At 67.6% G+C, this 54189-nt stretch carries 61 protein-coding genes and 3 tRNA genes (2 of these 64 cut by a window edge); 19 read left to right on the top strand and 45 right to left on the bottom strand.

Annotation, left to right across the window (positions count from 1 at the left end; all coding sequences use genetic code 11):
• The 15 genes from HDC94_RS03640 to tilS form a co-directional block, all read right to left on the bottom strand.
• Positions 1-100, bottom strand: the 5' portion of a protein-coding gene (locus HDC94_RS03640) for a hypothetical protein (RefSeq protein WP_179494941.1). Its footprint begins 77 nt before the window's first position; 100 of the gene's 177 nt are visible here — the first part of the coding sequence; it begins with the start codon at positions 98-100; its stop codon lies off the left edge, out of view.
• Between the two features lie 111 nt (positions 101-211).
• Positions 212-355 (bottom strand): hypothetical protein, encoded by a 144-nt coding sequence (locus HDC94_RS03635; RefSeq protein ID WP_179494939.1) that lies wholly within the window; start codon positions 353-355, stop codon positions 212-214.
• Between the two features lie 27 nt (positions 356-382).
• On the bottom strand, positions 383-1885 hold the full coding sequence (gene lysS / locus HDC94_RS03630; protein WP_179494938.1) for a lysine--tRNA ligase: 1503 nt from the start codon (positions 1883-1885) through the stop codon (positions 383-385).
• A gap of 219 nt (positions 1886-2104) precedes the next feature.
• A complete protein-coding gene (gene panC, locus HDC94_RS03625) occupies positions 2105-2965 on the bottom strand; it encodes a pantoate--beta-alanine ligase (RefSeq protein ID WP_179494936.1) in 861 nt (286 codons plus the stop codon).
• Between the two features lie 19 nt (positions 2966-2984).
• Positions 2985-3701 carry a Rossmann-like and DUF2520 domain-containing protein gene (locus HDC94_RS03620; protein ID WP_179494934.1) on the bottom strand — a complete coding sequence of 239 codons (717 nt, stop codon included), beginning with the start codon at positions 3699-3701 and terminating at the stop codon, positions 2985-2987.
• Positions 3698-5266, bottom strand: a complete 1569-nt coding sequence (locus HDC94_RS03615; RefSeq protein ID WP_179494932.1) for a PH domain-containing protein — start codon at positions 5264-5266, stop codon at positions 3698-3700. Before HDC94_RS03615 ends, HDC94_RS03620 begins: the two co-directional genes overlap by 4 nt.
• Positions 5263-5742: a PH domain-containing protein gene (locus HDC94_RS03610; RefSeq protein WP_308495618.1), complete on the bottom strand. Its 480-nt coding sequence runs from the start codon at positions 5740-5742 to the stop codon at positions 5263-5265. Before HDC94_RS03610 ends, HDC94_RS03615 begins: the two co-directional genes overlap by 4 nt.
• Complete coding sequence (locus HDC94_RS03605; RefSeq protein WP_179494930.1) at positions 5739-6221, bottom strand: DUF3180 domain-containing protein; 483 nt, start codon at positions 6219-6221, stop codon at positions 5739-5741. Before HDC94_RS03605 ends, HDC94_RS03610 begins: the two co-directional genes overlap by 4 nt.
• Entirely contained in the window at positions 6218-6688 is a 471-nt protein-coding gene (gene folK, locus HDC94_RS03600) for a 2-amino-4-hydroxy-6-hydroxymethyldihydropteridine diphosphokinase (RefSeq protein WP_179494928.1), read from the bottom strand. Before folK ends, HDC94_RS03605 begins: the two co-directional genes overlap by 4 nt.
• Positions 6685-7083, bottom strand: a complete 399-nt coding sequence (gene folB, locus HDC94_RS03595) for a dihydroneopterin aldolase (RefSeq protein ID WP_179494926.1) — start codon at positions 7081-7083, stop codon at positions 6685-6687. The genes folK and folB overlap by 4 nt, the downstream gene beginning before the upstream one ends.
• A complete protein-coding gene (folP, locus tag HDC94_RS03590; RefSeq protein ID WP_179494924.1) occupies positions 7080-7865 on the bottom strand; it encodes a dihydropteroate synthase in 786 nt (261 codons plus the stop codon). Before folP ends, folB begins: the two co-directional genes overlap by 4 nt.
• The gene (folE, locus tag HDC94_RS03585; protein WP_179494921.1) at positions 7862-8431 is read right to left on the bottom strand and encodes a GTP cyclohydrolase I; all 570 of its coding nucleotides are present in this window, start codon (positions 8429-8431) and stop codon (positions 7862-7864) included. Before folE ends, folP begins: the two co-directional genes overlap by 4 nt.
• Positions 8432-8442: 11 nt before the next feature.
• Entirely contained in the window at positions 8443-10452 is a 2010-nt protein-coding gene (gene ftsH / locus HDC94_RS03580; RefSeq protein WP_179494918.1) for an ATP-dependent zinc metalloprotease FtsH, read from the bottom strand.
• A gap of 614 nt (positions 10453-11066) precedes the next feature.
• Positions 11067-11618, bottom strand: coding sequence for a hypoxanthine phosphoribosyltransferase (gene hpt / locus HDC94_RS03575; RefSeq protein ID WP_179494916.1), 552 nt, complete (start codon positions 11616-11618; stop codon positions 11067-11069).
• A 9-nt stretch (positions 11619-11627) separates the two neighbouring features.
• Complete coding sequence (tilS, locus tag HDC94_RS03570) at positions 11628-12704, bottom strand: tRNA lysidine(34) synthetase TilS (RefSeq protein WP_179494914.1); 1077 nt, start codon at positions 12702-12704, stop codon at positions 11628-11630.
• Positions 12705-12754: 50 nt separating this feature from the next.
• Between tilS and HDC94_RS03565 the strand changes: the two genes are divergently transcribed.
• Complete coding sequence (locus HDC94_RS03565) at positions 12755-13237, top strand: inorganic diphosphatase (RefSeq protein WP_179494912.1); 483 nt, start codon at positions 12755-12757, stop codon at positions 13235-13237.
• Positions 13238-13319: 82 nt separating this feature from the next.
• The gene (locus HDC94_RS03560; protein WP_179494910.1) at positions 13320-13757 is read left to right on the top strand and encodes a hypothetical protein; all 438 of its coding nucleotides are present in this window, start codon (positions 13320-13322) and stop codon (positions 13755-13757) included.
• A 117-nt stretch (positions 13758-13874) separates the two neighbouring features.
• On the opposite strand, the gene HDC94_RS03555 is transcribed toward HDC94_RS03560, so the two are convergent.
• From HDC94_RS03555 to HDC94_RS03545, 3 genes are all read right to left on the bottom strand, one after another.
• Positions 13875-15080: a C40 family peptidase gene (locus tag HDC94_RS03555; protein ID WP_179494908.1), complete on the bottom strand. Its 1206-nt coding sequence runs from the start codon at positions 15078-15080 to the stop codon at positions 13875-13877.
• 126 nt (positions 15081-15206) lie between these two features.
• Entirely contained in the window at positions 15207-16412 is a 1206-nt protein-coding gene (locus HDC94_RS03550) for a M23 family metallopeptidase (RefSeq protein WP_179494906.1), read from the bottom strand.
• 9 nt (positions 16413-16421) lie between these two features.
• Positions 16422-17660 carry a M23 family metallopeptidase gene (locus HDC94_RS03545; protein WP_179494904.1) on the bottom strand — a complete coding sequence of 413 codons (1239 nt, stop codon included), beginning with the start codon at positions 17658-17660 and terminating at the stop codon, positions 16422-16424.
• Between the two features lie 203 nt (positions 17661-17863).
• Between HDC94_RS03545 and HDC94_RS03540 the strand changes: the two genes are divergently transcribed.
• The 3 genes from HDC94_RS03540 to HDC94_RS03530 all read left to right on the top strand — a co-directional run bounded on the left by HDC94_RS03540 (position 17864) and on the right by HDC94_RS03530 (position 18148).
• A tRNA-Glu gene (locus tag HDC94_RS03540) sits at positions 17864-17936 on the top strand.
• Positions 17937-17960: 24 nt separating this feature from the next.
• A tRNA-Asp gene (locus HDC94_RS03535) sits at positions 17961-18034 on the top strand.
• A 38-nt stretch (positions 18035-18072) separates the two neighbouring features.
• Positions 18073-18148 (top strand) — tRNA-Phe (locus HDC94_RS03530).
• 238 nt (positions 18149-18386) lie between these two features.
• On the opposite strand, the gene HDC94_RS03525 is transcribed toward HDC94_RS03530, so the two are convergent.
• The 5 genes from HDC94_RS03525 to HDC94_RS03505 all read right to left on the bottom strand — a co-directional run bounded on the left by HDC94_RS03525 (position 18387) and on the right by HDC94_RS03505 (position 22611).
• The gene (locus tag HDC94_RS03525; protein WP_179494902.1) at positions 18387-18974 is read right to left on the bottom strand and encodes a DUF1349 domain-containing protein; all 588 of its coding nucleotides are present in this window, start codon (positions 18972-18974) and stop codon (positions 18387-18389) included.
• Between the two features lie 139 nt (positions 18975-19113).
• Entirely contained in the window at positions 19114-20319 is a 1206-nt protein-coding gene (locus tag HDC94_RS03520; RefSeq protein WP_179494900.1) for an ABC transporter permease, read from the bottom strand.
• The gene (locus HDC94_RS03515; protein WP_179494898.1) at positions 20316-21005 is read right to left on the bottom strand and encodes an ABC transporter ATP-binding protein; all 690 of its coding nucleotides are present in this window, start codon (positions 21003-21005) and stop codon (positions 20316-20318) included. The genes HDC94_RS03520 and HDC94_RS03515 overlap by 4 nt, the downstream gene beginning before the upstream one ends.
• Entirely contained in the window at positions 21002-22126 is a 1125-nt protein-coding gene (locus HDC94_RS03510) for a peptidoglycan-binding protein (protein WP_179494896.1), read from the bottom strand. The genes HDC94_RS03515 and HDC94_RS03510 overlap by 4 nt, the downstream gene beginning before the upstream one ends.
• A gap of 11 nt (positions 22127-22137) precedes the next feature.
• A complete protein-coding gene (locus tag HDC94_RS03505) occupies positions 22138-22611 on the bottom strand; it encodes a hypothetical protein (RefSeq protein ID WP_179494894.1) in 474 nt (157 codons plus the stop codon).
• 188 nt (positions 22612-22799) lie between these two features.
• On the opposite strand from HDC94_RS03505, the gene HDC94_RS14865 reads away from it, so the two are divergent.
• Complete coding sequence (locus tag HDC94_RS14865) at positions 22800-23609, top strand: DUF1206 domain-containing protein (RefSeq protein ID WP_179494892.1); 810 nt, start codon at positions 22800-22802, stop codon at positions 23607-23609.
• A gap of 78 nt (positions 23610-23687) precedes the next feature.
• Here the strand turns inward: HDC94_RS14865 and HDC94_RS03495 are convergent, their stop codons facing one another.
• Entirely contained in the window at positions 23688-24107 is a 420-nt protein-coding gene (locus HDC94_RS03495) for a MarR family winged helix-turn-helix transcriptional regulator (protein WP_179494890.1), read from the bottom strand.
• A 56-nt stretch (positions 24108-24163) separates the two neighbouring features.
• Here HDC94_RS03495 and HDC94_RS03490 point away from each other — a divergent pair, with 56 nt between their 5' ends.
• Positions 24164-24535 carry a VOC family protein gene (locus tag HDC94_RS03490; RefSeq protein WP_179494888.1) on the top strand — a complete coding sequence of 124 codons (372 nt, stop codon included), beginning with the start codon at positions 24164-24166 and terminating at the stop codon, positions 24533-24535.
• Between the two features lie 18 nt (positions 24536-24553).
• Positions 24554-24892, top strand: a complete 339-nt coding sequence (locus HDC94_RS03485; protein WP_179494886.1) for a TraR/DksA C4-type zinc finger protein — start codon at positions 24554-24556, stop codon at positions 24890-24892.
• Between the two features lie 234 nt (positions 24893-25126).
• Here the strand turns inward: HDC94_RS03485 and HDC94_RS14860 are convergent, their stop codons facing one another.
• From HDC94_RS14860 to HDC94_RS03440, 9 genes are all read right to left on the bottom strand, one after another.
• Positions 25127-28504 (bottom strand): cell wall-binding repeat-containing protein, encoded by a 3378-nt coding sequence (locus HDC94_RS14860; RefSeq protein ID WP_179494884.1) that lies wholly within the window; start codon positions 28502-28504, stop codon positions 25127-25129.
• Between the two features lie 326 nt (positions 28505-28830).
• Positions 28831-30552 (bottom strand): amylo-alpha-1,6-glucosidase, encoded by a 1722-nt coding sequence (locus tag HDC94_RS03475; protein ID WP_179494882.1) that lies wholly within the window; start codon positions 30550-30552, stop codon positions 28831-28833.
• Between the two features lie 22 nt (positions 30553-30574).
• Complete coding sequence (locus tag HDC94_RS03470) at positions 30575-31393, bottom strand: carbohydrate ABC transporter permease (protein WP_179494880.1); 819 nt, start codon at positions 31391-31393, stop codon at positions 30575-30577.
• Positions 31390-32391, bottom strand: coding sequence for a carbohydrate ABC transporter permease (locus HDC94_RS03465; RefSeq protein WP_179494878.1), 1002 nt, complete (start codon positions 32389-32391; stop codon positions 31390-31392). Before HDC94_RS03465 ends, HDC94_RS03470 begins: the two co-directional genes overlap by 4 nt.
• A gap of 36 nt (positions 32392-32427) precedes the next feature.
• Entirely contained in the window at positions 32428-33654 is a 1227-nt protein-coding gene (locus tag HDC94_RS03460; protein ID WP_308495617.1) for an extracellular solute-binding protein, read from the bottom strand.
• A 93-nt stretch (positions 33655-33747) separates the two neighbouring features.
• Positions 33748-34758, bottom strand: a complete 1011-nt coding sequence (locus HDC94_RS03455; RefSeq protein WP_218870433.1) for a LacI family DNA-binding transcriptional regulator — start codon at positions 34756-34758, stop codon at positions 33748-33750.
• A gap of 71 nt (positions 34759-34829) precedes the next feature.
• On the bottom strand, positions 34830-35921 hold the full coding sequence (locus HDC94_RS03450; protein ID WP_179494872.1) for a hypothetical protein: 1092 nt from the start codon (positions 35919-35921) through the stop codon (positions 34830-34832).
• Positions 35922-36202: 281 nt separating this feature from the next.
• Positions 36203-36418: a hypothetical protein gene (locus HDC94_RS03445; protein ID WP_179494870.1), complete on the bottom strand. Its 216-nt coding sequence runs from the start codon at positions 36416-36418 to the stop codon at positions 36203-36205.
• Positions 36415-36639, bottom strand: a complete 225-nt coding sequence (locus tag HDC94_RS03440) for a hypothetical protein (RefSeq protein ID WP_179494869.1) — start codon at positions 36637-36639, stop codon at positions 36415-36417. The genes HDC94_RS03445 and HDC94_RS03440 overlap by 4 nt, the downstream gene beginning before the upstream one ends.
• Before the next feature lie 179 nt (positions 36640-36818).
• Between HDC94_RS03440 and HDC94_RS03435 the strand changes: the two genes are divergently transcribed.
• Positions 36819-37688 (top strand): universal stress protein, encoded by an 870-nt coding sequence (locus tag HDC94_RS03435; RefSeq protein WP_179494867.1) that lies wholly within the window; start codon positions 36819-36821, stop codon positions 37686-37688.
• Positions 37689-37702: 14 nt separating this feature from the next.
• On the opposite strand, the gene helR is transcribed toward HDC94_RS03435, so the two are convergent.
• From helR to HDC94_RS03415, 4 genes are all read right to left on the bottom strand, one after another.
• On the bottom strand, positions 37703-39952 hold the full coding sequence (gene helR, locus HDC94_RS03430) for an RNA polymerase recycling motor ATPase HelR (protein WP_374757260.1): 2250 nt from the start codon (positions 39950-39952) through the stop codon (positions 37703-37705).
• A gap of 99 nt (positions 39953-40051) precedes the next feature.
• Positions 40052-40510, bottom strand: a complete 459-nt coding sequence (locus tag HDC94_RS03425; protein WP_179494865.1) for an SRPBCC family protein — start codon at positions 40508-40510, stop codon at positions 40052-40054.
• Between the two features lie 3 nt (positions 40511-40513).
• A complete protein-coding gene (locus tag HDC94_RS03420) occupies positions 40514-41971 on the bottom strand; it encodes an NAD(P)/FAD-dependent oxidoreductase (protein ID WP_179494863.1) in 1458 nt (485 codons plus the stop codon).
• On the bottom strand, positions 41968-42174 hold the full coding sequence (locus HDC94_RS03415) for a hypothetical protein (protein WP_179493699.1): 207 nt from the start codon (positions 42172-42174) through the stop codon (positions 41968-41970). The genes HDC94_RS03420 and HDC94_RS03415 overlap by 4 nt, the downstream gene beginning before the upstream one ends.
• 109 nt (positions 42175-42283) lie before the next feature.
• On the opposite strand from HDC94_RS03415, the gene HDC94_RS03410 reads away from it, so the two are divergent.
• From HDC94_RS03410 to HDC94_RS03390, 5 genes are all read left to right on the top strand, one after another.
• Positions 42284-42433 (top strand): hypothetical protein, encoded by a 150-nt coding sequence (locus HDC94_RS03410; protein ID WP_179494861.1) that lies wholly within the window; start codon positions 42284-42286, stop codon positions 42431-42433.
• 48 nt (positions 42434-42481) lie between these two features.
• Positions 42482-42679, top strand: a complete 198-nt coding sequence (locus tag HDC94_RS03405) for a hypothetical protein (RefSeq protein ID WP_179494859.1) — start codon at positions 42482-42484, stop codon at positions 42677-42679.
• Positions 42676-43170, top strand: coding sequence for a nucleoside deaminase (locus HDC94_RS03400; protein WP_179494858.1), 495 nt, complete (start codon positions 42676-42678; stop codon positions 43168-43170). Before HDC94_RS03405 ends, HDC94_RS03400 begins: the two co-directional genes overlap by 4 nt.
• 181 nt (positions 43171-43351) lie before the next feature.
• Positions 43352-44308 (top strand): DNA topoisomerase IB, encoded by a 957-nt coding sequence (locus HDC94_RS03395; RefSeq protein ID WP_179494857.1) that lies wholly within the window; start codon positions 43352-43354, stop codon positions 44306-44308.
• A 121-nt stretch (positions 44309-44429) separates the two neighbouring features.
• Entirely contained in the window at positions 44430-44696 is a 267-nt protein-coding gene (locus tag HDC94_RS03390; protein ID WP_179498809.1) for a GlsB/YeaQ/YmgE family stress response membrane protein, read from the top strand.
• A 118-nt stretch (positions 44697-44814) separates the two neighbouring features.
• Here HDC94_RS03390 and HDC94_RS03385 read toward each other — a convergent pair whose 3' ends face one another.
• The 3 genes from HDC94_RS03385 to HDC94_RS03375 are packed head-to-tail and all read right to left on the bottom strand — an operon-like array spanning position 44815 to position 45641.
• Positions 44815-45024: a hypothetical protein gene (locus tag HDC94_RS03385; protein ID WP_179494856.1), complete on the bottom strand. Its 210-nt coding sequence runs from the start codon at positions 45022-45024 to the stop codon at positions 44815-44817.
• Positions 45021-45344: an ATP-dependent DNA ligase gene (locus HDC94_RS03380; RefSeq protein ID WP_179494855.1), complete on the bottom strand. Its 324-nt coding sequence runs from the start codon at positions 45342-45344 to the stop codon at positions 45021-45023. The genes HDC94_RS03385 and HDC94_RS03380 overlap by 4 nt, the downstream gene beginning before the upstream one ends.
• 36 nt (positions 45345-45380) lie before the next feature.
• The gene (locus HDC94_RS03375; protein ID WP_179494854.1) at positions 45381-45641 is read right to left on the bottom strand and encodes a hypothetical protein; all 261 of its coding nucleotides are present in this window, start codon (positions 45639-45641) and stop codon (positions 45381-45383) included.
• Between the two features lie 182 nt (positions 45642-45823).
• Here HDC94_RS03375 and HDC94_RS03370 point away from each other — a divergent pair, with 182 nt between their 5' ends.
• The 3 genes from HDC94_RS03370 to HDC94_RS03360 are packed head-to-tail and all read left to right on the top strand — an operon-like array spanning position 45824 to position 47653.
• Positions 45824-46450: a flavodoxin family protein gene (locus HDC94_RS03370; protein ID WP_179494853.1), complete on the top strand. Its 627-nt coding sequence runs from the start codon at positions 45824-45826 to the stop codon at positions 46448-46450.
• Between the two features lie 29 nt (positions 46451-46479).
• Entirely contained in the window at positions 46480-47355 is an 876-nt protein-coding gene (locus tag HDC94_RS03365; RefSeq protein WP_179494851.1) for an SDR family oxidoreductase, read from the top strand.
• Positions 47356-47383: 28 nt separating this feature from the next.
• Entirely contained in the window at positions 47384-47653 is a 270-nt protein-coding gene (locus HDC94_RS03360) for a Rho termination factor N-terminal domain-containing protein (RefSeq protein WP_179494850.1), read from the top strand.
• Between the two features lie 58 nt (positions 47654-47711).
• Here the strand turns inward: HDC94_RS03360 and HDC94_RS03355 are convergent, their stop codons facing one another.
• Entirely contained in the window at positions 47712-47870 is a 159-nt protein-coding gene (locus HDC94_RS03355; protein WP_179494849.1) for a hypothetical protein, read from the bottom strand.
• A 90-nt stretch (positions 47871-47960) separates the two neighbouring features.
• On the opposite strand from HDC94_RS03355, the gene HDC94_RS03350 reads away from it, so the two are divergent.
• Positions 47961-49007 (top strand): putative zinc-binding metallopeptidase, encoded by a 1047-nt coding sequence (locus HDC94_RS03350; RefSeq protein WP_308495616.1) that lies wholly within the window; start codon positions 47961-47963, stop codon positions 49005-49007.
• Here HDC94_RS03350 and glsA read toward each other — a convergent pair.
• Entirely contained in the window at positions 48985-49962 is a 978-nt protein-coding gene (gene glsA, locus HDC94_RS03345) for a glutaminase A (protein ID WP_179494848.1), read from the bottom strand. The two genes, HDC94_RS03350 and glsA, sit on opposite strands and share 23 nt — an antisense overlap.
• A gap of 4 nt (positions 49963-49966) precedes the next feature.
• On the bottom strand, positions 49967-50839 hold the full coding sequence (locus tag HDC94_RS03340; RefSeq protein ID WP_179494847.1) for a neutral zinc metallopeptidase: 873 nt from the start codon (positions 50837-50839) through the stop codon (positions 49967-49969).
• 36 nt (positions 50840-50875) lie between these two features.
• Between HDC94_RS03340 and HDC94_RS03335 the strand changes: the two genes are divergently transcribed.
• A complete protein-coding gene (locus HDC94_RS03335; RefSeq protein ID WP_179494846.1) occupies positions 50876-51661 on the top strand; it encodes a TspO/MBR family protein in 786 nt (261 codons plus the stop codon).
• 6 nt (positions 51662-51667) lie between these two features.
• Here HDC94_RS03335 and HDC94_RS03330 read toward each other — a convergent pair whose 3' ends face one another.
• Both HDC94_RS03330 and HDC94_RS03325 read right to left on the bottom strand, forming a co-directional pair.
• Positions 51668-52336: an MOSC domain-containing protein gene (locus HDC94_RS03330; protein WP_179494845.1), complete on the bottom strand. Its 669-nt coding sequence runs from the start codon at positions 52334-52336 to the stop codon at positions 51668-51670.
• Between the two features lie 112 nt (positions 52337-52448).
• On the bottom strand, positions 52449-54189 hold the 3' end of the coding sequence (locus tag HDC94_RS03325) for an SdrD B-like domain-containing protein (RefSeq protein ID WP_179494844.1). The gene runs 2327 nt beyond the window's last position; the window shows 1741 of its 4068 coding nt (coding positions 2328-4068); its start codon lies off the right edge, out of view — the gene reads right to left on this strand; it ends in the stop codon at positions 52449-52451.

Here is a 54189-nt window from a genome sequence, read left to right as displayed (position 1 = left end):
CGGCCCGGATGATCGAACGCATCACGAACCAGAAGACGAGCCCGAGCAGGATGGTCGGTGTGACCGAAAACAGGGCGTTGAGCCAATACTCCTGGGGCATGCCACCAGAGTACAGCCGACTACCTGGTGATGAACCAGACGATCGCCACGAGCACGATGATGCCGACGAGTGCGACCGAGGTGACAAGTCGCGAAGTGCGCCGATCCACTCTTAACCCTTAGCGATGATGCCGACGACGCCCGAGATCACCAGATACAGGCCGACACCCGCGACCACCAACCAGATCACGATCCGGCCGGTGGAGATCTCGCCCTTCTTCTTGTCGTCCTCGCCGGGCAGCTTCAGGTCACTCATGGGCGCAGCCTACCTACCTAATCTGTGTCACTTGACGAGCGGGAACAGGATCGTCTCGCGAATACCGAGGCCGGTGATCGCCATGATGAGGCGGTCGATACCCATGCCCATTCCACCCGACGGCGGCATACCGTGCTCGAGTGCGCGCAAAAACTCCTCGTCGAGACGCATGGCCTCGGCATCCCCCCGGCTCGCCTGCAGCGCCTGCTCGACGAAACGCTCGCGCTGGATGACCGGATCGACAAGCTCCGAGTATCCCGTGGCGAGCTCGAAGCCGCGCACGTAGAGGTCCCACTTCTCGACGAGCCCCTCGATCGACCGATGATCGCGCACGAGCGGAGAGGTGTCGACGGGAAAGTCCATGACGAACGTCGGCTTCGTGAGGCCCGGCTTCACGTAGTGCTCCCACAGCTCCTCGACGAGCTTGCCGTGGGTGGGGTGCTGCACCTCGATACCGAGCGACTCGGCATGAGCGAGCAGCTCGTCGGCGGGCGTCTGCGGGGTGACGGACAGGCCGGATGCCGCGTTCAGCGAGTCGTACATCGAGATGCGGTCCCACTCCCCGCCCAGGTCGTACTCGGTGCCATCGGCAAGAGTGACCACAAGCCCGCCGGTCACTGCGCGCGCGGCATCCTGAACGAGCTCCTGCGTGAGGTCGGCCATCTGGTTGTAGTCGCCGTAGGCCTGGTAGGCCTCGAGCATCGCGAACTCGGGGCTGTGCGTGGAGTCGGCACCCTCGTTGCGGAAGTTGCGGTTGATCTCGAAGACGCGCTCGATGCCGCCGACGACCGCGCGCTTGAGGAACAGCTCGGGAGCGATACGCAGGTAGAGCTCGGTGTCGAAGGCATTGCTGTGGGTGACGAACGGGCGAGCCGAGGCACCACCGTGGATGACCTGCAGCATCGGGGTCTCGACCTCGAGGTAGTCGTGCGTGCCGAAGGTCGAGCGCAGCGACGCGTTGACGGCGGCGCGCGCACGCACTGTGGATCGCGCCTGCTCGCGCACGATGAGGTCGAGGTAGCGGCTGCGCATCCGCGCCTCATCGCTGAGCTCGGTGTGGAGGTTCGGCAGGGGGCGGATGGCCTTCGAGGCGATCGCCCAGTCCTTCGCGAGGATCGAGAGCTCCCCGCGACGGCTGGAGATGACCTGGCCGTGCACGAAGACGTGATCACCGAGGTCGACAAGGTCCTTCCAGCGTTCGAGTGACTCCTCGCCGACCTCCGCGAGGGAGATCATGGCCTGGATGCGCTCACCATCGCCGGACTGGAGTGCGGCGAAGCACAGCTTGCCCGTGTTGCGCAGGTGCACGACGCGACCGGCGAGGCCCACGACATCCCCGGTCTGGGTGTCCGGCTCGAGGCTCGGGTACTTGGCACGAATTTCGGGGATGGTCGTGGTGATGTCGACACCGACAGGGTACGCGCCAGCGCCGGAGTCGATGAGACGCTCGCGCTTCTCGAGGCGGACCGCCTTCTGCTGCGAGACCTCTTCTTCGGTCAGCTCGGGCTCAGGCGTCGTCTCGTCAGTCACGAGGGTCAATGGTACCGTTCAGCACTGCTGGCACAGCGCCTCAGCCGGAGCGGGCTCCTACCCTCGCTCTCGCGGTCCCAAATGCAGGAAGTCGCGGCTATGAGGTGCCGACTGGCAGGCGATAGCGCCGCTCAGCGGCTTATCTCCTGCATTTGGGATGTGTCGGGTAAAGGATCGTGTCCGGTAGAGAGGATGCGGACGAGGTGCCGGGGCTGGGCCTCAGCCGATGCGCAGCGACTCGTTGTCGATGAGACGGGTGGTGCCGACGCGGGCGGCCACGATCGCGATCGCACGACCGCGGTAGTCGTCGTCGACGGGGCGGAACGTATCGGGATGCACGACCGCGAAGTAGTCGAGCTCGACGAGGGGTGTCCCGGCGAGGGCACCCTGTGCTGCGGCGAGCGCGGAGTCGATCCCACGATCGCTCGCGGATGCCGCGGCCTCCAGCGCAGCCGAGAGCGCGAGCGCCGCCCGCCGCTCCCCCGGTGCGAGGAACCGGTTGCGGCTGGACATGGCAAGTCCGTCCGGCTCGCGCACGGTCTCGATGGTCTCGACGCGGGTCGCAAAGTTGAGGTCGGTGACCATGCGCTTCACGAGGAAGAGCTGCTGGGCATCCTTCTGGCCGAAGGTCACGATGTCGGGCGTGACGATGCCGAGCAGCTTGGCGACCACGGTCAGCACGCCGTCGAAGTGGCCGACGCGCGACTTGCCCTCAAACGTGTTGCCCACCTCTCCCGCATGAACGGTGACACCGGTAGGGCCCGTCGGGTACATCTCGTCGACACTGGGCGCGAACACCAGGTCGACGCCGTGCTCGGCGAGGCGCGCGACATCCGCGTCCAGGGTGCGGGGGTACTTCTCGAGGTCTTCGGCCTGGGTGAACTGCGTCGGATTGACGAAGATCGAGACGACCCTGACATCCGCGAGTTCTGCCGCTCGAATGACGTGGGAGATGTGCCCGTCATGGAGGGCGCCGAGCGTGGGGGTCAGGGCCACCGTGCGACCGGCGGCGCGCTCGGCCGCGATCGCTTCGCGCATCTCAGCAACGGTGGTGATGACACGAGGAAGTGGAGCAGTCACCTGTCGATCGTAGGGGCACTCAAGGGAAGTCGGGGTCCGGTGGGAACTGCGCCGCCGTCGGGGGCGAGTGCAGCGCGTTCTCGACGGCCGAACGCACGAGCGGCGCAATGACGGCACCGGGGGCCTCGAGACCGATGCCGGCGAGAAGGTCGATCGACTGGCGGACGATCTCCGAGGAGAAGCTCGTGGCTGTGGAAATCGCCTCCGCGTACGCGGCACGATCGGCCTCGGCCACCACGAAGGGTTCCGCGCCGAGCTCGACGACGAGTGCCTGGGCGATGGGCAGAACCGGGGTCGGGGCGGTCACCGCACAGAAGCTCTCCCGCAGTCGCACGAGGTCCATGCTCGTCCCCGTGAAGGACATCGCCGGATGCACGGCGAGCGGAATCACGCCCTGCAGGGTCGCCGGCTGGAGCACCCCGTAGCCGAGACCGGCCGCGGTGTGCATCAGGAGCTGGCCCGGCTGCCACGTACCGGTCGCGGCGAGACCGGCGACGAGCGCCTCGATCTGCGACTCGGGGATGGCGAGGAGCACAAGTTCGCTGCGCTCGATGAGCTGAGGGATCTCAAGGATCGGGGCATCCGGAAGCATCGCCTGCGCGCGCTCGCGGTTGGACTCGGTGAGGGTCGCGATGCCCGTGATGGCATGCCCGGCCGCCGAGAGACCAGCCCCGAGCACGGGCCCTACGCGGCCTGCACCGATGATGCCGACCCCGAGCCGGCCGGCCGCGGTCACGGCGTGCCCTCCTCGCGCCACCGGTGGCTGCGGTCGGCCTGGCCAGCGGCCACGGCCTCTCGCGCGAGCGACTCGAAGAACTCGACGGCGTCGTTCTGATCGATCGCGCCCACGGAGGCGGAGATGGGGCCAGCCACGGTGTGAACCCGCACTCGCGCGACACGCAGGCGACGACCGAGGGGCCCGCGCGTGAGCGCGATGCTCTGCATCCGCGCCTTGGGCACGACTACAAGGTCACGCCAGATCGCTCCCCGTCGCAGGAGCACCGCGTTCGACGTCTGCGTGAAGCCGTTGCGCCGCCACGAGAACCAGCGCACGATCGCCGCCCGCCGCGGCGATGTGGTGAAGTCGTCGTCGCCGCGCGACACGATCGAGCGCTCCACGAGATCGAGGTCGTCGAGCATGCCGGGCAGCACGAGTTCGAGCACCTTGCGCACATCGGCCATCGTGCCGACCGGGAGGATCGTGGTGTTCGCCTGGCCCGCGGCGCCCTGCGCAGAGGAGGTGGATGCCCGGTTGATCTTGATCTCCCACCATCCGGTGAGACGCCACAGCAGCGGCTGGCTGACCATCACCGCGTGGATGCGCCCGGGCGGCAGGGTGTCGTTGCTCGTCGACAGCAGTCCGAATCCGACTCGGACGCCGTCGGGAGTGGACGCGATGCTGTAGCGCAGCGACCGCGTGATGCGCGAGAAGTAGAAGCTCGCATAGCCAATCACGGCGGGGATGAGACCCAGCACGACGACGCCGCTTCCGAGCCGGACCCCGAACGTGATGAGCACGGCGACGACAGCGATCGCCACGATCGTGCTCACACTAAGCAGGAGCGACCCCACGAGGCGACCCGGGTGGATCTTCACGACCGACTCCGGGGGCGCGAGCGTCGGGTCGAGTTCGGGTGCGAGCAGGTCGTTGACGCGGTCACTGACGAGGGAGCCGGAGCTCGCGGCTGCTGGCGCCGTGGCATCCGTCTGTCGAGTTCCCGACGCCAGCAGCAGGATCTCGCGGCGCAGTTCGTCGGCAGCCGAGGAACCCAGGTAGGCGAGCGGGATGTTGGCGTCCTCCCCCGCGACCGAGACCTCGAGCTTCGCCGCCCCGACCAGCCGGGCGAGGAACGGGTGCACGATGTTGATGCCCTGGATGCGGTCGAGCCGCCCGCGGCGGTGCGTGCGGAACAGGATGCCGCTGCGCACCTCCACGAGCTGATCGGTGATTCGGAAGGTATGCATCCGCCACGACAACCAGAACCCCGCGATCGTGAGGAGCAATCCCCCGATGATCGCGAGGATCACCCAGCCGAGGAAGTCGTGCTCGAGGATGAACGTGACCGGGTTGTAGTCCTCCTCGAAGTCGGGCCCGCCGAAGACGATGTCGATCACGATGTCGCGCAGGTTGACCACGATCACACCGAGGATCGCGACGAAGGCGATGCCGCCGCGCAGCAGAGGGGTCGCGGGGTGGAGGCGGTGCCACTCGCCGTCGGCGAGGCGATCCTTCCCGGGTTCCGTGACGCCCGTGGGCGGCGGTGCCGGCGCTGGCGATTCGGGCGGGGGAAGGTCCGTCATAGCCCGGCCCGACGGCTCTCGGCGAGTCCGACGAGGCGGTCGCGCAGCTCCTCAGCCTCCGCCTCGGGTAGCCCCGGCACCGTCACACCCGTCGCGGCCGCCGCGGTCACGAACTTGAGTTCGCTGAGACCGACCGCGCGGGCGAGCGGCCCACGATTGACGTCGACCAGCTGCATCCGCCCGTAGGGCACCGACACGAAACGCTGGAACAGGATGCCCCGGCGAAACAGCAGGTCATCCTCCCGCAGCTGGTACCCGATCGCACGAACACGCCGCGGGGTGATCGCGAGGGTCACGAGAAACACGACGGCGAGGGACCCGGGGATGAACCACAGCCACACGTTGCCACTCACTGCCGGGGCGATCGACGCTCCACCCACGACGATGATCCCCATGACGAGGGTGCCGACGAGGTCGACCACGATGTACTTCGGCGATACCCGCCGCCACTGCGTGTCGGGCAGTTCGAGAGTCACGAGAGGCCTCCGGGGTTGGGACGACCCTCGTTGGAGTCGTCGTCATCGGGCGGAATCGCGCACATCTGCTCGGCCACGAGACCGCAGGCCAGCAGCACGATGGCACCGACCGCGGCCGCGATCGCCAGCCCCACCGAGCCTACCCCGGGCACCACGGAGCGACTCAGGAGGTAGGCGGTGATGCCGAGGCTTCCGCCGCCGAGGAGCGCGCCGCTGAGACTCGACGCCTTCGCGAGCATGACCACGCGCGTCGCGTAGAAGGGGTCGACGCGGGCGCCCTCGACCCGCCGCGCGACCCGTCGCACCGGCAGAGCCATCACGACCACGATCGCGCCGATGAGGGCGAGCGCGAAGCTCAGCGTCACCGGCGGGATGACCACGGCGCGACCCGTCGACGCGAGGAGCGTCTCGACGAACCACGCGATCGTGCCGCCGAAGAGGGCGAGCAGAACGAGATGGAGCGGCTTGGTCCTGGTCATCGAGGTGCCTCCGCAAGGAGGTCGCTCACGCGTCGGCCCGAGAGCACCGCCTCCGGGTCGACCTCGAGCCAGGGTTCGAGCACGAAGGCCCGTTCGTGGGCCCGGGGATGCGGCAGGGTGAGGTCATCCGTCGTCACGGCCATGCCGTCCGCATCGATGATGTCGAGGTCGAGGGTGCGGTCACCCCAACGCTCCTCGCGCACGCGACCGTGCTGCTGCTCGATCTCGCGGAGTCGCGCGAGCAGTTCGTGAGGGTCGAGGTCGGTCTCGACGATCGCGATCGCGTTCAGATATGCGGGCGCGGCGAAATCCACGCCGTGAGGCTTGAGGGCCGGCGTCTCATGCAGGGACGAGAGAGCGGTCAGCTCGATGCCCGGCAGGTCCGCGATCTCGCGCGCGGCAGCCACGATCGTCTCGGCCCGATCACCGAGATTGCTGCCGAAGGCGATGACGACGCGGGGCGTCACGCGCTGAACCCGACCGGCCCCGCACTCGGCGCGCGACCGCGATTGATGGTGACCGACACGTCGTCGAACGGCACCGCGATGGGCGCACTCGGCTTGTGCACAGTGACCTTGGTGAACACGGCGAGCTCGTAGTCGAGCACGATCTGCGCCACACGCTCGGCAACCGTCTCGATGAGGTCGACGGGGTCGCTCTCCACCGCGGCGACGATGCGCTCGGCCAGCTCCCCGTAGTGGATGGTGCGATCGAGGTCGTCACCGGAGGCGGCATCCGCCAACGGCAGAAACACGGTCACGTCGATGATGAAGACCTGGCCGGTGCGGCGCTCCTGCTCGAGCACGCCGTGGAAAGCGTTGGCCCGCAGGCCGGTCAGGGTGATCTCGTCCAGAGGATTCATCGTGCGATTCCGCTCTTCCAGGCCGCCTGCACCTCGAGGGCGCGGCGGGTCGATTCGACGTCGTGCACCCGCACGCCCCAGGCTCCGGCCTGGGCGGCAAGCGCGCTGATGACAGCGGTCGCGGGATCCCGCTGTTCGGGGCTCGTGCCCCATTTCGAGAGGAACCGCTTGCGCGATGCCCCGATGAGGAGAGGCTGCCCCAGCGTCTCGAGCTCCTCGAGCCGCGACAGCAGCTGCCAGTTGTGCTCCGCATCCTTCGCGAAACCGAGCCCGGGATCGAGGATGACGCGCCCGGGGTCGATCCCGTACACGGCCATCTCGGCCAGCCGGTACCGCAGCTCGTTGCGCACATCCTCGACCACGTCGCCGTACTTCGCGTCTGAGTCGCTCGGGCCACGCCAGTGCGAGGCGATGTAGGTGAGGCGCGTGTTCGCGATGACCTGCAGCATGCGGGGGTCGGCGAGACCACCGGAGACATCGTTGATGATGGATGCCCCGGCATCCGCCGCTGCGAGTGCGGTGCTCGAGTTCATGGTGTCGACGCTCACCTCCACCCGGGCCGCGACGAGCCCGCGGATCACGGGGATGACGCGTGCCTGCTCCTCCTCGACGCTCACTCGAGCAGCGCCCGGACGCGTCGACTCGCCACCAACGTCCACGAGGTCGGCCCCGAGGTCCCGTAGGCGGATGCCCTCCGCCACCGCCTCAGCGACTGAATCGAACCGCCCGCCATCGCTGAACGAATCGGGTGTCACGTTGAGGATTCCCAGGATGAACGTCATGCAGCCCCGATCAGGGTTGTGACCTCGGCGCGCTGCGCCGGGTCTGCGAGGGTTCCGCGGGAGGCCATCGTCACGGTCGAGCTGTTCACCTGGCGGGGTCCGCGCGTGGTGACGCAACCATGCACCGCGTCGAGCACCACGAGCACACCCGCAGCACCAAGGCCGTCGGAGATGGCATCCGCGATCTCCTCCGTGAGGCGCTCCTGCAGTTGCGGGCGAGACGCGAGCGTCTCGACGACGCGCGCGAGACTGCCCAGACCGACGATGCGATCGCCCGGGACGTAGGCAACGTGCGCCGTGCCGAGGAACGGCAACAGGTGGTGCTCGCAGACGGAACGGAAGTCCAGCCCACGGAGAAGTACCAGCTCGCCGCGCTGCCCGGGCTCGACGTCGACAGCCTCGGCAAGATGCATCCGGGGGTCGACGCCGACGCCGGAGAAGAACTCGGCGTAGGCCTGCGCCACGCGCTTCGGCGTGTCCGCGAGACCCGGCCTGCCGGTGTCCTCACCGATCGCGGAGAGGATTCCGGCTACGGCCGTCTCGATACCCAGTGAATCGAAGGCCATCAGTGCGGGCGTCAGGCCGTGGCGATGCCGGGCGACTTACGGGGCGACGGTGCGCGCTTCGGCTTCTCCTCAGGAGAGTCCGACTCGATGCCACCCTCCGAGAGGCTGCCGTCGACCGGCAGCTTCGACGGGATGGCCACCGGCGGACGATCCGACAGCGGGCGCGTGTCGCTCGAGAGCCACGTCGGGCGCTCCGGGAGCTTCTCGACGTCCTCGAAGATCGCCGCAAGCTGCTCGTGGTCGAGAGTCTCCTTCTCGAGGAGCTCCGACGCGAGACGGTCGAGGATGTCGCGGTTGGTGTTGAGCACCTGCCACGCCTCGTCATGCGCCTGCTCGATGAGCGCGCGCACCTCCTCGTCGATCGTCTCCGCGATCTGGTCGGAGTAGTCGCGCGTCGCACCCATGTCGCGACCGAGGAACGGCTCACCCGAGGTCGAGCCGAGCTTGACCGAGCCGACCTTGGTGCTCATGCCGTACTCGGTGACCATGCGACGGGCGATGGATGTCGCCTTCTCGATGTCGTTCGACGCGCCCGTGGTCGGGTCGTGGAACACGATCTCCTCCGCGACGCGGCCGCCCATGGCGTACGCCAGCTGGTCGAGCAGCTCGTTGCGGGTGACCGAGTACTTGTCCTCGAGGGGCAGCACCATCGTGTAGCCGAGGGCGCGACCGCGCGGCAGGATCGTCACCTTGGTGACCGGGTCCGTGTTGCGCATGGATGCCGCGGCCAGGGCGTGACCACCCTCGTGGTACGCCGTTATGAGCTTCTCCTTGTCGTTCATCAGGCGCGTGCGACGCTGGGGACCGGCCATGACACGGTCGATGGCCTCGTCGAGGGCGCGGTTGTCGATGAGCTGCGCGTTGGAGCGCGCCGTCAGCAGTGCCGCCTCGTTGAGCACGTTCGCGAGATCCGCACCCGTGAACCCGGGAGTCTTGCGCGCGACGACCTCGAGGTTGACACCGTCCGCCATGGGCTTGCCCTTGGCGTGCACCTCGAGGATCTGCTTGCGGCCCTGCAGGTCGGGGGCGTCCACACCGATCTGGCGGTCGAAACGACCAGGGCGCAGGAGCGCCGGGTCCAGAACATCCGGACGGTTCGTCGCGGCGATCAGGATGACGTTCGTCTTCACGTCGAAGCCGTCCATCTCGACCAGGAGCTGGTTGAGCGTCTGCTCGCGCTCGTCGTTGCCGCCACCGATACCGGCACCACGGTGACGTCCGACGGCGTCGATCTCGTCGATGAAAATGATCGCCGGCGAGTTCTGCTTCGCCTGGTCGAACAGGTCGCGCACGCGGCTCGCACCGACACCCACGAACATCTCCACGAAGTCCGAACCGGAGATCGTGTAGAACGGCACGCCAGCCTCGCCAGCGGTCGCCCGGGCGAGAAGCGTTTTACCGGTACCGGGAGGGCCGTAGAGCAGCACACCCTTCGGGATGCGAGCACCCACCGCGAGGAAGCGTGCGGGGTCCTTCAGGAAGTCCTTGATCTCCTCGAGCTCCTCGATCGCCTCATCGGAACCGGCGACATCCGCGAAGGTCACCTTCGGTGCCTCCTTGCCGACAAGCTTCGCCTTCGACTTGCCGAACTGCATCACCCGACTGCCGCCACCCTGCATACGCGTGAGGAGGAAGTAGAAGATGACACCGATGATGAGGAACGGCAGCAGGATGCCGAGCAGACTCATGAAGAAGTTCGTCTGCGGAACCTCGTCGTCGAAGCTGTCCAGGTTGGCGGCGTTCACCGCCTCGATCACCTCGGTACCGCGAGGAGCCACGTAGTAGAACTGCACCTTCGTGCCGTTGTCGCCGTCAGGCTTCGACAGCTCCAGATCGACACGCTGCTCGCCGTCGACGATCTTCGCCGAGGTCACCGTGTTGCCGTCGAGAAGCTCGAGGCCCTCCTGCGTGGTGATCTCGCGGAAGCCGGTCGCCGTCAGGAGGGTCGAACCGATCCACACCACGGCGATAGCGAGCACGATGTAGACGATCGGCCCGCGGAAAATGCGCTTGAAGTCCATGTCATTCCGCCCCCACGAGGCGCGGCACCTTCCTGCTTGAGAAACTTCCAGCAAGGCTACCGGGCGACTACTGTGCGCGGGCTGCACGTTCGCTTGACGCGTAGCGTCAAGCGAAGCGGAGAACACAGCGCTTGACGCTTCGGTGTTGCGGGGCTCCGGGTGGGCCCTGTCTTGAGAGGTCTCTGCCCGTAGACGCCCACCACACCGGAGACCTCTCAAGACAGGGCCCACCCTCCGTACATGTCGCGGCAGGGAGGTACCGCCCGTGGCACGGCAGGGGGTGCATCCCGTCCCAGGCCTTTGGAGAGGATGGGTAGGCGCTGGTTGGTCCGTTGGTTGGTCGGTCCGTTGGTTGAGTAGCCGCGGCGAAGCCCGGCGTTATCGAAACCCACCACCGCACGACGTTGCGGAGGATGACACGCGGCAGTCGTTGCTCCGGAGCGGCGCTGGGCGGCGCGTCCTCCTCCGCAACGTTCGTGCGAGCCACGACCGCGCAAGTGCGGAGGGGCGGGCCTGCGCCAGCAGGTCTCCGGCGTGGTGGGCGTCTACGGGCAGAGACCTGCTGGCGCAGGCCCGCCCCGCAGCCCCGAGACACGGCAGCGGCCGAGGGACCTCTACTCGTAGACGTGCGGCGCGAGCACCGCTACACCGCGCAGGTTGCGGTACTGCTCCGCGTAGTCGAGGCCGTAGCCCACGACGAACTTGTTGGGAATGTCGAAACCGATGTACGTGACATCCACCTCGACCTTCAACGCGTCGGGCTTGCGGAGAAGGGCACAGATCTCGACGGTCTTCGCACCACGGCTCTCGAGGTTGGCGCGCAGCCACGAGAGGGTGAGACCGGAGTCGATGATGTCCTCGACGATGAGCACCCGACGACCCGTGAGGTCGGAGTCGAGGTCCTTGAGGATGCGCACGACACCGCTCGACTGGGTGCCGGCGCCGTACGACGAGACGGCCATCCAGTCCATCTCGATGTCGACTTTGAGGGCACGCGCGAGGTCCGCCATCACCATGACGGCACCACGCAGAACACCCACGAGCAGGATCTTCTCGCCCTGGTGGTCGGCCTCGATGGCTCGGGCGAGCTCCTCGATCTTGGCGTGGATCTCCTCTTCGGTGAGGAGGATCTCGGCGAGGTCGTTCTCGACGTCGGAGAATTCCATCAGCGTTCCTTAGCTCGCGGTGAAGTGCAGGTAACCGTCCCGCCGCTCCACCCTAACCCCGGGCAGGTCGACGCCAGACTGACCGTGCCACTCGGTCACGAGGCGCGCTACCTCGAGGGTCTGGGCGCGGCTGAGCGATACGTGGAACTCGCTCGCGACGGCCAGTCGGATGAGGCGCTGGCGCAGGGCGGCGGGGTTGGCGGCGAGCGCCTTCACGGGCAGGGCGATTCCGGCCTCGGAATGCTCGGCGAGGTCCTCCGCGATCTCCTCGGCGAAGTGGTCGAGCGCATCGGAGTCCTCGCGCAGCTGCTCCGCGGTGCGGGCGAGCGCCTCCGGGATGCCAGGGCCGAGCTCACGCTCAAGAAGCGGCAGCACCGCCTGGCGCACACGCACCCGGGTGTACGCGGGGTCGTCGTTGTGGGGGTCGTGCCACGGCTCGAGTCCGGCATCCGCGCACGCCTGCACCGTTGTCGAGCGACGGATGCCCAGCAGCGGTCTGCGGTACAGCCCGGTCACCGCGTCCATGCCACGAAGGCTTGCCGCCCCACTCCCCCGTGCGAGTCCGAGCAGGACCGTCTCGGCCTGGTCGTCGAGGGTGTGGCCGAGCAAGACGGCGGACGCGCCGGTCTCGCGCGCGGCCTGCTCGAGGGCGGTGTAGCGGGCTGTGCGGGCAGCGGCCTCCGGGCCACCCACGGTGCCCACCGTGACGGGTAGCACCAGGACGGGGTCGAGACCGAGATCGGTGGCCTGGCGTGCTGCCTGCGCCGCGGCATCCGCCGACTCGGGTTGGAGGCCGTGGTCGACGATCACAGCACCGGCGCTCAGGCCCGCGCGGGGCGCCTCGAAGGCGACGGCCGCGGCGAGCGCGAGGGAGTCGGGGCCCCCGGAGAGCGCAACCAACACGAGCCCCCCGTGCACAAATGCAGGAGATCCAGAGGCCGGATTGTCCAGCTCGGGGCGTGCGTGCACGTCGGGCCGTGCATCGCCTGCATTTGGGATGTCGCGGAGAGGAGATTCCGGCAGCAACTCGCGCACTGCACGCCGGATGTCGGCGATCGCGGGCGTGAGGCGGGGGCGCTGGGGCATCCGCTAACGTTATTGCAGCATCCCGCCCCTCACCTCAAGGAGACCCCACCATGACCGCCTACGACGTCATCGTTGAGATTCCCCGGGGCAGCCGCAACAAGTACGAGGTGGACCACGAGACCGGTCGCGTGTTCCTCGACCGCTACCTCTTCACGACGTTCCAGTACCCGACCGATTACGGCTTCTTCGAGCACACGCTCGGCCTCGACGGTGACCCGGTCGACGCGCTCATCCTGCTCGACGCCCCCACCTTCCCGGGCGTTGGAATCTCGGTGCGTCCCGTCGCGGTCTTCAACATGACGGACGACGGTGGCAGCGACGCCAAGGTGATCTGCGTGCAGGCGAAGGACCCGCGCTGGTCGCATATCCAGGACCTCGACGACATTCCGGAGTTCACGAAGAAGGAGATCGAGCACTTCTTCACCCACTACAAGGACCTCGAGCCCGGCAAGTGGGTCAAGGTCGACGGCTGGCAGGGTGCGGCCGAGGCCGACGCGGTCGTGCAGGCAGGGCTCGCCGCTTACAAGGGCTAGTGCTCGACGCAGCAGTATTCGAGAAGCGGCATGCTCGCGGCATCCCTAGTGTGAAGTCAACGAATCACCGAAGGGACTGACCATGGGCGACACCAAGACCGGCTTCAGCGACGCCGAGCGCGAGGCGATGAAGCAGCGCGCCGCCGAGCTCAAGGAGATGAAGGGCGTCAAGGGCTCCGCCAAGAAGGCGAAGGAGTTCGAGGCGTGCCTGGCCGAGATCGAGAAGCTGACGGGCACGGACCGGATCATCGCTGAGCGCCTGCACCTGATCGTCTCCGAGGTGGCACCGCACCTCGACCCCAAGACCTGGTACGGATTCCCGACCTACGCCAAGGACGGCAAGAACATCGTGTTCTACCAGCCGGCGTCGAAGTTCAACACGCGTTACGGCTCGATCGGCTTCGACGAGAATGCCGCACTCGATGACGGCGAGATGTGGCCGAGCTCGTACGCGATTCTCGAGATGACGGATGCCGCGGAGAAGAAGCTCCGCGCCCTGGTGAAGAAGGCGGCTGGCTAGCCAGTCGGACGACCTGCGTAGGCGCGCTGACGCTAGGAGCGAAGGCCATTTCTGGCCTTCGCCGCGTCGCCAGCGCCGGCGTCCGTCCCGGACGTCGGTTACAGCGAGCCGTCGTTCTTACCCGGTCGGGCGACCCGCGTACGGCAGCGCGTCGTAGTACCTCACCGGGGTGACACGCACGGGCACACCCTCGCGCGGGGCCTCGATCATCATGCCGTCCCCCACGTACATGGTCACGTGGTAGAAACTGCCCGGGTACCCGCCGTCGGCGTAGTAGATGAGGTCACCGGGGGCCATCGCGCCCAGCGGGACGAGCCGGCCAGCGCCTGCCATCGTGTAGTACTGGCTCGAGACGAGGTGCGCGCCGATGTAGACGCCCACCGACTCGTACGCCGCCTTGGTCAGGCCGGAGCAGTCCCAACCCCAGGGGCCGGAGCCGCCGAAGACGTAGGGCTTGCCGAGCTGCGCGTAGGCGAAGGCAATCGCTCCGGAGGCTGCTGACGCGTCGGGTGCCGGAGGCGTCGGGTTGGGTGCCGGGCCCGTGACGGGCGGAGCGGGCGGCTGGGCGGCCTGCTCCTGCTCTTGGGTCAGCCCCGCCATGTAGCGGTTCTCGACATCCTTGGTGGTGCCCTTGAGTGTCGCGAGCTGCTCATAGAGCTGGTCGGATGCCGCCTGCTTCTCCGCGATGCGTGCCTGCACCGCATCCGCTGCCTCCTGGGCGCTGGCGAGGGCGGTCTCCGCCGCAGCGGACAACGTCTTGCGCTCCGTCTCCGCGACCTTCGCCTGAGCGGTCATCGCTTCAGCGCGATTGCGGTCCTGCGTCGCCTGCTCGTAGAGCGTTGTGGCACGCTCGGCCACCTTGCCTGCCGTGCCGAGCGAGCCGAGCAGGTCCTCCGCGTCGGGGCTCGCCATGAGGGCCACGCTCAGATTGCCGCTCCCCGTGCGTGCGAGCTGGGCGATGAGTTGGCCGGCCTGCTGGCTGGAGACCAGGGCGCGCTTCTCGGCAGCGGCCGCGGCATCCGCGAGGCTCGTGGCCCTGGCGGTCGCGTTCTCGAGCGCCACCTTCGCGGAGTTGAGTTCCTCGGCCTTGAGCTGGGCCTGGCGACCGAGTTCCGCCGATTCGGTCTCGAGGTCGGAGAGGATTCCCTCGATCTCGCTGATGGCACTGTTGGTGGCCGCCTCGTCCGAACGGGCGGCGAGCACGTCATCCCAGGACGGGTAGTCGTCGGCTCCTGCGGCCGCGGCGACACCGACGCTCAGCACAAGTCCGAGCGCGACGGCAGCGCCGAGCGCTCTGAGGTGACGATGATGCGGCCTGGACATGTGCTCCCCCGAGTCACGTTGTTAACACTGATAACAGAGGCAACAGTAGCAACACGCGGGAGAATTGCACAGGGGAGAACATCCTGAGCGACTAAGAGCGTCGTCGGTGAGGCCTCCGGGGCGGGGTCAGCCGAGCGAGATGCCCTGGCCGGAGAAGAACGGCACCGCGTCGATCGCCGCGCCGTTGATACGCACCTCGAGGTGGAGGTGGCACCCCGTCGACGCGCCCGTCGTGCCCACGAGGGCGATGTTCTGGCCGATGTCGACGTGCTGCCCGATACCGACCAGGATGCCGCCGTCGACGATGTGACCGTACGCGGTGGCGACCCCTCCGCCGTGGTCGATGAGCACGAAGTTGCCGTAGCTGCCGTTCCACCCGGCGTAGGCCACGGTGCCGCCTGTGGCGGCGTAGATCTTCTGGCCGCAGCTCGCGCCGATGTCCGTTCCCTGGTGGTACGTCGACGCACCCGCGGTCGGGGCGATGCGCGGGCCGAAGTTGTCCGTGATCGGGCCGGATACCGGCTTGACCCACCCGGTGTCGCTGATCTCGCCGACGTCGAGGTTGGCACCGCTACCGAAGCGCTCGCGAACGCCTGCCTGGTAGTCGGCCTCGGTCGCGGCCCGGCGTTCCGTGAGCACAACGAGCTGCTGCTGGAGTGTCGCCTCGTTGTTCTGCTGCTCGGCGAGTGCCGCCGCCGCAGCGTTGGACGCGGTCTGCGCCTCGACGAAGAGCTTCTCCGCCTTGAGTTTGAGAGCCTCAAGCTCGACTCGCGCGACCTCGGCAGAGTCGCTCAGCGACTGCGCGGTGTTGCGGTCGAGCAGCGCGCGCTCATAGATCGCGTAGGCCTGGTCGGAGATCTTGCTCGACATGCCGAGGCCGTAGAGGAGGTTGTCGGCGTCGCCCGACACGAGGAGGTTGGCCGTGAGGTCCTGCCCGCCGCCGCGCATGAGCTGGGCGGCCCACTGGCCGGCCTGCTGCTCGGACTGCGTGGCGGTGAGGTTCGCGGCATCCGCCTGCTTCTGCAGGTTGGCGGTCTTGTACGCCTGCTCCTGGAACTTCTGGTCGGCGGCCGCCCACACCTCACCCTTGGCCTTGGCGTCGGCGGCGGTGCGTTCGGCCTCCGCCTTGAGCCCACCGAGCAGTGCCTGGATCTCGGCAATGCGCGCCTGGGTCGCCGCCTCGTTGTTGCGGGCGGAGGCGACGTCGTCCCAGCTCGGGTAGTCCTTGGCGAAGGCGGCGGGCGAAGCAACGCCCAGGATGCCACCTGCCACAACGGTCGCGAGCACTGCAGCGACCGCGGCGAACCTGGTTATTCTGGAGGATCTGGTCATGGTTCCCTGCTAGCCGAGAGTGATGCCGCGTTCGGCAAAGAATGGAACCGCATCCCGCGCGGTGCCGCCAATGCGGACCTCGAGATGCAGGTGGCAGCCCGTGGAGGTACCCGTGGTGCCGACGTTGGCGATGTGGGTACCGGGAGCCACCTGTTGACCGTACCCGACGAACGTGCCTCCACCCACGATGTGCGCGTACGCCGTGGCGACTCCGCCACCGTGGTCGATGAGCACGAAGTTGCCGTAGCCGCCGTTCCAGCCGGCGTAGACGACCGTGCCCGCCGCGGCAGCGTAGATGGGCGACCCACAACCGGCGCCGAAGTCGGTGCCCTGGTGGTAGCTCGACGCACCACCCGTCGGGGGAACGCGGGGACCGAACGAGGATGTCACGCGCCCGGCGACCGGCTTGGCCCAACCCGCGGCGCTGATCGCACCCGCAGGCAGCCCGATGCCCGCCTTCGCGCGCTCCTCGACGCCCTTCTGGTAGTCGGCCTCGGTCGCAGCGCGGCGCTCCTTGAGCACAACCAGCTGCTGCGCGAGGCGGGCCTGGTTCTCCTGCTGCGCGACGACCGCCGCTGCCGCCTTCTCCGAGGCGGCCTGAGCCTCCACGAACGCCGCCTCCGCAGCGATCTTCAGCTGCTCGAGCTCGTCACGGGCGACATCGGCCTGGTCGGTGAGGGCACGTGCCGTGTTGCGATCGAGTACCGCGCGTTCGTAGAGCGCGTTCGTCTGCTCGGCTATGCGGCCTGACATCCCGAGCCCGTAGAGGAGGGAGTCGGGGTCCTCGTTGCCCGCGAGGAGGGTGGCGGTGATGTCGGAGCCGCCGGCGCGGGCGAGCTGGGCCGCCATCTGTCCGGCGCGCTGGCCGGAGTCGGCAGCAGCGACCTTGGCGGCCTCGGCCTGGTCGAGGAGGGTCTGGGCCTTGCCCGCGGCGGCCTGGTAGCGGGAGTCGAGCTCACCCCATCGTGCGCCCTTGGCCGTGGCATCCGCCTGGGCTCGCTCGGACTCCGTCGTCAGCTGGCCGATAAGTGCCTCGATCGCGGCGATCTGGTTGGCGGCTGCGGCCTCGTTGTTGCGGGCGGCGGCGACGTCGTCCCAGGTCGGGTAATCGACGGCGAAAGCGCTGGATGCTGGCCTGGTAGCGAGGTCGGATGTCGCGAGCAGGGCCGTCACAGCGAGGAACGCGAACAGCCTCAATCGGGCGCGCGTCGCTCCCGCTGTGCGCGTCTGGGCGCGAGTACTGTTCATGAAATCCCCGTATCGCGTCAGTCACCCTCGTCGGCAGGGTTCGATGACTACTTGAAGCTACCTGCGGGCTTCGCGGATGCCGGGGACATTTGACCTTTTTCGCGCGATTCCCAGTTCTCGCCTCGCGATCTCGGTGCGGTTTGGCATTTCATGCCCACCCCCTTATGCTTGACCCTCGGTAGCTAAGAAGTTCTGAACTTCGAGGCCCCATCGTTTAGTGGCCTAGGACGGCGCCCTTTCACGGCGTTAACACGGGTTCGAATCCCGTTGGGGTCACAAAACACAGAACGAAAATAGCTAGGCCCTGTAGCGCAGTTGGTTAGCGCGCCGCCCTGTCACGGCGGAGGTCGCCGGTTCAAGTCCGGTCAGGGTCGCAAGGTTCGGCATCTCTCGCCAGGCGCCGTACTTGTACGGCTCTGTAGCTCAGTTGGTAGAGCGCACGACTGAAAATCGTGAGGTCACGGGATCGACGCCCGTCGGAGCCACCATTTGTTTGACTCCTCCGCCCAGTGTTCCGATATGGCTGTCATTGTGGCTGTTTTAGCGACCATTTCGGAACACTCGCGAACTCGCGCCGCGGCAAGCACCTCGTCATTCAGCAAATCGAGCACAGTCACGGCGAACCATCTCTTGGAACTCGCCGACTGTCATGACCGCCGGCTCGTACCCGTTCGACGAGTCCCTCGCGTAGACCTCTCCCGGTGCGTCGGTAGAGCGAACGACGCATCAACTCTCCGGATGCAGGCTCGCATCCGGAGCTGTAGTGCGCCATGACGTGAAATGCACCGTCAGGCCGTCGCGCGTCGGGGCGCAGCAGAACGGTCCCGCGGAGACGACAGCATCCGGATCGAGTGGCGCGACTCGCACGAGGACCCACGGTTCGTCATCCACCCTCGCGCGAATCGTGAGGGCGTTCCCTGATCGGCTGGCGCGCATGGTGACCAACCGTCCGTCCCACCCCGGCGTGGGAGAAAGCGACCAGTCCGATTCGCCTCGCGTGACGACAGCGCCCACACTCTCCTGTCCGTCGCTCCATTCGATCCCAGCCTTGATCCACGATGTTTCGTCGTGCCGGATGAAGACGCCGGCCTGATCGAACTGGGCCGCGAAGTTCAGGCGGAACGACACCTCGACTGCGCTGGCCTGCTCGAAGGGTGCGAGAAGTGCGTGCTCGGAGTCGTGGATGAACCCGTACGAGGTGATTCGCCACGCGTCACTGCCCTTACGAGCGGTGACATACAGCCCGTCATCCTTGGTCTCGAAATGAACCGGCGGCGTCGTCCATTCTCCTGACGCCCAATCGATGTCACCCATGGGATAGAGCCTCTCAGCATCTAGCGGGCGCTGGAAACGGGCGCAGGCTCCCCTGCGGCGTTGCTTCTCCGCCCAGTGTTCCGATAGTGCCGCTTTGGCTGGCCCTATTGCGGGACTTTCGGAACACTCGGCGGAGGCGTCAGCTGCTGAGGGCCGTGTTCGGGGAGGTCGCAGCGGCTCGCATTGCGGGGTAGAGGCCTGCAAGGGCGCCCACCACGAGTGTGGATGCCACCCCAGCGCCCAGCACGGGCAGCGGAACGACCACCGGCCAGTCGCTGATGGCCGCCACGACCGCGGTCGCCAGGGAACCGATCAGAGCTCCAGCGACTCCGCCGAGGCCGGAGAGCACGAGAGCCTCAATGACGAACTGGAGCCTGATGTGACGACGGGTGGCACCCAGCGCACGGCGGAGCCCGATCTCCCGACGCCGCTCGATCACCGAGATGATCATGGTGTTCGCCACTCCGATGGCGCCGACGAGGAGCGAGATGGAACCGAGGCCCACGAGCATCCCCGTGAATGTGTCATCCACGGCATCGACTGCCGCGAGCGCATCCGAGGGTCGGGTGACCGCGACCGAGCCCGCCGCCCCGGGCTGCACTGCCGGCGCAATGAGCGAGCTCACCTCGCGCACTCTCGTTTCGTCGACGCGGAGGTAGAGGCGGGTTGGGCTTCCGTTGAAGGAGTAATCGTGCTCTGCCGCTGGCATGCCGATGAAGGCGGCGAAATCGAGTTCCGGCGCGAGCGGGATCGGGTCGAGAATCCCCGTGACGAGCACGTTCTGGTCGCCGATCCAGACGAGAGTTCCCGCCTCGGTGACACCGAGGCGCTCCGCCGCCGCCGCGCCGAGCACGGCCGAGGGAAGGGTGGCCGTGGCCGCGTTCAGCCAGCTTCCCGAACGGACCGTGCCCCCGACGACGTCCAGGAGGGTGAGGTCCGCCGCCGTGACGGTGAGCCCGCCGGTGCGGCCCGGATCGACCAGCTCGTTGCGATAGACGCCAACGCCCGAGACATCCCCCACCGCAGCGGATCCCTCGATGCCCGAGAGGCGATCAGCTCGCGCGGATGCATTGGCGGGAAGGGGGATCGCGTCGCCGGAGACCGGAGGCGCGGACGTAGCGCTGAAGAGGTTCGTGCCGAGCTCGGACAGGCGCTCGTCCAGCTTGGCCTGGCTCGAGGACGAGATACCGAGCACCGCGACCATCGCCGCGACCCCGATCGCGATCCCCAGCGCTGACAAGACCGCTCGCGCGGGTTTCGCGACGACTCCCGCTGATCCGAGAGCGAGGAGATCCACGAACCGGAGTCGTGACTTGTCCACTCGGTCGGGCGTTGTGCGCTTCATGCGCGCACCTTCGATGAGGAGTCGGAGACGACCATGCCGTCGCTGATGGTGACCCGGCGAGGTAGCCGGGCCGCGAGATCGGTGTCGTGCGTGATGACGATGATGGTGGTGCCCGCGGCGTTCAGCTCGTGCAGGAGTTCGACGACCCCCTCGCCCGAGCGCGAGTCCAGGTTGCCCGTCGGTTCATCGGCCAGGAGGAGCGGCGGATCACCGACGACAGCCCTGGCGATGGCCACGCGCTGCCGCTCCCCACCCGAGAGCTGGTGCGGACGGTGCGTGACACGATGCCCGAGGCCCACGCGCTCCAGGGCGTGCTGGGCTCGGGCTTGGCGCTCTCGCCTCGGCACGCCCGTGTAGAGGAGTCCGTCGGCGACGTTGTCGCGCGCGGTGGCGCCCTCGCGAAGGTGGAACTGTTGGAAGACGAATCCGAGCCTCCGCGCGCGGAGTGCGGACAGGGCGGCATCATCGAGGTTCCGAGTGTCGACCCCCGCGATCGAGACTCGACCCGATGTCGGCCGGTCGAGGGTGCCGATGATGTTGAGCAGTGTCGACTTGCCGGAGCCGCTCGCGCCCACGACGGCGACGAACTCTCCCCTCTCGACAACGAGGTCGATGCCCGCGAGTGCGGTGACGGGAGGCGTTCCGTACACCCGCACGACCCCGGCGAGATCGAGCAGCGCGCTCATCGGGCAGGCACCACAACGAGGAGGCCAGCAACGATGCGGTCGCCACTGATTTCCGCTCGCCCGGAGGCGACGGCGCCCACCGATACCGGCACCAACTCTCGATCCGCCGAGTCGCCGGAAGGCGGGATCTCCACGGCGAAGTGCGTGTCATCCAGGGGCACGAGCGCATCGACGGGCACGGTGAGAACGTCGCTGCGGAGAGTGCTCGCAAAGCTCACCGTCACGCTCGCCAGTGCGAGGTCGGCGACGGCGTCCTGGTCCGCGACGGTGATGCGCACCGGGATCACCACGGATGAACCAGAGCCGTCTGCCTTCGGGCGACTCTGGGGTGAACCGACATCCTGAATCGCGCCGTCGACGGTCGAACCGTCGGGAAGTGTGATCGTCACCCCGCTGCCAGCGACAGCAAGGGACCGATCGGATGATGACACCGCCAGGTCCACGACCTTCTCCACGCTCGTCGCCGTGTACAGCTCCGAGCCCGGGCCCACGTCCTGCCCGAGTCGCGCGGCGGGGGCGTCGACACGGAGGCTTCCGTTCCAGAACAGCAGCATCGCGCGCTCGACCGAACCGGTCGGCTCGAGCCCCAGCGACACCTGCCACGCGCGAACGGCAACCGTCGTGTCCCAGTCGAACGTGGCATCCGGTTCTTCCTCGAGGAAGCCGAGGGCTGCGAGGTTCTGCTCGAACTGGAGCACATCGGGCCCGTCGCTCATGTCGGAACTGAAGTCCCTCCACGCCGGCGTCGTGCCCGAGAGGAGGAGAACGGGGAGCGTGTTGACTCGGTAGAGCACCCCGCCCGGGTCGATCACGGTCCCAGCACTGGGAAGTTCGGTGACGACGCCAGCGACGCCGGAGGCGATCGCCTCGGAGCGGGCGTAAGCAATGGCGCCCACGACCTTGGTTTCAGCGACCATGTCGCCCGAGGTGACCGGCTCTGTCGACACCGCGCCCGCGGGTGGAGGGGCATCAGCCGGGCCCTCGCGCAGAAAGACTGCCGCCGCGACGACCGCGCCAGTGGCGAGGATCGCTACGACCGAGACCGCTATCACCGCACGTCGACGCCGCGATGGCGGCCGTCGGTGAGCCGTCTCAGTGGACTCCTTGATATCTGCACTCATAGGTCGGGCCCTCACACCGGGGGGATGCAGGCGGCGACGTCGGCCTCGGTGGCCTCCTCGGGCAGTACGAATGCCTGGCCAAGCTGGGGCTCCTCAACCTCGACGCCCCGCTCGCGGAAGCAGTCGGCCCACTCGAGCATCCCCTTCAGCATCTCGGCGTCATCGACCTTGCCACCGGGGGTGGGCGGGTCGCCGATCTCACGCATGCAGACGCCGGCCGCCTCGTTGAGTCCCTCCATCGACTCCGTGATGCCCTCGCCGGGCTGCGGGTCCTTCACGTCGAAGCCGGCATCGCGCAGGCACTGCGCAAGCTTCAGGTCGTAGGCGTCCCGGGCCGCCGAGAACCCTGCGTTTCCGCCGGTGGAGTCTGTGGCGGATGTCTCGGCCGGGGTGGGGGTTGTGCCGGTGCATCCGGCCAGAAGGAGCGTGAGGCCGAGCGCGGACGCGAGGATCGCCGGGTAGCGGGAGCGCGATGAGGTGGGCATGGGAAACTCCTTGAATCACAGCGCCGCTCTGTGCGACGTCATGGTTCAAGCAAAGGTCAGCGCCCGTTGCGGCTCCGTATCCGGAAATGGATACGGCGACGATAGGTGCGGGCGCGCACTGCATACTCCCCCGCTGCCCTCGAGGCAACCACTCGCTCCCCAACTGGCCCCCGCCATAGCCTCGGACGGTGAACACACCCAACGTCAAGCAGACCGCCCACAACTCGCGAAACTCCACTCCCGCCAGAGTCCTCGCGCGGGCGGGCTTCGCGGTCAATGGAGTGGTGAACGCGATCATCGGAGCCATCGCGATCGGTATCGCGGTGTCGGGCGGGGGCAGTGCGGACCAGTCCGGCGCGTTCGCCGCCATCGCCGCGAATCCCGCCGGGCTCGTGCTCCTGTGGGTGATCGCGATCGCACTCGCGGCGCTCGGACTCTGGTACCTCCTGGGGTCGTTCCTCGAGAATGACCGTGACACAAAGGGCCGCGCGCTGAAGATCGCGATCGGCGTGGGCAAGGGCGTGGCCTACCTTGCGCTTGCGGTGGGCGCAGCGGGTTTCGCCGTGGGCTCGGGCAGCGACAGCGCTGGGCAGGCGACATCCTTCACCGCTCAGCTCCTGGCGACGCCCGGAGGCGTGATCGTTGTTGTCGCCGTCGGGCTGCTCGTGTGCGGCATCGGTGGGTACATGGTGTGGAAGGGGCTGTCCCGAGGGTTCGAGGAGGACCTCGCCGTCCCCGGCGGGAGGACGGGAAAGGTCGTGCTGGGAGCCGGCGTGCTGGGTTACGTTGCTCGCGGAATCGCACTGTTCGTCGTGGGGGTGCTGTTCATCGTGGCATCCGTCACGGCCGACCCCTCGAAGGCATCCGGCCTGGACGGCGCGCTCAAAGCGCTTGCCGACCTGCCGTTCGGGAAGGTGATCCTGGTGGTCGTGGGTCTGGGCTTCATCGCGTACGGGGTCTACAGCGTGCTGCGGGCACGGTTCGCGAAGCTCGGGTAGGGCTTGAGTCACCGAGTGTTCCGATTTGGCCGTTATTCGTGATGTTTTGGCGACCATTTCGGAACACTCGGCGACGGGTTACTCCTCGAGCGAGCGGATGCAGGCAGCCAGAGCCTGCTCGAGTGCAGCGGTCTCCGCGGTGCTGAAGCCCCGCAGCATCCGCTCTTGAACACCGTCGACGAGTGTCTGCGCAGCGTCGAGGGTCTCGGCGCCGGCATCAGTCAGTAGGGCGGGGAGAGCGCGCCCGCTCTCGGCCTGAGTGGGCCGCGCCACGAGGCCCCGGTCGATGAGTTGCTGCAGCAGGGCGTTCATCGATTGGCGCGTGACGAAGGTTGCCCTCGCGAGACCTGCGGCCGAGACGCCGGGTTCGAGGCGCAGTCGGAAGAGACACGAGTACTGCGAGACCGTGAGTCCTAGTGGTTTCAGCGCCTCCTCCATGCGCACGTGGAGGAGCGACTGGGCCTGCTTGAGCGCGTAGCCGACGTTCGTGTTGACCATGTCAGCATCCTGACATACTCTTGGATGTAAGGAAACTGACATAGAGGAGATTCACCATGGCCGTCACAGGTCCAGACTTCATCGCACTTCAGGTGCGCGACCTCGAGAAGGCCGCCACGTTCTACGAGGAGGTCGTCGGGCTCAGCCGCGCACCCTTCTCGCCGCCGCACGCGGTCGTCTTCGACACGCAGCCGACGTTCGCCGTTCGTGACCCCGCGCCGGGTGTCGACCTGGATGCCGGACCCCTCGGCCTCGGCGTCGCGCTCTGGCTGCACGACCCCGACGCGGCGGAGCTCCACACGACCGTGGCCGCCGCTGGCGCGACCGTCGTGCAGGAGCCGTTCGACGGTCCGTTCGGAACGACGTTCGTGTTCCAGGACCTCGACGGCTACCTCGTCACAATCCACAGCAGGACGACCGCAGGCTGAGGCGTATCGTCGAGGGTCATGAATCCGTTCGAGGCCCTGCTGCGTGCCCGCCGCGCGGAGATACTCGACGCCATCGGGGTGTCGAGCGAGGAGCTCGCAGGCATCCGATTCGCGCGGTCGGATGGCACGGCGGACGACGAGCACGACCCTGAAGGCTCGACCCTGGCATCCGACTGGTCCCGCATCACGAGCATGCACGCCACCGCCGTGGCGAGTCTCGACGAGGTGGACCGTGCGCTGGAGCGCATCGCGGATGGCACGTTCGGCACGTGTGTGACGTGCGGGAACCCGATCCCGGATGCTCGCCTCCACGTTCGCCCGTGGGCGGATCGTTGCGTCACCTGCGCCGCGCTGTAGCCCTCTCACGCTGAGTGTTCCGATTTGGCTGCCATTTGCGGGGTTTTAGCAGCCATATCGGAACACTCGGCGCATACAGGACGCGCGACAGGCACGACGCCCGACGCACACCAGGCGCGACGCCCAACGCGCAACCAGCGCGATGCCCACGAGGGACCGCACAACACGACAGTGGCCGCCGCAGTGTCAGGGGACTCCGACACCGCGGCGGCCACTGGCCGCGCTACTGGAGGGTTAGCCGCACGCCGTGAGGCTCTCCACAGAAGCCGACAGCGACGGGAGGCCACCGAGGAGTGTGACCCCCGTCACGCCGAGGGCGTCCAGGTCATCCAGCACACCCTGGGGCACACAGTCCGGGTAGACCGTGTACAGGGGTGAGCCAGACTTGCCCGCCCATGCCGAGCCCGCGAGCGCGTCCGGGAAGTTCGCTCCCGTGGACAGGAACGCGTGCTCTGCCGTGTCGAAGGCGTCGGCGTTGATCGCCCGCGCCGTCTCGTAGCGGTTGGAGCCCGCGAGCCGAACAGCGTTCGTGAGCTGGTCGATGTCGTAGAACATGTCGTCCGAGATCGAGTTGACGTCACCGAGGACCCTCGTGTCGGTCACCCCGAGATCGCCCAGCAGATCGGCCGTCGCCGTGCCCAGGTCTCCGGTGCTTCCGTTGACCAGGATCACCGGCGCATCCTGCGCTCCTGCCGCACCTCCCGCTGCGAGCGCGTCAGGGAACTTGGTTCCCGTCGCGATGTAGGCAAGGGATGCACCGGAATCACCGAACGCGTACTCCGCCAGCATGCGCGATGTCTCGTAGCGGTCTGCACCGCCCAGACGCGTGATCGAGTCGGTCATCGCCGTCAGCTGCGTGTACACGGATGCACTGACCGACGGTTCACCACCGACCACAACGATCTTCGCAGGGCTCAGCCGCGCAATCTCGGCCGCGACAGTCTCGGGGATTCCCCCGGGAGTCACGAGCAGCAGCGGACCGCCCTGGAAGGCTGCTGCCGGGCCGGCCGACAGGGCGTCGGGGTAGTCCCGACCGTTCGCGACGTACACAACGGGCGCTGTGTCGGGGTACGACTGCTGCGAGATCTTCACTGCGGTCTCGAACCGGTCATCGCCCGCGACCCGGTCGACAGCGGGGCCGGTCGGCTCCTCCACCGCGGTGAGCGTCCAGAAGCGGTCGGGGGTGGCAGCATCCGTCGCGGTCGTTGCCGTGCCCGAGCTGCCGGTGCCCGCAACGATGGTTCCGTTGCGGCTGTTGCCCGAGCTGTCGACGAGCGTCGTGAAGTTGCTGGTCTCGTCGAACTTGTAGTTCGCGACGTTTCCCGCGGCAGCCTGACCGGTTGCGATCGTGGCGACCTCCTGGGCGGAGAGCGCACGGTCGTAGATCGCGAGGTCGTCAACCGCGCCGTTGTAGGCGGGGTCGCTGTACTGCGACTTACCGATGTAGTTGCGGTTGGTCTGGCCGAGCGCCGACGGCTTCGTCGTGAACGACGTGTTGGTGCTGACCGCGTTGCCGTTGACGTACATCGTTCCCGTGGTGCCCGACGACACGATCGTCACGTTCGTCCACTGGTCGAGCGGGAGGTTCTGTCCCGTCCAGTTGAGCTGCTTCTCGCTGCCCGCTCCGCCCGAGGTGATGGCGAATCGGGGGCCGTTGCCGGCGCTCACCGTGAGGAACATGTTGGCCGACTGTCCCGTTCCGAAGTCGAAGACGCGCGACCAGGTCGTGACCGCCTTCGGCTTGACCCACGTGGAGATCGACCAGTCACCGCTCAGACCGCTCACGACGCCCGTCGGCAGCTGTCCGTAGGACGAGGTGCCGCAGAAGTCGAGTGCAGTACCGATCTTGCCGGGCTGCCGGGATGTCGTGGGCTGGCATCCCGTCGAGGCAACACCGTCAGCCCACTGGTTGATGGATGCGCCATCCTGCGTGCTCGCCCCTACGACTCCGAGGGTCTGACCCGTGCCGTAGTTCGTGAAACGGTACTTTCCGGTGCTGTCGGGGACGGGCTGCCAGAGCTGGTTCTCGGCAGTGCCGCTCGCGGCCACGGCGAGTGCACCGTTCGTGGTGGCACCGCCCTGGATGCCGAGCGCGAAGCCGCTCTCGGCGTTCTCGAGACGGTACAGGCCAGAGCCCGCCGAGACGAGGTTCCACGTCTGGGCGTCGCTCCCGCTCGTGGGCTTCTGCACGACGGGGTCGCCGTCGGCGGGTCCACTGGGCTCGAGCGCCATTCCGCTGTTTCCGTTGGTGATGACATACGAGCCGTCGAGCGTCTCTCCGACACCCGCCTCGGTCACGACGATGTGGTAGCCGTAGGCGGGGTTCATGACGATCGGCACGGTGATGCTTCCGTCGGAGCCGACCTCGTACGTGGTGTTCGAGATCGTGATCGGCCCGGCGGTCGGCGTCGTGCGTCCGTATGCGGGGGTGTATTCGAGCATGACGTTGACGTCGTCACCGAGGTTGAGCTGGTCGAGCCCGTTGACGACGATCGACGTCGCGCCGGTGTTGCCGCCCGCGATGATGCGGACCTCGTCCTTGTCATCGTTGACGGATGCCACGCCCTCCAGTGGGCTCGAATTCGACGGCGGCGTCGTCGTGACCATGTCTCCCTCGAACTGGGCGTACCAGGTGTACATCCAGTAGGCGCCGTTGGGCGAACCGCCCCGGCTGGTGAGGAGGTCGCCGAGCGTTCCGGACTGGTTCCAGAACGGCAGCTCCGCGCGGTCGATGCCGTAGCGCTCGAGCTTGGCGAGGTACGGGACGAGCTTGCCCGGGATGCCGACCTCGCCCGTCGTCGCGTATTCCGTGATGTCGACCGGGATGTCACCGAGCTCCAGTTCGTCCAGCAAGGCGTTCACGGTGTTGACGTGACCCTGGATGCGGTCAGGCGAGATGAGCTCGTGCCATTCGAGCACGTCGGGGACGGTGTTCGTCTCCTTCGCGAACTCGAGGAACTCGCGCATGCCGCTGATGTCGGTGGAGTAGTTCGGGCCCTGGATCGGAACATCCGGAGCGATCTCCCTCAGCAGGTTGTAGCTGAACTCCCAGAAGTCGAGGAACGAGCCGTTCTGGGTCCTCCAGGTGATGTCGGGCTCATTCCACGGTGCGTAGGCGACGATGTTGGTCGCGCCCGCTGCGTCGATCTTGGCGACGATGTCGCGGACCGCGTTCTCCCAACCGAGACGGGTCTGGGTGTCGGTCCAGGAGAACTGGTAGGGCCATCCCGGGTAGTAGTCGACCAGGCGAACGACGACTCCGGCTCCGGCGCGATCGGCGGCCTGCCACACGTTGAGCGTGTCGCCTGTGGGCTGCTGCGTGCCGCCGGGCGGCATCTGCACGAAGGTGTCCGGCTTGAGTGGCGCGATGAGAGCGTCCGACGGAACGCCGTCGCTGGCGATTCCGTAGAGCGAACCGCTCGCCATGACGGTCGCTTCGCGGAACGGCTGGTCGGCCTCCACGATGAGTGTCGCGGCGGGGCCGGGAGCCGCGGACGCCTCGTCCGCGAGCTGGGGAAGTGACACCACCCCGAGCGATGCCGCCATGGTCGCGGCGATGCCGAGCGCGAGGGAGCGCCGCAGCGTCGGGGGATGGGCTGTGGTGAGTGACACGATCGTCCTCCATTTTTCGTCTGGAGACACCGGTGGAGTCTGATTTCCGTGTGCGAAGGACGACATTGATGGAACGAACCACCCGATGCACCGTCGCATCCCGAACCGCTCTACCGAGCCTGTTGAGGTCCCCATCGAACCGGTTCACCACGTCCATGTGTCGAACCGGTTCGATGAAGTCGTTGCTACATGTTTACCCGAAGCGCAAACGGGAAACAACCCCTCGAGAACCGCTATTTTCCGGGGTTTTGTTCACCTTCGAGAACGCCAAGGCACGACTCTCACCCGTCCCGCGAAGGACGAGTGACAAGCCGTGATCAACGCTCCTAGGAGGCTTGCTCCCTCCGGGACTCCGCTTCCCCGGCGAGGAGCAGATAGCTGCTTGCGGTCCAGGAGTACGCGCGGTCACGGAGCCCAGCTCCGCTGACGGCGTCGAAGTTCTCGGCGAACCCGGACTTCTCGCACAGTGCGCGGAACCGCTCGCTCACGGTGTCGGCGAGCTCCACGAATCCACTCGACCGGAGGCCCGACTCGATGAGTACCGTCGACGGGGCCCAGATCGGTCCGCGCCAGTAGCCGTCCGGTTCGTAGTGCTCGGTTCCGGGGATCTCGGTCGCGGGACCGAACTCCGTGAGGTGCCGCTCGATGTGCTTCGCGAGCTTCTCGCGCACCTCGAGGGGAAGCCTCTCCCCCGCGATGATCGGCAGCAGGTTGAGCAGGCTCGTGGCGGTGCTGCGACGGCCGGATGACGGGGAGATCGCGACGAAGTCCTCGCCACTCCACAGCGTTGCGAGCAGCGCGGCCCTGAGGCGCTCGGACTCGGTGGTCCACCTCGCCGAGTCGAGACCGAGCTCCCCCGCGAGTTCGGTCAGCACATCGAGCTGGACGATGAGGAAGGCCGCGAGGTCGGGTGCCTCGATCACACGGTCGTTGTCGAACGTCGTCGAATTGTCCCAGCCCGAGTCGTTGCCGTGCTGGTAGTAGGGCAGGTCGTGACCGTCAACGCGACGGTAGTCCAGCCAGAAGAGGCTCCAGCGGGTGAGGCGATAGTAGAGGTCGAGGAGCTGTTCGCGATCGAGGGGGCGTGGCATCCTCTCGCGAAGTTTGGCGAGCGCCCACCCGTGGATGGGTGGCTTGACGTAGTTGTAGAGCACCTCCGAGTGCGTGACCGAGTCGGGCGGAGCACCGGCGTCGTCCTGGTAGTCGAACGGCGCGAGGAACTGGTCGAGCGCCACCTCGGGCAGCCCGGGCGCGAGCGCGAGCGCGTTGAACGCGTGATCCCAACTCCACACCTTGTCCATCCAGTGCTTCGACATGAGGATCGACTCGCGGTCGAGATACCCCAGCGGGCTCACTGTCGCCGACCAGAGCACATAGGCGGCAAGTGCGGCGCCGGGCGTTCGCTCGCTGCGCCACGGGGCCAGGGCGTTGAGATACTCCTCGAACGCGGCCGCATTGCGCCCCACCGCCTCATCGAACGTTCCGGATGCCACGAACGGGGCGTGAGCCGCAGTGAACTCCTCGACGGCGATCTCCCACGCCCTGCCATCGGCACCGGCGAGGACCGAACGTGCACGAGCACCGAGTGCCTCGTTGCCGTCGACCGTGAGGGATCCGGTGATCGGCGTGACCCGGTAGCGACGACCCGTTTCGTAGGACGTGAAGACCGCACTCGAGGAGCCCGGCTCGGTGAAGAGGTAGGTGCCGGTGAACGGGGTGAGGCCCGCCGTAGCATCCGCCAGCCGAAGGGCGAGACCGGTCCCCCGCACACGCAGCGTCGATGTGTCGTCGAAGGTGACCTCGATGCGTCCGCGCTCGTGACCCCAGGCCAGCACCGAGGGTGTGGCCACGATGTCGGTCTCGACGCGGTCCCCGCCGATCTCGGGCACGAGGGCGAGAACGCCGTGAATGCCGTTCTGGTGCGACACGAGGTGGAGGTCGTCGCGGCGCGTGTGGAGCGCGACCACCGGCGAGACATCGAGCCACGAGCCCCGAACGGAGAACGGGATCTCGTTGACGTCGAAACGGTGGTCAGAGGGGAAATGCATCTAGATCCTTCGAGAGAGTGGGTCAGTCCTTGACGGCGCCGGCCGTGACACCGGCGGCGACGTAGCGCTGGGCGAGTACGAGAAGCACGGCCGCGGGGATGGAGGCGACGACGGCAGTCGCCATGATCGCGTTCCAGTCCTGCGTGTTGTTGCCGATGTAGCGGTAGATGCCGATCGTGATGGGCTGGAAGCCGTTCGAGCGGTTGAGGGTGGAGGCGAACAGGAAGTCGGACCACGACCACAGGAAGGCGAACAGCGACACCGTCACGATCGAGTTGCGGCTGATGGGCAGCACGATCGACCGGAAGGTGCGCCACGCGCCAGCGCCGTCGATCTTCGCCGCCGACATGAGCTCGTCGGGAATCCCCGCCATGAAGGCGGTGAAGATCAGCACACCGAAGGGCACGGCGAGCGTCGAGTCGGCGAGGATCAGGCCGGGGATGGTGTCGAGAATGCCCCAGTTGAAGAAGATCAGGTAGAACCCCATCGCCATGATGATGCCGGGGATCATTTGCGCAATCAGCAACACGAAGTTGAGGCCTGTGCCGCCGCGCGGGCGGAGCTTGGCGAGCGCGAACGCCGCAGGTGCCGACAGGGCGACGGTCAGGATGACGGTTCCCAACCCGATCACGAGGCTCGTGGCGAGATACGGCAACTGCTCACTCAGCACGCGCGAATAGCCGTCGAAGGTGGGATTCACTGGGAACAGGTCCGGCGGATCCTTTCGCAGCGCGGTCGGCTGTGTCAGCGACACATTGACCATCCAGTACAGGGGGAAGAGCATGATGCCGGTCAGGATGACGCCGACCGCCGTCTTCCACAGGCGCCCGCGTGTTCTCATGAGTCAGCCAATCGACGCTGCGTGCGGATATAGAGGAGCCCGAAGACGAACGCGAGGATGATCAGCAGGTTGCCGACCGCAGCCGCCGGGCTCAGCTCGGGGCTGCCGCCTCCGAAGCCGAGACGGTAGGACCAGATCGCGAACGTCGTGGACGAATTGCCCGGGCCACCCCTCGTCATGATCCAGATGATGTCGAACACCTTGAGCGTGTAGACGAGGCCCAGGAGGATCGTGATCGCCGACACCGGTCGTAGCAGGGGAAACGTGATGCGCCAGAAGGTCTGCCATCCGTTCGCCCCATCGAGCGAGGAGGCCTCGTAGACCTCGCCCGGGATGTTCTGGAGGCCGCTGTAGAGGATGACGAGATTGAACGGGATGCCGATCCAGATGTTCGCGAGGAGCACCGAGACCATCGACCACTGCGGTGAGGTGAGCCAGTTGACCTGCCCGAGGCCGATCGCCTCGAGGGCGGCATTGACGATTCCGGACTCGCTGTTGAGCATCCACGCCCAGACCGAAGCGGAGACGAGAAGGGGAAGGAGCCAGGGCACGAGGAAGAGTGCTCGCAGCGTGGCCGAGAGGGGGAAGTGCCGGTAGAAGAAGACCGCGAGAAGGAGCCCGATCGAGAACTGGAAGGCGATCGAGACGAACGTGAATACCGCGGTGTTGAGGAGAGCTGGTGCGAACGTGGAGTCGTTCAGCACCTGCACGTAATTGTCGAACCAGACGAACGGCGCAGAGCCGTCGATGAACGACCGCAGGGTGTACTCGCGGAAGCTCAGGTCGATGTTGCGGAACAGCGGGTAGGCGTAGAAGACGACGAGGTAGATCACGACCGGGGCAATAAATGCCCAGGCGACGAGCTGCTCACGGAACCTCGGCTTGCGCGGCCTCGTGCTGCGGGATGGGGCGGCGAGCTTCGTCGCCCCATCCCGGGAGACACGCGCAGCCGGGCCAGAGGTGCTCTGTGTTGCAGAGGTGCTCTGTGTGACTGTCATGTGTGCCTCCTTGCACTCGGGGTGTTGCTGGGGGTGTTACTTGAGCTTGTCCGCTGCTGCGGCCTGGGCATCCGCCAGCGCATCGGCCGGCGACGAGACGCCACTCAGGGCGTTCTGCACCGCGGTGTAGAGCTGCTCGGAGATGACGCCGTACGAGATGCCGAGGTTGTCCGCCGTGCGGGGCTTGGCGTCGCCAACGGCGCTGATCCAGAACTCGAGCGACGGGTCGGCCTCGAGCTGCGCGGCCTGGCCCTCGGCCGTCGGGGCGACGTAGCCGAGCGCGTCTGCGCCGGCGTTACCCGTGGTGAGGCACTCGACGATCTTGGTCGAGGTCTCGTAGCGGGACGTGTCCTTCTGGACGGGGATGGTGATGAACTCGCCACCGGTCGGCGCGGGAGCCGCTCCGCCGTCGATGCCCGGGACCTGGATCGAGAGGTAGCCCGCCTCATCGGCGGCACCCTTGAACCACGAACCGTTCTCGGCGAACGCGTACTCGCCCGTCATGAACTCATCCCAGCTCGTGCCCTGCGTGTTGGAGAGCACGGAGTTGGGTGCGAGCCCCTTGGACACCCAGTCGGTCCAGAGCTGGAGCGCCGACTCGGCCTGGCTCGAGTCGAGCTCGGTGAGGTCAGCGTCGGCTCCCCAGAACCACGGGAGGAACTGGAACGTTCCCTCCTCGGTTCCGACGGCCGAGAACGTGATGCCCTTGGCACCGGATGCCACGACCTTCTCGAGCGCGGCCGTGAGCGACGCGTAGTCGGTCACACTCGCGATGTCCACACCAGCAGCCTCGAGGATCTCGGGGTTGTAGTACAGGCCGAGGGTGTTCGCGCCGACGGGAACACCGTAGGTTGCACCATCCAGCTCACCGGCGGACAGGATGTTCGGCTCGATCGCCGACGTGTCGAGCCCGGTCTCCTCGTTGGAGGTCAGCAACCCAGCGTCGGCGAGGGTGCCGACCTTGGGGTTGTCGACCATCGCGAGGTCGGGCAGGTTGCCCGCGGCGGTGGTGAGGTCCTTGACGGTGTCGCCGGTGTTGCCCGAGTTGCGCTCGATCGTGATGCCGAGCTCGGTGGCGCACGCGTCGATGGCCTGGGCCCATGTCGACGACGCGTCACGGTCGGGGTACGGATCCCACAGTGTGTAGGTGGCGTTGTCGCCGCCGGTGGATTCGGTCGGTGCGCAAGCCGCAAGTCCGCCGATGAGTGTGCTGCCGAGGATGAGCGCCGTTGCTGCGCGCACCCCCTTTGTGTTAGTGATCACGGTATTCCTCTCTGAATCGTGCTTTCTATCGGGGTCAATCATCGAACCGGTTCGAAGCCGGGCCGCCTGAAAGCGGTGTAACCCGCCTTTGGGCTACGCCGTGCTCCCCCGATCGACCAACTCGGGCGCGATGAACTTCACGACTGCCGGTCCTGCCTGACCGGGGTCGATGATTCGTCGAACCAACTGCTGGACCGCCAGGCGGCCCAACTTGTCGGGCGAACTCTCCACCGCCGTGTAGGGCAGGGAGAACGTTCGGCCGAAGTCCTGTGAGTAGAGGCTGACGACGGAGAGGTCATCAGGAACTCGCACTCCGCGGCGCTGGAGCACCATGGGCAACGCCGCGATGGTGGCGTCGTTGTGCACGATCATCGCGGTCGCAGTGGGACGGGCATCCAGGATCGCGTCGATGTTGACGGTGATGGCCGGCTGCTGCGACTCGCCGTAGTAGGGGTGGATGCGGATTCCGTAGCGCCCCGCACGTTCGACTGCAGCGTCGCGGAAGCGCCAGCCGTATGCGCCGCCGCGCTCGAAGACGTGTTGCGGTGGGCTCACGAGGATGATCTCGCGGTGGCCAAGACTGTAGAGGTGATCGACCATCACCCGCGCGGATTCGCCGAAGTCGAGGTCGAACACGTCGAGACCCTCGGTGTCCCCTGGCAGGCCGACGAGGGCGCCGGGTTGGCGCGCCGAGCGCAGCGCGTCGAGGCGCGGGTCGGCGTGCGTGACATCCAGGAGCACGACACCGTCGACCATGTTCGACGACGTGATGCGGCGCACGGCGTTCGCACCGTCGATGTCGGTCACGAAGAGCACGTCGTAGCCCAGCTCGCGCGAGGCATCCGACACCGAGCGGATGTACTGGAGCATGGCCGGGGCGAACTCGTCCTGGTGGAACTGGGAGAGCAGGCCGATGGCCATTGTCTGGGAGGTTGCGAGGGCCCTGGCCCCAGCGTTGACGGTGAATCCGAGCTCTAGGATGGCCTTGTCGATGCGCTCTCGCGTCTCGCGGGAGATCGGGCGGTTGCCGGACAACGCGTAGGACACCGTGCTGCGGGACACCCCTGCTGCACGAGCCACATCACCGATGGTTGCCACTTGCATCCTCTGCTCTCCGTCGAACCGGTTCGATGAATGTAGCACACCGTGGCGGGGTGTCAACACCCCTCAGTCGCCTACTGCGAGATCGGGGCGTACGTGTAGCCGAGGGATGCCGCCCAGTCACGCACCACCTGCGCCTGGTTCGCGTCGCACGTGTAGCCGTAGCCGACGCTGACCTCCCAGTACTCGAAGTCGCTCACGAAGATCGTGTGGTCGAGGGTCCAGCCGGGGAGAAAGGTGAGCGCGTAGCAGTCCGCCATCGTCTCCCAGTCGCCGCCGAAGGAGGCTACGGCCGTTTCGGTCGGCTCGGGATTGGCGAACTGCAGAACGTGGGCGTACTCGTGGTACGCGAGACCGGTGCGGAGCCAGTCGTTCATGTAGGGCTCCGACACGGTCTGGGACTGGTCGTAGTGGATGGTGAACGGATCCTCCCCGCCGACGCATCCCCACACGTCCTGTGCGCACGTCGCGTCCGCGGTGTCGAGCGAGGTCTTCACGTAGCCGGTGCCAAGCTGGTCGGTGATCGACTCGTAGAACGTGCCCGTCGCGTTGGCGGATGCCTCGCCCTGTGCCGCGGTGATGACTGCCGCGAGTTCGTCCTTCGCCGTACGGAGGTTCTCGGCGTCGCTCACGAGGAGCTCGCCGTTCCATCGGTGCGCCCACCCGGCGCGAATGAGTTCCGTCAGGTGACTCGTGTCGACGAGCGTCGCGTACGGGAGCCCGTCGAACTGCGCGGCGGTGGACATGAGGTCCTCGGCGGCGAGCCCGAAGGTCTCCTTCTTCTCGATGAGATCCTGCTGCTCCTGGATCTCCTGCTCCTGGTCGTCGATCACCGTGTTTGCCCGCTCCAGGCGGGTGAGGGTGAGCGCGAGCACCACACCGGTCGCGATCAACGCGAGGGCCAGAAGGATGACGGCGATGATCCACCCGATGCGCCGACCCTTCTTGGGCGGGTCCGGCGGGCCAGCGAGGGGACCGACGGGCGGCGGAACGGGCGCCCCAGGCACGTACTCGAGCCCTGCGGCACCGGGGGCCGGAGCCTGCACGGGCACCGGAGCGGCAAGTCCCGGCTGCGGGTACGTGGCCTGCTGGTACGGCGAGACGAAGGGTTCGAGAGGAGCAGCGGGCGACACTGGCTGGGCCGGAGGAACAGTCTCGTCAGGCACGGCCTCTGCGGGCGCCGATTCGATTCGCGGCGCAGGCGGTGGCACCTGTATGGCGGGCGGAGGCGCTACCGGGAGGCTCGGTGCACCGGTCGACTCCGGACGCGGAGCGGCAGGAGGAGTGGCCGGAGCGGGAGCAGCAGGAACCGCGGGGTCACCCGAGTCGGCCTGCGGCCGCGGGGAATCCTCGGCGGGAGGGTCGAACGTGGAAATGGCGAATCCTCTCGACGAGCTTACTCAGAGCATAACTCACGTTCTGAGCAATCGCTCGAACGTGCAGCGAGTCAGCCCTCGCTCGACTCGAGCAGGCGCGCGAGGGTCTTGTCATCGACAGTAAGGCCGGCATCCGAGATTCGCGTGAGAAGCACGTCGCGCATGTCACCTCCGGGGATCGAGCCGACCGCGACATCCTGTTTGGTCTGCTCGACAATGCCCTCGAGCTTGTCGTTGTCCGTGGCCTCGGTGCTGCCATCCTCGACCGGCTGGTCCTGGAAGGTCATCGCGAGCCAGCGCCCTTGATGGCATCAGCGATGTTGTCGCCGACACCGGGCACCTTGCGCACCTGACCTTCGACGTTCGCGACCGTGCGCTGAACGTCCGGGCTCGCCCAGACACCCGCGAGCTTGACCTTGGCGTTCTCGATCGCTCGGCGACCCTGCGGTGTGGCGGCGAAGACGAGCCCCGCAACAGCACCGATCAACAGCAAACCCTTGGCGCGCATGGCGTCCTCCATCTCTGTGGCTCAGTAGTACTGCGACGTTACGTGTGCCCGCCGAAAGCGGGGAGGGGTTGACAGCCTCGCCCGTTCGGCCCTTTCCCGGCCGCAGCGCCCCGGGACCTTAGCCCCTGTCCGCCCGCGGCCGCGGTGGGCATCGTAGGTTGCGGACAGAGGAGCGCACCATGGTCGAGAAAGTCATCGTCGCCACCGACGGAGGAGCAGCGAGTGCTGCCGCGATCGACTGGGCGATCCAGAGGGCCGGGCAGGGCGACATCCGGCTGGAGATCACGACGGTCGTCGGCCCGCGGGATGACACGGCTCGCCAGTCCGCGGAGGCCCTCCTCGAACTGACTCGCGCCGTGGTCACAGCGCAGCTCCCGGGAACGCCCGTGACGACCGTGCTGCGCCGCGGAACACCACCCCACGAACTCATCCTCGCCTCGCATCACGCCGACCTCCTCGTCATCGGCACCAACCACACGACCATGCGAGCCGGCGTGCTGCACAGCACCCTCGCGCTCCAGGTCGCAGGTCGGTCCCGCTGCACAACGATCGTCGTGCCCGCCGGGTGGCGCCCGACCACGGGCACTGTCGAAGTCGGCTGGGCCGACGACCCGACTGCGGCACGCGCTCTCGACTTCGCCGCACGCGAGGCGGCCAGACTCCAGGAGCGCCTCGACATCGTCCACGCCTGGAACAGCCCGCCCGAGATCACCACGAGCGCCGCCGTCTCAGCGGTCACGGTCGGCGAGCGCATCGATACGCATCGCACACTCCTGGCGGATGCCGCCGAAGGGGTGCGAGCGCGACACCCGAGCATCGAGGTGACCGAGTCCCTCGCTGCTGGCCCGGCCGCCGACGCGATCCGGAGCCTCGCGGGCGCCGCCTCCCTCGTGGTGGTGGGCTCGCGCGGGCTGGGCGCGTTCGCTGACCTGCTCCTCGGATCCGTCAGCTACGACGTGATCTCGAACTCGCCGGTGCCCGTGGCCGTGGTGCCCCAGGAGGAGCAACCAGCGGAGGTGTACCCGGTGTTGCTCGAGGCATCCGTCTAGGGATCGCGTCCGCGTCACGCGGTCACCAGCACGAGTTGCTGCGTTGCGCGCGTCATCGCCACGTACCGGTCCACGGCGCCAGCGATACCGTCGCCGAACGACTCCGGCTCGACGAGGAGGACGAGGTCGAACTCGAGCCCCTTCGAGAGTTCGGGGGTGAGCACGCGGACGCGATCGAATCGGTCGAACGGTGCGGCGTCGAATCCGGCCCCCGCGATAACGCAGGCGATGCCCTCGGGATGCCCGAGCAGCCAAGTCTCGACGAGGGACTCGAGCTCCGCGGCATCCGCGCGCATCACGGGCACACCGTTCTCGCGGATCGAGACCGGCACGTTCGCGTCCGGCAGCGCAGCTCGAATTACCGGCTCCGCCACCGCCATCACCTCGGCGGGCGTCCGATAGTTGACCCCGAGGGATGCCACGGCCACCCGCCCGAACCCGACGCGCTCCAGCCGTTCATTCCACGACTCGCGGAACCCCCGCCGTGCCTGCGCCCTGTCGCCCACGATGGTGAAACTGCGCGAGGGACATCGGGCCAGCAGCATCTGCCATTCCGCGTCGGTGAGCTCCTGGGCCTCGTCGACGACGATGTGAGCGAAGGGCCCGGCGAGGGCGTCCGGGGCGACGCGCAGCGCCTCCGCCTCTTCCTCGAGCGCTGCCCTCAGGTCCTGTCCTCGGAGCATCGACATCACGCGCATCTCGGAGTCGTCGCTCGCGATCAGGTCGGCCGTGACCTCAGCACGCCGCGCGCGCTCGGCGGCGGCCTCGGCCTCCCGGCGGCGAGCCCGCACGGCGGCATCGGGGTCGCCGAGCCTGCGCTGCGCCGCATCCAGGAGGGGCAGGTCGGAGAGGGTCCAGGCCTGCGGCGTGCGCCGCTGGAGCTTCGCGACATCCTCCTGGTCCAGCCACGGTGCGACCCTGCGGAGCAACTCCGGGGACGACCAGAACCCGGCAATGAGATCGGTCGCCCCGAGGAGCGGCCATGCTCGCGAGAGGGCGGCGGCGACCTGCTCATCAGCGGCCAGCAAGCGACCGAGCCCGCCCGACGCCTGACGCGTCAGACCGTAGGCATCGAACTCGTCGGGCCCCTCCTCCTGTTCGAGCCCGAGCCGGTCCGCGACGATCTCCACGAGCGCCTGCCAGACCTGCTCGCGGGCCTGGTTGTGCGGTGTGCCGGGCTCGACGGCGGCGAAGGCCTCCTGCCAGTCGGCCGGCTCGATCCGGACATCAGCCCACGGGGTCTCCACGATCGTTGCCGCGCGAGGAGCCCGCTCGGCGAGATCGACGGCGGCATCCACCGCCGAGACGAGCCGAGCGGATGACTTGAGGGATGCCACGGCAGCATCCGTCTCGGCCACTGCGGCCCCACCCTCTGCGACGAGCTCCCTCAGGGTGCAGACCTGGACGCTGTCCTCGCCGAGGCTCGGCAGTACGTCCTCCACGTAGGCGAGGTAGGCGGTACTCGGCCCGACGAAGAGCACGCCGCCCGCGCTCACCCTGGCGTCAGAGTAGAGGAGGTATGCAGTGCGGTGGAGGGCGACGACCGTCTTGCCGGTGCCGGGGCCACCGTCCACGACGAGTGCTCCACGGGAATCGGCGCGGATGATGGCATCCTGGTCGGCCTGAATCGTGGACAGCACGTCCCGCATCCGGGGTGACCGACTCGCGCCGAGGCTCGCGACGAAAGCCGACTGGTCATCGAGCGATGCGCTCGTGTCGATCGCCCCCTCCTCGAAGACCTCGTCCCAGTAGTCGGTGATGCGGCCGAGGGTCCAGCGGTAGCGGCGACGACTCGCGAGACCGTCGGGGTGCGCGTGCGTGGCACCGAAGAACGGCTCAGCAGCCGGCGAGCGCCAGTCGATGAGCAGGCGCTTGCCCGTCTCGTCGGTGAGTCCGAAACGGCCGATGTAGATCGGCTCGCTCGAACCGGCCGGCACCATACGACCGAGGCAGAGGTCGATGCCGTAACGGCCGATGGCGCGGAGGCGTGACGAGAGACGGCGGATCTCGTCATCCCGCTCCGCCACCTCACGGCCGGAGTCGCCGCGCACGAGGCGCAGTTCGTCCAGGCGCGCGGCGAGCTCCGCTGTCATGCGGTCGAGGTTGCGGGCGATCTCGGCGAAGTGCCGCTCGTCCGCCGCGATGAGGGCTGGCGTGTTCTTGGCAGCGAGGCGCTCGGGAAGGTCGAAGGCACTGGGTGTTGGGCGTGCAGACAGGGTGACTCCACTCGTCGAATCCGGGTTGGGCCGACCAGTGTGCGCCACGGAGGGGGCCTTGCCGCAAGCCCCCTGCTGGGCTATATTTTGGGTATGGCAGGAGTTATGTCCCGCCTTTTTTTGTGCCCGGATTCAGCGGTGCGGGGCCTACTCCCCTTCGCGCTCGCGCTTCGTCTTGCCGCCCTCGGCGACGTATCCGAGTCTGCGGAGCGTCTCGATGTTGCGCACGCGGAGCATCCCGTTGAGCACCGGTCTCGGGATGAGTGTGCTCGGGCCGCGCACGGCCGTTTCGGTCATCCGCACGACGCAGCCGCCACCTCGGGGCTTTGCCTCGATCGTCACGAGTGCTTCGCCGAGCGGCCAGCCGGCCGGGCGAATGACCATCCGGTGAGGCGGGTCCCACTCGTGCACGGTCGTCTCGTCGTTGATGACCAGCGGCCAGACGCCGAAGGAGTGGTGGAGCTTGCTGCCCTCCGTGGGCCAGGCGTCGTCGACATCCCTCATCCTCGAGGCACCGACCACCCACGTCGGGAACACCCAACCGTCGGCGAGCACCGCGAAGACATCCTCGGGGTCGCAGTTCATCTCGTGCACAGTGACGGACATCGTCTACCTTCCCAGGCCCAGGGGCGGAGCTGCCGTGATGCCGAACGTGGCGCGAAGGGCACTGCGCGCCGCGTAGTAGCCGGCGAGCCCATGGACTCCGGGGCCGGGAGGCGTGGACGATGAACAGAGGTAGATGCCCTCGGCGGGGGTGCGCCACGGGTCGGTCGAGAGGATGGGGCGGGCAATCAGTTGCGCGAAGCTCGCCGCTCCCCCCGCAATGTCGCCCCCCACGTAGTTGGGATTCTCGTGCTCGAGATCGACGGCGGTCCTGCTCGCCGACGCGATCACGACATCGCGGAAGCCCGGGGCGAATCTCTCGATCTGCCGTGTCACGGCCTCGGTCTGGTCGACCGTGGAGCCAGCGGGCACGTGCGTGTACGCCCAGAGCACGTGCTTTCCCTCGGGCGCGCGAGTGGGGTCACCGACGGAGGGCTGGGCGACGAGGACGTAGGGATCGGTGCTGTGCCGACCCTCAGCCACCTCGTGCTCGGCGCGGGCGATCTCGGCGCGCGTACCGCCGACGTGAACCGTGCCGGCGTTGGCAAGGTCGGGGTTGGCCCAGGGAACCGGCCCCGAGAGCGCGAAGTCGACCTTCGCCGCGGCATTCCCGTACCGGAAGCGCTCAAGTCGACGCGCATAGGACGCGGGCAGCCGGTCGCCCGCGATGGCCAGGAGCGAGGCCGGGCTGACGTCCAGGAGCACGGCCTTGGCGGGAGGCAGCTCGTCGAGCGAACCCACCTCGGTGTCGGTGATGATCGTGCCACCGTGCGCTCGAAGATCGTCGGCGAGTGCATCCGTGATGGCCTGGCTCCCGCCGACCGGCACTGGCCAGCCGCGGGCGTGCGCGTACGCCCCGAGGGAGAGGGACGCCGCAGCCGTCGCGAGGCTCGGCATCGGCCGGATCGCATGCGCGCCGACACCCGTGAGCATCGCGGGTGCGAGGTCCTCGCGGAAGCGGGTGTTCCAGTCGATGGAGCCCTGCTCGAGCGCCTTCCACCCGAACCGCAGTGCCGTCATCGGATGCCGCGGCACCTGCACCAACGCTGACCCCGTGAACTGCGCCACCCTGTCGGCATCCGCGACGAGGGGACCCATGAGCCTCCGGTAGGACGCACCATCGCGCCCCAACTCCTCGACGGTACGGTCGAGGTCGCGCCACGCGAGGCCCGCCCGTCCCCCGTCGAGCGGGTGACCGTAGGAGAGCTCAGGGACCACGAGATCGATGCGCTTGGCGAGCTCGAAACGGCGGAAGAATCCGCTGGCGAGGGCGAGTGGGTGAACGGCGGAGCAGACGTCGTGGTGGAACCCGGGAAGGGTGAGTTCCTGGGTGCGGGAACCCCCGCCGATCGTCGCAGCGCGCTCGTAGACCGTGACGGAGAGTCCAGCTCGCGCGAGCGTCACCGCGGACGCGAGGCCGTTCGGGCCCGCGCCGACGACGATCGCATCGACCTCGTGCGTCACGATCCGTGCTGCTTGTCGGGATTGCCCGGTCGCACCGCGGCGGTGTCGGCAACGTCGATCCGGGTGACCCCGCCGAGCTGGGTCGTGGTGATGCGGGGAGCCGCATCCTCCGGGTCCGACTTCGGAGCACGCGTGAGTTGGTCGGTGCGCTTGTCGTCGTCCGTCATCTCGTCGGCGTGAGGGCTGGGCTCCGGGGTGTCCACGTCGTCGACGCTACGCGAGGTCGACCCCGGGGTCGAGGGGTTGACACTCATCTCGCGGGGCGGCGTCAACCCCTCGCGGCCCGGGGAGCCCCCGACCTAGCGTGGTGACATGGACACGAACAACACCTCACCCGGCAACGGACTCTCCACACCGACGTCGAAGAGTGCCGCGGATCCGGACTCGGACGCGACCCCCACCATGCTGGGTCCCGACGGTTTCACCACGCCCGAACCGATCCCGCGCGACACCCACGAGTAGGGCACCTTCTCTCTGTCCCGGGAGTCTGATCTGTGCCACGATCGACCCATGTCGATCTCCAAGAAGCACCGCGCCATCCTCGAGCAGCTCAAGCACGACGGGCAGGGCGACACAGAGCACTACGCACGACTCGAGGCCCTGGCGACCCAGGCGGGAAACGTCGCCGCTGGCCCCGGTCGCGACGACGAGAAGGCGCATGAGCTGGAGAAGCAGTTCAGCGAGCTCGCGGCCAAGCACCGCAGTTGACGGCGGATGACCCGACCGCGGTCTCCACGGTCGACGAGGGTCACCTCCGCGAGGCCATCGCCGCAGCGTGGGAGGCCCGGCAGGGCGGCAATCACCCGTTCGGAGCCGTGCTTGTCACAGCGCATGGGCGTGTCATCCGCGGCCTGAACAGCGTCGTCACCGAGCGGGACCCCACGGGTCACGCCGAGACCAACCTCGTCCGTCTGGCGGCGGCGGTGTTGGATGCCACGGAGCTGCGCACCAGCACCCTGTACACGAGCACGGAGCCCTGCGCGATGTGCGCTGGTGCCATCTACTGGGCCGGAATCGGTCGCATGGTCTACGCCCTGCCCGAACAGGCGCTCATCGAGATCGTCGCCGTCGTCTCGGACGAGCCGACGCTGGACCTGCCGAGTCGCGACGTGTTCGCGGCGGGTGGCGGCACCGTCGTCGTGGCGGGGCCCGCGCTGGAGCGCGAGGCGGCCGAGGTGCACGAAGGCTTCTGGGGGTAGATCCGCCTGCTGGTTGAGTAGGCCCGCGAAGCGGCCGTTATCGAAACCTCACCAACGCGCAGCATCGATCACGTTGGCTTGGTTTCGATAACGCCGGGGCTTCGCCCGCGGCTACTCAACCCACAGTTGCCACCACGTCAACCCCCTGACGCGCCGCGCGACCCGACCTACATTCGAGAGCGTGAGACTCAGCCAAGCCAGGCCCTACGAGGCGCCGGGTATCAGCCGCGTCCGTCGCGGCACCTCGTTCGACTACCGGGACCCGACGGGTGCGAGCGTTGCCGACGCCGTCAGGAAGCGACTGGATGCCCTCGCCATCCCACCGGCCTGGACCGACGTCTGGATCGCCCCGAGCAGGTCCGCGCACATCCTCGCGGTCGGTCTGGATGAGGCGGGCCGACGCCAGTACATCTACCACCCGGCCTGGCGCGAAGCGCAGGACGAGGCAAAGTTCGAGCGCGCTCTCGATCTCGCCGAGGCTCTCCCGAGCGCCCGGCGCCGCGCGGCGCGGGACTTCGCGGAGCCGCCGCTCTCTCACGCCCGCGTGCTCGCCACCGCGTTCCGGATACTCGACGTGACCGCCATGCGCATCGGCGGCGAGGAGTACGCGACCGTCTACGGCTCCCGCGGGCTGTGCACGCTCCTGCGTCGGCACGCCACGGTCGACGGCTCGACCGTGGGCTTCGCGTTCAGGGCCAAGAGCAAACAGCTCGCCTCGATCACGGTGAGGAACGCCGACCTCGCGACCGCCGTCGGCCAACTCGTCGAGGGGCGCGCCCCGGCAAGTCGACTCCTCGCCTGGGCCGATGGCCGTCGCCGACGCCCGCTGCACACCTCCGACGTGAACACCTACGTGCGACTGTGTGCTGGCGAGCAGTTCAGCGCGAAGGACTTCCGCACGCTCCACGCCACGGCCATTGCGGCAGCGACACTGCCCGCCGTGACACCGGAGAGCGAGCGGGAGGTCCAGGCCGCGATCCGTGCCTCCGTGGAGGCCGCGGCGGGGATGCTCGGCAACACGACGACCGTGGCGAAGGCCAGTTACATCCATCCGCTCGTCTTCGAGAAGTTCCAGCAGGGCCAGACAGTGGGCGGCTCGAAGAGCATGACGGCGCTCCTGGCCCTCCTGCGATCGTGAAAGGCCCTCTACCAGCCCCCACCACAAGACACAACCCCTCCCGTCCGGGGGGCAGAGGGTGGTTCAGTAGTTGAGGTTCCGAGACCCGGAACAGCAAGAGATGATCGACTGGGAGGTCGTCATGGGCATCATCGCCTGGATTATTTTGGGGCTGGCAGCAGGGGCGATCGCGAAGGCGATCCTGCCCGGTTCACAGGGCGGCGGATGGGTCATCACCCTCATCCTCGGCATCGTCGGAGCCCTGTTGGGCGGATTCCTCGGTAGCGCCATCTTCGGCGTTGGCCTCGAGGGCTTCTTCGACATCACCACGTGGCTTCTTGCCATCGGTGGCGCCATCGTTGTGCTGCTGATCTACGGCCTGGTGACGCGCGGTTCACGTCGCGCCTAAGTGACCACTCAGCCCAGTGAGGCTGATCAGCTCGAGTAGCTGAAACAAAGGGCGGTGAGCTTCGGCTCACCGCCCTTTGTTGTGCCCGCGGCACCGTTGGCGGGCGTGGTCAGTGGGTTCAGTCGGAATCGCTCGTGTCGATGAGGCTGATCGGGATGCCGGAGGACACGAGAATCTCGGCCTGCTGCAGCTTGCCCCGACCGTGGTTCACCACGATCCACCCGGGCTTGCCCGTGGCGAGGATCTCGTCGAGGTTTGCCCGCACCTCTGCGGCCGTCTTCGCCACGACGTACTCTGCTCCGTCGTACAGGATCGTCGTGCGCATCATGCGGACTCTCCGTTCGCGGCAAGCGACGACGGCTCCGCCGTGATCTGGAGGCCCGCCGGAGTGTTGGCCATGAGAAGCATCTCGTCCACCCACTCGCGGTTGAGCGAGGGGGGTCGGCTTCCGAAGAACTTGAACGCGATGGGGATCGAGGGGTGCAGCCAGATCACGGAGCGCCCGTCCCCTATGGCCGAGTCATCCTTCCAGCTGAAGAAGAAGGCCTCGTTGCGGCGCAACTTCGCGCCGATGACGATCTGGAGGTGCGCCAGCGTGCGGTCGTCGAAGTCCGCCGCGAGCGTGGAGTCGTAAGTGAGGGTGCCCATGATCACATTGTTACCCGAGTCGGGCTTTCACGCATGTCAAGCCACGGTCTGTGATGCGCTGCGCGGTGTGCGCGAAGCGGTCAGGATCATTCGAACGCTCGTCTCCCACGAGAGCGACTGGCCCACCTCGCACGCCACGTGAGCCGTACGGCCCATGAGCGCCACAAACACCGGACCGACGGGCTCGACAAAACCGAGCACCTGTCCTTCGAACAAGACCTGGTAGACGCCATCGCGGAGGGGGGAGACGACGGGCTCCGGTGCCGAGGTGATCGGGCGGGCGTGCGTGATGGTCATGTCTGAGTCCCCTCTGCGGTACCCCCGATGGGGGGTGCTTGTGTCCAGTTGACCCTGAACGTGAGGCCCTGTAAATGGCTTGACACCGATACCGGCAGTCCGCTACATCGGCGCCGGATTGCGGCATTCGCCCGCACTGTCAACCCCTCGTGGGCTGGCACGAACGTCCGTAGCGTCGAAGCATGGTGAACCGAGATCTGTCCGTTGTTGCCCTCGTCTGCACACTCAAGGCGTCGCCCGAACCGTCGAGTACCCAACTGCTCACTGACCAGCTGCTCGAGACCTTCGAGTCGCTCGGAGTGAGCGGCTCGTCGGTGCGAACGGTGGATGCGGGCATCGCCCCGGGCGTCACCGCAAACGAGGGCGACGGGGATGGCTGGCCGCGCATCCGCTCGCTCATCCTCGACGCCGACATCCTCGTCGTCGCCACGCCGATCTGGATGGGGCACGCGGCGAGCGAGGCACAGCGCGTGCTCGAACGATTGGATGCCGAACTCTCCACCTTCGACGACGAGGGTCGTGCCATCCTCGCCGGCAAGGTGGCTGTCGTTGCCGTCGTCGGCAACGAGGACGGCGCTCACAAGGCCGTGGCGGACATCTCTCAGGGACTCTCGGATGTCGGCTTCACAATCCCGTCGCAGGGGGCCACCTACTGGGTGGGCCGCGCCATGCAGACCACCGACTACCGGGACCTCGAGGAGACACCAGAGGAGGTGGCGAACGCCACCCTGCTCGCGGCAACGAATGCGACCCACCTCGCAGGGGTACTGAAGGAGCATCCGTACCTGCCGACCCGCCCGTCCGCTTGACCACCGCACGACAACGACAGGAGAGAACGATGTCCGCGACCGACCCCCGATCCGAACACCCCTCCGACGGCTTCGACGGAACACCCATGAGCCAGCCGGGACTCACGAGCGAGACCACACCCACACCCGACCACGGCGAATCGAGCTACGTGGGAGCTGGCAAGCTCCACGGGCGGCGGGCACTCATCACGGGCGGCGACTCCGGCATCGGCCGGGCCGTCGCGATCGCCTTCGCGCGGGAGGGAGCGGATGTCGCGATCGTGCACCTTCCCGAGGAAGAAGAGGATGCCGCATCCACAGCCACCCTGATCACCGAGGCCGGGCGGCGAGCGCTGCTCATCCCCGGCGACGTACGCGACGAGGAGTTCTGTCGCCGAGCGGTGGAGCTGACCGTCGCGGAGCTCGGGGGAATCGACATCCTCGTGCCGAACGCGGCGTACCAGAAGAGCCGCGATTCCTTGGAGACCCTCGAGACGGCGGAGTTTCAGCGGGTCTTCGAGACCAACCTCTACGGCTTGCTGTGGCTCGCGAAGTACTCGCTCCCCCACCTCGACGCGGGCTCGAGCATCATCGTCACGAGTTCGATCCAGGCGGCCGAACCGTCGGCCGGCCTCATCGACTACGCGATGACGAAGGCTGCGCAGGTCGCGTTCGTGAAGGCGATGGCCGAGGAGCTCGGGCCCCGTGGCATCCGCGTGAATGCGGTGGCTCCCGGCCCGATCTGGACGCCGCTCATCCCGGCGACCGACTGGCCGGACAAGGTCGCGGAGTTCGGGCAGGAAACCCCGCTCGGTCGCCCCGGGCAGCCGGCCGAGCTGGCCCCGGCCTATGTGCTGCTCGCATCGGACGACGGCTCGTACATGTCCGGGGGCGTTATCCCCGTGACCGGCGGACGGCCGTTCTAGGAAGGACCGCACAAGGAAGGAGCACACCATGCCACGGTCGAACCCCAACCCCTCGCTCAAGGATCCGGAGCTCTACGAGAAGCTCCGCGACGAGGGCAACTCTGCACAGAAGGCCGCACGCATCTCCAATGCGGCCGCCCGCGATGGCCGATCGACGGTAGGCCGACGCGGCGGGAAGGCTGGCGACTACGACGACTGGACGGTCGAGGAACTCAAGAGCCGCGCCCGCGAGATCGGCATATCCGGATACTCGCGCCTGCGCAAGGCCGACCTCATCGAGGCGCTGCGCGACAGCTGACAGCACGATGCCCCGCGTCGGCTGGGACGCGGGGCATCGTGGATCGTGGGGACCGGGGTCAGGCGTCCTTCGGGGATGTGCCGTAGACCTCCGGGTCGGTGTCCGGCTCCTCGGGAGCCCCGCCCGAGGCGGTGTCCTCCTCCGGCTTGCTGTTCGCCGAGTCGTCAGCCGGCTGAAGATCAGGATCGATACCGCGCGTGCTGTCTGAGTTGTCCATAACGCCACGGTACGACCGCGACTGCTCTCGCGACGAGGGGTTGACACGGCTGCGGGCTGGGGCGTATCGGCTGGCCCTAGACTGCACACCGTGACCCCCCGATGCCCGAACTGCGCGAGCTTCGCCTTTCTCGATTGGCACGAATGCGAGCACTGTGGAGCCACTCTCGGCTACCGCTTCTCGTCGCTGAGCTTCCTGCAGACGATGGACGGCGTCGCCACCGAGGGCGACGAGACGTGGCGTCACTGCGCGAACCGGGACTGGGGATGCAACTGGCTCGTCGCCGACAGCGAGGATGCCGCCCGCTGCTTCTCCTGTCGCCTCAGCCGCACCCTGCCTCCGCGGGACGACACGATCGCGTGGGAGAAGCTCCGCGACACGGGCATCGCGAAGCGTCGACTCCTCGTGCAGCTCGCCGAGCTCGAGCTGCCGATCACCCCGTTCTACGAGCAGGAGGGCGGCCTCGGGTTCGACCTGCTCTCGAGCTTCAGCGGCACTCGCGTCATGATCGGCCACGCCAACGGCATCATCACGCTCGACCTCGCCGAGACCGTTGATGACTACCGCGAGACACTGCGGGTGCGACTGGGCGAGCCGTACCGCACGATGCTCGGGCACCTGCGCCACGAGGTGGGCCACTACTACCAGCAGGTGCTGCTGCGCGATGAGGCCGCCTGGGATGGATGCCGCGCGCTCTTCGGCGACGAGCGAGCCAGCTACCAGGATGCGATAAGCCGCCACTACGCGCAGGGTGCGCCAGCGGGGTGGGAGGCATCCTTCATCTCGGAGTACGCCACCATGCACCCGTGGGAGGACTTCGCGGAGACCTTCGCGCACTACCTGCACATCACGGGAACGCTCGCGACAGCGGCTGCAGCAGGGGTGGTGCTGGACGCGAGCCGGGTGCCCGGGATCGTCGAGCACGACGTGGTTCCCCTCACCGACTATCGCGAGGCCGGGATCGAGCGGATGCTCGACGACTGGCACTGGCTCTCACTCATGTTCAACCGCGTCAACCGCGCGATGGGCCACCGCGACCTGTACCCGTTCACGCTCGAGCCCCCGGTCGTGGAGAAACTCACCTACGTCCACGGACTCGTGGTGGGTGCCTCGTCTACTCCGGCGGCTGGAACTTGACGGTCGGATGCGCGAACGCGTGTAGGCCGTAACTCCGCGAGAGCGACGTGAGCATCGCCCGCCCGCGCACGCTGTTGCCCTGGGCATCGAGCGGGGCACTGAACGTGCCGACGCCGAAGACCCCAGGGTCGACAGCGACGATCCCGCCGCCGACACCGCTCTTGGCCGGCAGCCCGACGCGCGCAAGCCAGTCCCCCGACGCGTCGTACATGCCGCAGGAGGCCATGACCGCGCAGGTCCACCGGGCGACCGTCTCGCTCACCACCTGCTCGTCGGTCAGCGGGTTGCGGCCGGCGTTGGCGAGCGTGGCCGCCATCGTCGCGACATCCAGGGCCGTGACGATGAGGGAGCACTGACGGAAGTAGCGCTCCGTCGCCTCGTCGACCGTGGAACCGAGCACGCCGGCGGCAAGGGCGAGGTGGGCGAGCGCTCGGTTGCGATGACCCGTCTCGAGCTCGGACTGGAGCACCGCGTCATCCACCTCGAGCGGGTGCCCCGCGAACGCCCCGAGACCCTCGAGGATCTCGTCGTCCGAGACGAGGGATGCCACGACGATGGCTCCCGCGTTGATCATCGGGTTCATCGGCCGCCCGCTGTCGGCGTCGAGGCTGATCGCATTGAACGGCTCGCCGCTCGGCTCGACCCCCACCCTCTCCATGACGGACTCGATGCCGAGCTTCTCGAGCGCGAGCGCATAGACGAACGGCTTGGACACGGACTGGATCGTGAACGGCACGCGCGAGTCGCCAGCCTCGAAGGTGCGACCGTAGACGCCGACGAGAGCGAGACCGACCTGGCTGGGATCCGCCGACGAGAGCTGGGGAATGTACGAGGCGACCTCTCCGCCGTCGAGCTCCCGGGCCTCGGCGAGAACCTCACGCAGGGCTTCGAGAATGGGTTCGCCCTTGAGGTCGGTCTTGCCCTGGGGCTCGTCGCTCAGCTTCTCGTCGGTCATCGCGCTACAGCGAGACGTTCGCGTCGAAGGTGTTGCACGCGTTCGGCCCGCCCTCGAGCCCCGCGGTGAACCAGCGCTGGCGCATCTCGCTCGAACCGTGAGTCCAGGCCTCGGGGTTGACCTGGCCGGAGGTCGACTCCTGGATGCGGTCGTCCCCCACGGCGGATGCAGCGCTCAGGGCATCCGCGATCTCCTGGTCGGTCACGGGCTCCAGGAAGGCGACGCCCTGGTCGTCGCGGATCTCGGGAGCCGCACCCACCCATGCGCCGGCGAAGCAGTCGGCCTGCAATTCGAGTCGCACCGCATCGGACGTCGGGCCGGTGTCGCTCGTGTCGAGACCGTTCATGATGCCCGTGATGTTCTGGATGTGGTGACCCCACTCGTGGGCGACGACATACATCTGGGCTAGCGGGCCGCCGGACGACCCGAAGCGCGACTGCAGCTCGTCGTAGAAACTCGTGTCGATATAGATGGTCTCGTCTGGCGGGCAGTAGAACGGGCCGACCGCGCTCGTGGCACCGCCGCAGGCCGTGCTCACCTGGCCGGTGAAGAGCTCGATGTTCGTGGTGCGGTAGTCCACGCCGAAGGTGGGAAGCTCCTCCGACCAGTAGGTGTCGAGGGAGTCGGCCGCGCCCGCAATGCGGCAGTCAAGGTCGGCGTTGGCATCGGCACCCGTGCACTCGCCGATGCTCTCGGCCGGCCCCTGGTCCTGGCCGGTGCCCCCGGCGAGACCCGTCAGGTCGACGCCCAGGAACTGCGACAACAGGAACAGACCGACAACGAGGAGTGCGCCACCGCCACCCACGGCGATACCCGTGGTGCGGCCGCGCCGACTGACGCGGCTCGTGTCGATCTTCGCGTTGTCGTTGAACGTCATGGCACCACGGTACCCGGCCCGGCGTACGCTGGCAGTATGCGCCAGCCCAAGGATGTGCTCCGTCAGTTCGTCGTCATCTCGACCGCCGTGTTCGCCGTCATCGCGTCCTTCGTCGGCTCCGGCGCCGCGGGTGGAACCCCGATCCAGGATGCCGCGGGCGGGGCGCTCGCGGCCGATGCAACCCTCATCGCGCCGGCCACGCCCGCATTCTCAGTGTGGTCCGTCATCTACCTAGGTCTGCTCGCCTACGCCGTGTGGCAAGCGCTCCCGCGGCAGGCTTCCGCTGAGCGGCATCGGCGGCTCGGGTACTGGGTCGCGGCATCCCTCGTGCTCAACGGGCTGTGGATCCTCAGCATCCAGTACGACCTGCTGGGGCTGAGTGTGCCCATCATCGTCGTGCTGCTGGCGGTGCTGATCCAGACGTTCCGGCAGGCGGTGCAGTACCCGCCGGCCGGTGCCCTCGACGCGGCGCTGACGGATGTGCCGATCGGCCTGTATCTCGGCTGGGTCTGCGTCGCGACCGCCGCCAACATCACGGCGTGGCTCGTGGCGATCGGCTTCACCGGGTTCGGCCTGCCCCCGGAGGTGTGGTCGGTCACGGTGATCGTGGTGGCCGTCGCCGCGGGTGTGCTGCTCGCGCTCGTCAGCCGCGGACGCTTCTCGCAGTCGCTCACGCTCGCGTGGGGGCTGTCCTGGCTCGCCGTCGGGCGCCTCGTCGGCGAGCCGGCCTCGGTGGTGACGGGGGTAGCGGCGATCGTGGGTGTGGTCGTGGTGCTCGCGGTGACCGCGGCGCTCCGAGTGCGGGCATCCCGCGCTGCCTGACCTGCGCTACCCGGCGTCGAACTTGGCGTTCTCCTCGATCGCCTCGCGGGTCTCGTCGTCGAGGTCGTCGCCCGCGGCGAGCAGGCCCGGCAGCAACTCGCGCTCGGTCGTGAGGGCGCGGTAGACCAGCGAGATCGTCACATCGTGGTCCGGGCGATGGATGACGCTGAGCTCATCGCCCGACCGGATAAACCCGGGCTGCACCACACTCAGGTAGGCCCCCGGCCGGGCCGCAAGGGTGAACGTCCGCAGCCAACCTTTCTCGTCCACCCACCCGCGGAACGTCGAGCACGGCAACCGCGGACTCGTGACCTTCAGCTGGACCGCGTCGCCGATCTGCCAGATCTCGCCCAGCCGCGCCTCGTTGACGTCGTAGCCCTCGGTCGTGAGGTTCTCACCGAAGAACCCGTCGGTGAGGGTGCGCCCCAGCCGCTCCTCCCACGCGTCGAGGTCCTCGCGCGTGAACGAGTACACGGCCTGCGCGTCACCACCGTGGTGCCTACCGTCGCCGATGTAGTCGCCGACCAGGCCGCTGCCGAGGCCGATGCCCTTCGGTCCGGGGGCGCGCACCTCGACGGCACCCGACTGGGGAAGCTTGTTGATGCCCGTGGCCCGCGTCTGCTTGTGCGGATTGGGCTGCGGGGCACCGATGTTGACCGAGCGGACGCGTGACATCCCCACAGGTTATCGATTGCGTCGCGCTGACGTTTGGTGACGACGCGCGCGTTTGAACCGCGCCGAACACCCGCGTGGGGAACATCGCTGAGCGACGTCCCCCACGGGGGTACTAGATGGACTCGCGGCGACGACGACGGGCGACGTACAAACCGAGACCGGCGAGAACGAGCGCGAGGCCGGCTAGCGCGCCGAGGATCGGCGCCTCCGCACCTGTGAAGGCGAGCGGCTTCGCCGGAGGTACCGGGCCCACCGGCGTCACGGGCGGCTCGCCGCAGGCGCTGTCGTCCACCACCGTGTCCTCGAAAGTGAGAATCGCGGTGTTGAGGTAGCCCGTGCCCGATTCGGTCGAAGTGAGCACGCAGTCTGCCGACGCCTCGGTCACCGTCGTCGCGAGTGTCGCCTCGACCACGACCTCATACGTATGGGTCGCCTCGCCCGCGATCGGCACATCGGCCGCGACCTCGTATTGCGTGACACCGTCCCAGTCGGCTTCGGTGGGGATGCCACCCGGGCCAGTGTTGCTCACAGTCGCTGCATCCACAGTGATCCCGCCGCCGTACTGGAGCTCGTCCTCGAGGGTGTATTCGCTCGACGCGGTGCCGGCATTGGCGACGACGATCTCGTACGTCACGGTCACCTTACGGTTCGCGTCGGGCTCGGTGCTGGAGACGAGACGCTTTGCCACGCTCAGCTGCACGTCGCGATCGATGATCACACCCTGGTCCCACGTGGGATCACTGGTGTCAGGGAGGAGCGTGATGATGCCGGTCTGGCCCGTGACGGGGTCACCGTCGGAGTCGACCGTGTCATCCGTTCCCTGGTCCTGCGGGCTGAACATGCTGTTCGAGTCCAGCGCCTCGGGGTCGAAGGTGACCCGGTAGGAGCCGCTTGCCAGGCCCGGGAACGAGTAACGCCCATTCGCGTCGGTGACCGTGCTGCGGGACACGACGTTTCCGTCGACGTCCGTTCCCGAGATGCTCACGGGGAATCCGGCGATCCCGGGCTCACCCTCGTCCTGGATACCGTTCGCGTTCAGGTCCTCCCAGACAAAGTCACCAATGGATGACTCGATGATCTCGATCGCGCGTGAAGCCGGTCCAACCTGCTGCGAGACCCCGTCAGCTCGACCCGACGTGATGTTGACGTAGACATCACCGCCGGCGTTGCTCGAGGGAACCATCACGATGTTCGCGCCGAAGGCATCCTCCGGCTCGAAGTCGCCAGCGCGCAGGAAGCGCAGACCCGTGACGTCTGCGATCGACGTCGGGCACTCGGCGCTCGTGCCGTTGCCGGAGACAACGGTGGTGCCGTCACACCAGACCGTCGCGCCGCTAGCGAGGTTCGAGGCATCCAGGGGATCGGCGCTGAGCTGCGCACTCGGGCGCGATGTCCACAGGGTCTGAATGCCGGTGCCCGTCGTCGACACGCTCGTGAGCGCCAGGGTACCCGTGAAGTCACTGCCCCCGAGGCCGTCGGACGGGAGCACGTCGATCACGTCGACGTCGGAGACATCCGTGGGGGAATCGATGTTGGCGAACTCGATGTTCCACTCGAGTTGTCGCGGAATCGTGACCCCGGTGGGGTTGAGTTCCACGATCGTCTGAGGCGTCGACTTCGCGATCTTGATGCCCGTCGGCACGATCACCTGGATCTGTGCCGTGTCGTCCCGCAGCGTTGCGGCGGAGGGGTCGCCGTCCGCGCTCACGAGCGCCACGTTCGTGTAGGTTCCATTCCGCACCGTCTCGAGCAGCTGAACCGTGTAGATGATCGGGTCGATCTCCGAGCCGATCTCGTTGGAGCCGAGATTCCAGCGAATGTACGTCTCGCCCTCCGCGCAGCTGAGATCGGCA

Origin of the sequence: Leifsonia sp. AK011, from assembly GCF_013410945.1 — a bacterium.
In the GTDB taxonomy this organism is placed as follows: domain Bacteria; phylum Actinomycetota; class Actinomycetes; order Actinomycetales; family Microbacteriaceae; genus Rhodoglobus.
The sequence above is the reverse complement of the archived record's forward strand: the minus strand, read 5'-3'. Positions and strand labels throughout refer to the sequence as shown.

Coding starts and splice junctions, on each gene's coding strand:
- HDC94_RS03635 (WP_179494939.1), bottom strand. CDS start 355: ATGAGTGACCTGAAGCTGCCCGGCGAGGACGACAAGAAGAAGGGCGAG.
- HDC94_RS03615 (WP_179494932.1), bottom strand. CDS start 5,266: ATGACGGACCTTCCCCCGCCCGAATCGCCAGCGCCGGCACCGCCGCCC.
- HDC94_RS03605 (WP_179494930.1), bottom strand. CDS start 6,221: ATGACCAGGACCAAGCCGCTCCATCTCGTTCTGCTCGCCCTCTTCGGC.
- folB (WP_179494926.1), bottom strand. CDS start 7,083: ATGAATCCTCTGGACGAGATCACCCTGACCGGCCTGCGGGCCAACGCT.
- folP (WP_179494924.1), bottom strand. CDS start 7,865: ATGACGTTCATCCTGGGAATCCTCAACGTGACACCCGATTCGTTCAGC.
- folE (WP_179494921.1), bottom strand. CDS start 8,431: ATGGCCTTCGATTCACTGGGTATCGAGACGGCCGTAGCCGGAATCCTC.
- ftsH (WP_179494918.1), bottom strand. CDS start 10,452: ATGGACTTCAAGCGCATTTTCCGCGGGCCGATCGTCTACATCGTGCTC.
- hpt (WP_179494916.1), bottom strand. CDS start 11,618: ATGGAATTCTCCGACGTCGAGAACGACCTCGCCGAGATCCTCCTCACC.
- tilS (WP_179494914.1), bottom strand. CDS start 12,704: ATGCCCCAGCGCCCCCGCCTCACGCCCGCGATCGCCGACATCCGGCGT.
- HDC94_RS03565 (WP_179494912.1), top strand. CDS start 12,755: ATGACCGCCTACGACGTCATCGTTGAGATTCCCCGGGGCAGCCGCAAC.
- HDC94_RS03560 (WP_179494910.1), top strand. CDS start 13,320: ATGGGCGACACCAAGACCGGCTTCAGCGACGCCGAGCGCGAGGCGATG.
- HDC94_RS03555 (WP_179494908.1), bottom strand. CDS start 15,080: ATGTCCAGGCCGCATCATCGTCACCTCAGAGCGCTCGGCGCTGCCGTC.
- HDC94_RS03550 (WP_179494906.1), bottom strand. CDS start 16,412: ATGACCAGATCCTCCAGAATAACCAGGTTCGCCGCGGTCGCTGCAGTG.
- HDC94_RS03545 (WP_179494904.1), bottom strand. CDS start 17,660: ATGAACAGTACTCGCGCCCAGACGCGCACAGCGGGAGCGACGCGCGCC.
- HDC94_RS03525 (WP_179494902.1), bottom strand. CDS start 18,974: ATGGGTGACATCGATTGGGCGTCAGGAGAATGGACGACGCCGCCGGTT.
- HDC94_RS03520 (WP_179494900.1), bottom strand. CDS start 20,319: ATGAAGCGCACAACGCCCGACCGAGTGGACAAGTCACGACTCCGGTTC.
- HDC94_RS03515 (WP_179494898.1), bottom strand. CDS start 21,005: ATGAGCGCGCTGCTCGATCTCGCCGGGGTCGTGCGGGTGTACGGAACG.
- HDC94_RS03510 (WP_179494896.1), bottom strand. CDS start 22,126: ATGAGTGCAGATATCAAGGAGTCCACTGAGACGGCTCACCGACGGCCG.
- HDC94_RS03505 (WP_179494894.1), bottom strand. CDS start 22,611: ATGCCCACCTCATCGCGCTCCCGCTACCCGGCGATCCTCGCGTCCGCG.
- HDC94_RS03495 (WP_179494890.1), bottom strand. CDS start 24,107: ATGGTCAACACGAACGTCGGCTACGCGCTCAAGCAGGCCCAGTCGCTC.
- HDC94_RS03490 (WP_179494888.1), top strand. CDS start 24,164: ATGGCCGTCACAGGTCCAGACTTCATCGCACTTCAGGTGCGCGACCTC.
- HDC94_RS03485 (WP_179494886.1), top strand. CDS start 24,554: ATGAATCCGTTCGAGGCCCTGCTGCGTGCCCGCCGCGCGGAGATACTC.
- HDC94_RS03475 (WP_179494882.1), bottom strand. CDS start 30,552: ATGCATTTCCCCTCTGACCACCGTTTCGACGTCAACGAGATCCCGTTC.
- HDC94_RS03470 (WP_179494880.1), bottom strand. CDS start 31,393: ATGAGAACACGCGGGCGCCTGTGGAAGACGGCGGTCGGCGTCATCCTG.
- HDC94_RS03465 (WP_179494878.1), bottom strand. CDS start 32,391: ATGACAGTCACACAGAGCACCTCTGCAACACAGAGCACCTCTGGCCCG.
- HDC94_RS03455 (WP_218870433.1), bottom strand. CDS start 34,758: ATGCAAGTGGCAACCATCGGTGATGTGGCTCGTGCAGCAGGGGTGTCC.
- HDC94_RS03445 (WP_179494870.1), bottom strand. CDS start 36,418: ATGACCTTCCAGGACCAGCCGGTCGAGGATGGCAGCACCGAGGCCACG.
- HDC94_RS03440 (WP_179494869.1), bottom strand. CDS start 36,639: ATGCGCGCCAAGGGTTTGCTGTTGATCGGTGCTGTTGCGGGGCTCGTC.
- HDC94_RS03435 (WP_179494867.1), top strand. CDS start 36,819: ATGGTCGAGAAAGTCATCGTCGCCACCGACGGAGGAGCAGCGAGTGCT.
- HDC94_RS03425 (WP_179494865.1), bottom strand. CDS start 40,510: ATGTCCGTCACTGTGCACGAGATGAACTGCGACCCCGAGGATGTCTTC.
- HDC94_RS03410 (WP_179494861.1), top strand. CDS start 42,284: ATGGACACGAACAACACCTCACCCGGCAACGGACTCTCCACACCGACG.
- HDC94_RS03405 (WP_179494859.1), top strand. CDS start 42,482: ATGTCGATCTCCAAGAAGCACCGCGCCATCCTCGAGCAGCTCAAGCAC.
- HDC94_RS03390 (WP_179498809.1), top strand. CDS start 44,430: ATGGGCATCATCGCCTGGATTATTTTGGGGCTGGCAGCAGGGGCGATC.
- HDC94_RS03385 (WP_179494856.1), bottom strand. CDS start 45,024: ATGATGCGCACGACGATCCTGTACGACGGAGCAGAGTACGTCGTGGCG.
- HDC94_RS03380 (WP_179494855.1), bottom strand. CDS start 45,344: ATGGGCACCCTCACTTACGACTCCACGCTCGCGGCGGACTTCGACGAC.
- HDC94_RS03375 (WP_179494854.1), bottom strand. CDS start 45,641: ATGACCATCACGCACGCCCGCCCGATCACCTCGGCACCGGAGCCCGTC.
- HDC94_RS03370 (WP_179494853.1), top strand. CDS start 45,824: ATGGTGAACCGAGATCTGTCCGTTGTTGCCCTCGTCTGCACACTCAAG.
- HDC94_RS03365 (WP_179494851.1), top strand. CDS start 46,480: ATGTCCGCGACCGACCCCCGATCCGAACACCCCTCCGACGGCTTCGAC.
- HDC94_RS03360 (WP_179494850.1), top strand. CDS start 47,384: ATGCCACGGTCGAACCCCAACCCCTCGCTCAAGGATCCGGAGCTCTAC.
- HDC94_RS03355 (WP_179494849.1), bottom strand. CDS start 47,870: ATGGACAACTCAGACAGCACGCGCGGTATCGATCCTGATCTTCAGCCG.
- glsA (WP_179494848.1), bottom strand. CDS start 49,962: ATGACCGACGAGAAGCTGAGCGACGAGCCCCAGGGCAAGACCGACCTC.
- HDC94_RS03340 (WP_179494847.1), bottom strand. CDS start 50,839: ATGACGTTCAACGACAACGCGAAGATCGACACGAGCCGCGTCAGTCGG.
- HDC94_RS03335 (WP_179494846.1), top strand. CDS start 50,876: ATGCGCCAGCCCAAGGATGTGCTCCGTCAGTTCGTCGTCATCTCGACC.
- HDC94_RS03330 (WP_179494845.1), bottom strand. CDS start 52,336: ATGTCACGCGTCCGCTCGGTCAACATCGGTGCCCCGCAGCCCAATCCG.